Origin of the sequence: Bradyrhizobium algeriense (genome assembly GCF_003062295.1) — a bacterium.
In the GTDB taxonomy this organism is placed as follows: Bacteria; Pseudomonadota; Alphaproteobacteria; order Rhizobiales; family Xanthobacteraceae; genus Bradyrhizobium; species Bradyrhizobium algeriense.
Window position 1 is genome coordinate 1 of the sequence record NZ_PYCN01000040.1, and the last position, 45,986, is coordinate 45,986.

The 45,986-nt window shown below is 59.0% G+C and carries 37 protein-coding genes and 5 pseudogenes; 19 read left to right on the plus strand and 23 right to left on the minus strand.

Going from position 1 to position 45,986, the window contains the following annotated elements; translation table 11 throughout:
• Positions 1-215: cysteine hydrolase family protein (locus tag C7G61_RS45115; protein ID WP_202975818.1), on the plus strand; the 215-nt coding region annotated here is incomplete at its 5' end.
• 116 nt (positions 216-331) lie between these two features.
• On the opposite strand, the gene C7G61_RS46425 is transcribed toward C7G61_RS45115, so the two are convergent.
• Complete coding sequence (locus C7G61_RS46425) at positions 332-619, minus strand: hypothetical protein (protein ID WP_244608649.1); 288 nt, start codon at positions 617-619, stop codon at positions 332-334.
• Positions 513-998 (minus strand): hypothetical protein, encoded by a 486-nt coding sequence (locus C7G61_RS46430; protein WP_057847955.1) that lies wholly within the window; start codon positions 996-998, stop codon positions 513-515. The genes C7G61_RS46425 and C7G61_RS46430 overlap by 107 nt, the downstream gene beginning before the upstream one ends.
• Before the next feature lie 82 nt (positions 999-1,080).
• On the opposite strand from C7G61_RS46430, the gene C7G61_RS45120 reads away from it, so the two are divergent.
• Entirely contained in the window at positions 1,081-1,365 is a 285-nt protein-coding gene (locus tag C7G61_RS45120) for a hypothetical protein (RefSeq protein ID WP_190242152.1), read from the plus strand.
• A gap of 586 nt (positions 1,366-1,951) precedes the next feature.
• The gene (locus C7G61_RS45125) at positions 1,952-2,104 is read left to right on the plus strand and encodes a hypothetical protein (RefSeq protein WP_190242148.1); all 153 of its coding nucleotides are present in this window, start codon (positions 1,952-1,954) and stop codon (positions 2,102-2,104) included.
• 482 nt (positions 2,105-2,586) lie between these two features.
• Here the strand turns inward: C7G61_RS45125 and C7G61_RS46435 are convergent.
• Positions 2,587-2,792 (minus strand): annotated as a pseudogene (locus tag C7G61_RS46435) (SOS response-associated peptidase); the annotation flags it as partial.
• A gap of 190 nt (positions 2,793-2,982) precedes the next feature.
• Here C7G61_RS46435 and C7G61_RS37325 point away from each other — a divergent pair.
• The 4 genes from C7G61_RS37325 to C7G61_RS37340 are packed head-to-tail and all read left to right on the plus strand — an operon-like array spanning position 2,983 to position 5,913.
• A complete protein-coding gene (locus tag C7G61_RS37325) occupies positions 2,983-3,273 on the plus strand; it encodes a DUF2604 domain-containing protein (RefSeq protein ID WP_190242149.1) in 291 nt (96 codons plus the stop codon).
• Complete coding sequence (locus C7G61_RS37330; protein ID WP_108522673.1) at positions 3,266-3,889, plus strand: putative metal-binding protein; 624 nt, start codon at positions 3,266-3,268, stop codon at positions 3,887-3,889. The genes C7G61_RS37325 and C7G61_RS37330 overlap by 8 nt, the downstream gene beginning before the upstream one ends.
• On the plus strand, positions 3,886-4,374 hold the full coding sequence (locus C7G61_RS37335; RefSeq protein ID WP_108522674.1) for a Mov34/MPN/PAD-1 family protein: 489 nt from the start codon (positions 3,886-3,888) through the stop codon (positions 4,372-4,374). The genes C7G61_RS37330 and C7G61_RS37335 overlap by 4 nt, the downstream gene beginning before the upstream one ends.
• A 3-nt stretch (positions 4,375-4,377) precedes the next feature.
• Positions 4,378-5,913 (plus strand): E2 ligase fold family C protein, encoded by a 1,536-nt coding sequence (locus C7G61_RS37340; RefSeq protein WP_108522675.1) that lies wholly within the window; start codon positions 4,378-4,380, stop codon positions 5,911-5,913.
• 184 nt (positions 5,914-6,097) lie between these two features.
• Here C7G61_RS37340 and ahpD read toward each other — a convergent pair whose 3' ends face one another.
• The 7 genes from ahpD to C7G61_RS37375 all read right to left on the minus strand — a co-directional run bounded on the left by ahpD (position 6,098) and on the right by C7G61_RS37375 (position 11,589).
• On the minus strand, positions 6,098-6,670 hold the full coding sequence (gene ahpD / locus C7G61_RS37345; protein WP_244608650.1) for an alkylhydroperoxidase, AhpD family: 573 nt from the start codon (positions 6,668-6,670) through the stop codon (positions 6,098-6,100).
• Between the two features lie 3 nt (positions 6,671-6,673).
• Positions 6,674-7,228 carry a peroxiredoxin gene (locus C7G61_RS37350; protein WP_057847949.1) on the minus strand — a complete coding sequence of 185 codons (555 nt, stop codon included), beginning with the start codon at positions 7,226-7,228 and terminating at the stop codon, positions 6,674-6,676.
• Positions 7,229-7,677: 449 nt separating this feature from the next.
• Positions 7,678-8,229: a DUF2478 domain-containing protein gene (locus C7G61_RS37355; protein ID WP_108522676.1), complete on the minus strand. Its 552-nt coding sequence runs from the start codon at positions 8,227-8,229 to the stop codon at positions 7,678-7,680.
• A 324-nt stretch (positions 8,230-8,553) separates the two neighbouring features.
• Positions 8,554-9,162: a molybdate ABC transporter substrate-binding protein gene (gene modA / locus C7G61_RS46445; protein ID WP_420836827.1), complete on the minus strand. Its 609-nt coding sequence runs from the start codon at positions 9,160-9,162 to the stop codon at positions 8,554-8,556.
• Positions 9,163-9,393: 231 nt separating this feature from the next.
• The gene (modC, locus tag C7G61_RS37365; protein WP_108522678.1) at positions 9,394-10,641 is read right to left on the minus strand and encodes a molybdenum ABC transporter ATP-binding protein; all 1,248 of its coding nucleotides are present in this window, start codon (positions 10,639-10,641) and stop codon (positions 9,394-9,396) included.
• A complete protein-coding gene (modB, locus tag C7G61_RS37370; protein WP_057847946.1) occupies positions 10,638-11,324 on the minus strand; it encodes a molybdate ABC transporter permease subunit in 687 nt (228 codons plus the stop codon). Before modB ends, modC begins: the two co-directional genes overlap by 4 nt.
• A gap of 37 nt (positions 11,325-11,361) precedes the next feature.
• Positions 11,362-11,589 carry a hypothetical protein gene (locus C7G61_RS37375; RefSeq protein ID WP_108522679.1) on the minus strand — a complete coding sequence of 76 codons (228 nt, stop codon included), beginning with the start codon at positions 11,587-11,589 and terminating at the stop codon, positions 11,362-11,364.
• Between the two features lie 281 nt (positions 11,590-11,870).
• Here C7G61_RS37375 and C7G61_RS37380 point away from each other — a divergent pair.
• Positions 11,871-12,281 (plus strand): annotated as a pseudogene (locus C7G61_RS37380) (cation:dicarboxylate symporter family transporter); the annotation flags it as partial.
• A 1,179-nt stretch (positions 12,282-13,460) separates the two neighbouring features.
• On the opposite strand, the gene C7G61_RS37385 reads toward C7G61_RS37380, so the two are convergent.
• Positions 13,461-14,786 carry an MFS transporter gene (locus C7G61_RS37385; protein WP_108522680.1) on the minus strand — a complete coding sequence of 442 codons (1,326 nt, stop codon included), beginning with the start codon at positions 14,784-14,786 and terminating at the stop codon, positions 13,461-13,463.
• A 139-nt stretch (positions 14,787-14,925) separates the two neighbouring features.
• On the opposite strand from C7G61_RS37385, the gene C7G61_RS37390 reads away from it, so the two are divergent.
• Positions 14,926-15,402 carry a TauD/TfdA dioxygenase family protein gene (locus C7G61_RS37390; RefSeq protein WP_190242150.1) on the plus strand — a complete coding sequence of 159 codons (477 nt, stop codon included), beginning with the start codon at positions 14,926-14,928 and terminating at the stop codon, positions 15,400-15,402.
• A gap of 30 nt (positions 15,403-15,432) precedes the next feature.
• Here the strand turns inward: C7G61_RS37390 and C7G61_RS37395 are convergent, their stop codons facing one another.
• Positions 15,433-16,866 carry an MATE family efflux transporter gene (locus C7G61_RS37395; protein ID WP_108522682.1) on the minus strand — a complete coding sequence of 478 codons (1,434 nt, stop codon included), beginning with the start codon at positions 16,864-16,866 and terminating at the stop codon, positions 15,433-15,435.
• Positions 16,859-23,428 carry a non-ribosomal peptide synthetase gene (locus C7G61_RS37400; protein WP_244608651.1) on the minus strand — a complete coding sequence of 2,190 codons (6,570 nt, stop codon included), beginning with the start codon at positions 23,426-23,428 and terminating at the stop codon, positions 16,859-16,861. The genes C7G61_RS37395 and C7G61_RS37400 overlap by 8 nt, the downstream gene beginning before the upstream one ends.
• A gap of 719 nt (positions 23,429-24,147) precedes the next feature.
• Here C7G61_RS37400 and C7G61_RS37410 point away from each other — a divergent pair.
• The 4 genes and pseudogenes from C7G61_RS37410 to C7G61_RS37430 all read left to right on the plus strand — a co-directional run bounded on the left by C7G61_RS37410 (position 24,148) and on the right by C7G61_RS37430 (position 28,572).
• Positions 24,148-25,485 (plus strand): IS1182 family transposase, encoded by a 1,338-nt coding sequence (locus tag C7G61_RS37410; protein WP_108522684.1) that lies wholly within the window; start codon positions 24,148-24,150, stop codon positions 25,483-25,485.
• Between the two features lie 1,116 nt (positions 25,486-26,601).
• Positions 26,602-27,183: pseudogene (locus C7G61_RS37420) on the plus strand (transposase); the annotation flags it as partial.
• A 107-nt stretch (positions 27,184-27,290) separates the two neighbouring features.
• Entirely contained in the window at positions 27,291-27,626 is a 336-nt protein-coding gene (speD, locus tag C7G61_RS37425; RefSeq protein ID WP_244608654.1) for an adenosylmethionine decarboxylase, read from the plus strand.
• A gap of 295 nt (positions 27,627-27,921) precedes the next feature.
• Positions 27,922-28,572, plus strand: a complete 651-nt coding sequence (locus C7G61_RS37430) for a J domain-containing protein (RefSeq protein ID WP_108522686.1) — start codon at positions 27,922-27,924, stop codon at positions 28,570-28,572.
• Between the two features lie 684 nt (positions 28,573-29,256).
• On the opposite strand, the gene C7G61_RS37435 is transcribed toward C7G61_RS37430, so the two are convergent.
• The 4 genes from C7G61_RS37435 to C7G61_RS37450 all read right to left on the minus strand — a co-directional run bounded on the left by C7G61_RS37435 (position 29,257) and on the right by C7G61_RS37450 (position 32,847).
• The gene (locus C7G61_RS37435; protein WP_108522687.1) at positions 29,257-29,649 is read right to left on the minus strand and encodes a type II toxin-antitoxin system RelE/ParE family toxin; all 393 of its coding nucleotides are present in this window, start codon (positions 29,647-29,649) and stop codon (positions 29,257-29,259) included.
• A 3-nt stretch (positions 29,650-29,652) separates the two neighbouring features.
• Positions 29,653-30,300 (minus strand): transposase, encoded by a 648-nt coding sequence (locus C7G61_RS37440; RefSeq protein WP_108522688.1) that lies wholly within the window; start codon positions 30,298-30,300, stop codon positions 29,653-29,655.
• 118 nt (positions 30,301-30,418) lie between these two features.
• Positions 30,419-31,762: a UDP-glucose dehydrogenase family protein gene (locus C7G61_RS37445; RefSeq protein ID WP_108522689.1), complete on the minus strand. Its 1,344-nt coding sequence runs from the start codon at positions 31,760-31,762 to the stop codon at positions 30,419-30,421.
• A complete protein-coding gene (locus C7G61_RS37450; RefSeq protein ID WP_108522690.1) occupies positions 31,762-32,847 on the minus strand; it encodes an NAD-dependent epimerase/dehydratase family protein in 1,086 nt (361 codons plus the stop codon). Before C7G61_RS37450 ends, C7G61_RS37445 begins: the two co-directional genes overlap by 1 nt.
• 1,372 nt (positions 32,848-34,219) lie before the next feature.
• Between C7G61_RS37450 and C7G61_RS37455 the strand changes: the two genes are divergently transcribed.
• Entirely contained in the window at positions 34,220-35,446 is a 1,227-nt protein-coding gene (locus tag C7G61_RS37455) for a class I SAM-dependent methyltransferase (protein WP_108522691.1), read from the plus strand.
• Between the two features lie 254 nt (positions 35,447-35,700).
• Complete coding sequence (locus C7G61_RS37460; RefSeq protein ID WP_108522692.1) at positions 35,701-37,014, plus strand: DUF4910 domain-containing protein; 1,314 nt, start codon at positions 35,701-35,703, stop codon at positions 37,012-37,014.
• Between the two features lie 447 nt (positions 37,015-37,461).
• Here the strand turns inward: C7G61_RS37460 and C7G61_RS37470 are convergent, their stop codons facing one another.
• The 4 genes from C7G61_RS37470 to C7G61_RS37485 are packed head-to-tail and all read right to left on the minus strand — an operon-like array spanning position 37,462 to position 40,233.
• Entirely contained in the window at positions 37,462-38,403 is a 942-nt protein-coding gene (locus C7G61_RS37470; RefSeq protein ID WP_108522694.1) for an NAD-dependent epimerase/dehydratase family protein, read from the minus strand.
• A 35-nt stretch (positions 38,404-38,438) separates the two neighbouring features.
• On the minus strand, positions 38,439-39,194 hold the full coding sequence (locus C7G61_RS37475) for a GDP-mannose 4,6-dehydratase (protein ID WP_108522695.1): 756 nt from the start codon (positions 39,192-39,194) through the stop codon (positions 38,439-38,441).
• Positions 39,191-39,970 (minus strand): glucose-1-phosphate cytidylyltransferase, encoded by a 780-nt coding sequence (rfbF, locus tag C7G61_RS37480; protein ID WP_108522696.1) that lies wholly within the window; start codon positions 39,968-39,970, stop codon positions 39,191-39,193. The genes C7G61_RS37475 and rfbF overlap by 4 nt, the downstream gene beginning before the upstream one ends.
• Positions 39,970-40,233, minus strand: a complete 264-nt coding sequence (locus C7G61_RS37485; RefSeq protein WP_108522697.1) for a hypothetical protein — start codon at positions 40,231-40,233, stop codon at positions 39,970-39,972. The genes rfbF and C7G61_RS37485 overlap by 1 nt, the downstream gene beginning before the upstream one ends.
• Before the next feature lie 1,135 nt (positions 40,234-41,368).
• Between C7G61_RS37485 and C7G61_RS37490 the strand changes: the two genes are divergently transcribed.
• A complete protein-coding gene (locus tag C7G61_RS37490) occupies positions 41,369-41,671 on the plus strand; it encodes a DUF736 domain-containing protein (protein WP_108522698.1) in 303 nt (100 codons plus the stop codon).
• Positions 41,672-41,807: 136 nt separating this feature from the next.
• Here the strand turns inward: C7G61_RS37490 and C7G61_RS37495 are convergent.
• Positions 41,808-41,953, minus strand: a pseudogene (locus C7G61_RS37495) (DUF736 domain-containing protein); the annotation flags it as partial.
• Positions 41,954-42,262: 309 nt separating this feature from the next.
• Between C7G61_RS37495 and C7G61_RS37500 the strand changes: the two are divergent.
• The 3 genes and pseudogenes from C7G61_RS37500 to dctA all read left to right on the plus strand — a co-directional run bounded on the left by C7G61_RS37500 (position 42,263) and on the right by dctA (position 44,401).
• Positions 42,263-42,523, plus strand: coding sequence for a hypothetical protein (locus C7G61_RS37500; RefSeq protein ID WP_244608653.1), 261 nt, complete (start codon positions 42,263-42,265; stop codon positions 42,521-42,523).
• Positions 42,524-42,728: pseudogene (locus C7G61_RS37505) on the plus strand (beta-ketoacyl synthase N-terminal-like domain-containing protein); the annotation flags it as partial.
• 350 nt (positions 42,729-43,078) lie between these two features.
• Entirely contained in the window at positions 43,079-44,401 is a 1,323-nt protein-coding gene (gene dctA, locus C7G61_RS37510; RefSeq protein WP_057902640.1) for a C4-dicarboxylate transporter DctA, read from the plus strand.
• Between the two features lie 1,307 nt (positions 44,402-45,708).
• On the opposite strand, the gene C7G61_RS37515 is transcribed toward dctA, so the two are convergent.
• Positions 45,709-45,986, minus strand: a 278-nt coding sequence (locus C7G61_RS37515; protein WP_190242151.1) for a transposase, incomplete at its 5' end; no start/stop codon positions are given.

The window sequence follows — 45,986 nt, forward strand, 5'->3', positions numbered from 1 at the left end:
TCATTGCCGCTCTGCAGGCCGCCGAGCGTGGATATGACGTACGCCTCCTCTCGGACCTGATCGCGACGCGTGTCGATGCGGATCGTTCACTTGCTCTGGATCGGATGGCGCTTCATGGCATCTTGGCGACCACGGTGCGCCAGATGCTGCTGGAATGGGCGGTATGTCTGCATGATCCGCTTTTGACGCAAAAAGTTCAGCAGCTTCTATCGTGATCTGGGTTGCCCCGGGGCGCCTTGAGACGTCCGGACGCAGGCTCGCGTGAAGCGAGCCCGCGCGGCATCGGCCTTGCGGCGTCGATCCTGACGCAGACATGGTACCTGGGGCTCCCTCAGAACGTCCCTTCAATCGGGATGATCGAAACCAGTTTCGGCAGCTTGCCTCTTAGCGCGCGCTCGATTTCGCCGCGGCCATCGCGTAATTCGGGTTCGATGAAGAGAAGGCCAAGAGCTCGGTAGATGTCCTCCTCCTTGGCGGCGATCACGGTTCGGCCTTTGTGGAGCCCGTGCACCTCAAGCCTCATGCCCTTCGTGTCGGCGAGAGACCGGAGCCCTTCCAAATGATCGGCCGATCCGGTGGCCTGGAGGAGCAGAGCGCCCAAGTGCTTGCGGTCGGCCACGTAAACCTTCAGGCCCGACGAATCCCGGATGGTCGGTTCTTTCCGAAACCGGCGTTTCTGCCACCAGGGCGAGCTCTCCGACGAGCTCGCAGCTCCGTCTCAAGTCGCCGGCTATGGTCACGTGCTTCAGTTCGGGTTGTGTCTTCTCGAGAGTTTTCTTCGAATGCTCGAGCAGGGCGGCGGCGCGATGCAGATGAAGCAGCCCCGCGCTGCCCTTTGCAGTTTCGAGATTGTGCAGGATCTTCGTCTGCACTGCCGCACCGAGCCCCTTGGCCTTCTTGATCCGGTCTTGCTTGGTAGCTGCTTTCAGTTCGTCAAGCGAGGTGATGCCAAGATCCTTGTAGAGGCGCAGGACCTTGTCCGGGCGCAGCCCCGGCATGGTAGCAATTCCAGGACCCCTGCGGGAATCTCCTCCCGGACCTTTCCCGTGCTGGTTTCTGTGCCCAGAGGGAGGACCTGCAATGAAGTGGTGTGCCCGCTGCGACAACTGTCATTGGGTGTGCGAGGAGCATCCGGATCAGCCGTGGTTAGGCGCGCGCGCTTGTACCTGCGGCGCTGCCGGAGCGGCATGCCCGGTCTGCAATCAATCCGATGAGTCCACCGCGCCGGATCTTCCCGAGGGATTTCAGGCGGATGTCGAAAGCTCTCAGCAGTTGCCGCGCTACACCGGCGTCGACATGGATGATCCGAACCGGCCGGAGATCGAGCATTTCGGCAACTGCCCGGTTTGCGGCGCCCTGGTTTGACATGCGCGACCTCGGCCAGGTGATGGCGCATATGCACGGCGAGCAGCCGCTCGATCTAACGGGTAAGCCAAAGCCAGATGAACAATAGATCGCGCGAAGCGCTGGTGGAAACTCAGCGCATCTCTCGTATGAGAGCGAAGACGACCGCAGCAAGTACGACCAGGGCGGCAAAACCGGCGATCCAGTAGATGATATCCATGGCCCGAAACGCGCCGCCCTCGCCGAACGTTCCTCGTCAGACCGTCGATACGCGGACCTTTGCGGGTAGACGACATTGACCCAGGCGTGCTGGACTGCATGCGAGGCGGCCTGGCCTCTATGCCCCCAAAGCCCCGAAGGCAGGTCATCCTCCTTCCGTCGCCGGTCGCTCGCGCTGGGCGGCCGGCGCGGACTGGAGCTTCTGTCAGCGCGAAGCGCTCGCTACCCACAAACGGAATGGCCGCAGCTTGCTCTGCGGCTTACCGGTCAGATTATGCTTGTCCGTGCTGAAATGCTTCACCTCGGCTGCTGGCACCAGCAATAGCAAGCGGGCACTATTTCTGCTCCGGGAAATTACGGAGCGGCAGCGTCACAGGACCACAAGGTCATGAACGCTGAAACGACGGCGAGCCACATCACCACGGTGATGAAAATGGCGGCAACCCAACCAGGGCCTCGGCGCCGATACGTCATGCAAATGGCCAATCAAAAAGAGGCCAAGCGTGACTCGGATTTTGCGTTTGTCAACCGAGCGACCTGACAGCCGGCGGGGCGGCGTCTCGGTTTGCTGCCCATGCCGAAACGATTATGTCGGGTATGTTGCAGACCCGACAAACAAACCAGATTAATTGTTGTGGCGGGAAAGGGGGCTTTCACCGGAGTCGCTCCCAGCCCCCTTCGGGGTTGGATATGCGTATGTTCCCGGAATCGATAAAACGTCCCGCTTGTAAGCGGTGCGGCACTCGAACCGCGCTCGTAACGCATCGAACCAGAGGGCACAGGGCTCGAAAGCCGGATATTTACGTGCCCGAACTGTGAGTCCACACCGCGCACGTTGTTGTTGACCCTATCGGGTTGGTGACATGGTGCACATCTCGCTATGTCATTGATAATCGAAGCTTCGTTGCCGCGGATCTTGTGATACTGCGCGACCATTCGTCACGGCATGACCGACTTCCTGCCGATTCAGGTCAGCTCCCCACGTTCGGCGCGTTCGCCATCTCGGTAAACAGGAATGTTGTGGGTCCCGATGCCGGCGCAGGCACAGAGCGGCCGATCCTCGTTTAGCGCGAACCAGACGACATCCCTCTTCGTTTCGGGGTTCGCTTCGGGGCGCATTCGGCAAAGCCGTTGAAGGGCACGAGGCATCGGTTGTCCAGCTTGAGCCACACGCGCCAGTGTGGCGACGACGTGTTCCGGATGTTGCTCACTGGCGGGCCGCCGGTCTGGGCGACTCAAGCCGCAACGGGTCGGAGATGTGGACGAAAGAGCGCTAACGCCTGAAAACTGCGTACGCACGCGTCAAATGAAGGCTTTTCGATTGCGTCTTGTGGCATGCTCCCTTTTTTTGCACGTCGTCCCCTGCATACGATCGGTAGCATCGATTCCAAGCGCCGCCCACACACAAAAGGACCAAAAATGAAGAATGAGAAGAAGCCAGGAAGTGATCAGGGCACGGATTTCGTCGAAATCACGATGGTCGTGAACGGTCAGCCTGTCGTCATTAAGGCCGTAGAGGAGCAGCCGCTGCATGTGGCCCGCCAAAAAGCGCTGGAGGAGACAAAGAACCTGGCTCAACCGCCCGAGAATTGGGAGATCAAGAACGAAGCGGGCGAGCGGTTGGATCCGGACAAGAAGCTAGGCGAGTTTGAGTTTGGCAAGGAAGTGACGCTGTTCCTGAGTCTCAAGGCTGGCGTGGCCGGTGGCTGACCTCCAAACTGTCGATCCCGAGGTCTCGCGCGTAAAGTTCGAGCGGGAGCTTGCCAACTATCGGAGCATGGAATCGGCCTATCGCAAGAGGGGCTGGATCCTGCTTGACGCAGAGTTTCCGGAAATCATCGTGGTTTTCGCGGCGACTAAGCTGAGACCGCCTCCGATCGTCGCTGCCATCGTGCTGAATTTTACGGATTATGATCTGCGGCCGCCCTCCGTCAGGTTCGTGGATCCTTTCACGCGCGAACCGATACCCGCCAAATTGCTCCAGGTGCAAATGTTTCGCCGTGCGGCAATCCCCGGCGCAACTCCCGAAACCACTCAGGCGCTGGCCCAGCGGGGCGGGGTGCAACTGACAAACATGATTCAGTACAACAGCCCTGATGATCGGCCATTTATTTGTCTTCCCGGCATTCGCGAATACCACGACAATCCCGCTCATACCGGTGATTCATGGCTGATGCATCGAAGCTCTGGCGAAGGATCCTTAGCTTTTATCCTCGAAAAGATCTGGCAGCACGGGGTAAATCCGATCGAGCATTACCAGGTGCAGGTCCAGGTCCAGATTCCGGCGCTGAACGTGCTGCCCTTATTACTGGCCGTACCGGAATGAATCAGATCGCGGACGTTACGGTCCTCTCGGTACCGCGGGGCTGCGTGGACGAACTCCATGGCCATTTGCGGAAAGTGGGGCGTGAAGGGCATGAAGGTCTCGGCCTTTGGGTAGGCCGTCAGACGGGGCACCATTTTCAGGTACATAGGACTCTCATTCCCGCCCAACGCCACATACGTACTGCCGACGGGGTGTGCGTCGTAACAGGACCTGAAGAGCTGCATCGCATAAATGTATGGCTGTACCGGGAGAAGCTTGCGCTAATTGCCCAGATACACAGTCATCCCGGCCGAGCCTATCATTCCAGCACGGACGACGAGTACGCGATCGCCACGACGGTGGGGTGCTTGTCTTTGGTCGTGCCGGACTTCGCGCGAGTGCCCTTCGATCTCAGGAACGTCGCATCGTACCGGCTTGACGGGGCTGGAGTGTGGCGCCCCCTGTCGGTTGGCCAGGTTACGCGGATGATTTTAATCAAGGACTGAACGATGGCCATGGCCAACTTCATGGACCGTGCGGCGTCGGCGGCGTCGCGGGTGCTGACCAATTTCAAGTTCTCGGCGTTCGAGGAAAGGCTTGCCGCGCAAGTGATCGGAGTGTCTTTCGACGGCGCAGCCGTGCAGTCGCCGGAAGGCAGGGCCAGTCTGGATATGATCATCAGGCTGTTGTCGCGTCTTTATCCGACGATCGCGCTGCGGCCGCTCGATGCAAAGGCGAAGGATCATGGTCCAATCCTGGAGTTCCTGGCGAAGTCCATAAATCCTGAGATCGAGCTCGCCAAGACCAGGAAGGCCGTCACGGTTTCCGTGGTCGTTGGAAGCAGTCCGTCGCGCACTAAGTGTCCGACCTTCTTCATCGGCTCGGACGGATGGAGAGCTAAGCTTTCGAGCCGCGGTCTGGTTGGCTCCGGCGAGTCGATGAATCCGTTTGGCGCGGGAGCTGCGTCATGCTTCGCCGCAGCCAACGTCTTTCGGACGGTATTTGCCGACCAGCTGGATCAGGGCGACGCTGACGAACTTATCGACCTGTCAATGCTGACCTACGCCCAGGGCACCCCTGACTCCGGTCCGGGCTTTGAGGGAACGGATATCGGCGAGACTCACCTCGTCGGGCTCGGCGCGATCGGCAATGGCGCCATTTGGGCTTTGGCTCGCACGGCGAGCCTTAAGGGATCGCTCCGTCTGGTAGACCATGAGGAGGTCGATCTTTCGAATCTGCAGCGCTACGTGCTGGCCGGCCAACGTGATGTTGGTTCACCAAAAGTGGATCTGGCGCGTGCCGTGCTCGCGGACACGGCGCTGGAAGTGTCGGCGCATTGTGCCAAATGGGACGTCTATGTGAGCGACCGGAACGATTGGATGTTCGAAAGAGTCGCTGTCGCATTGGACAACGCTCCGGACCGCATTGCCGTGCAGGGGGCGTTGCCGAAATGGATCGTAAACGCCTGGACACAGGAGCTTGATCTCGGGGTATCGCGCCACGGCTTTGATGACGGGCGGGCATGTCTGGCCTGCCTTTACTTGCCTCACGGGAAGATCAAGGACGACGACGAGAAGATGGCTGAGGAGCTGAAGATGCCGGAGGCCCAACAAGAGATCCGGGATCTCCTTCAGACGAACAGGCCGGTGGATGTAGGTTTCGTCGAGCGTGTCGCCAAGGCCTTCGACATCCCGTCCGAAGCCCTTAAAGAGTTTGTCGGCCAGTCTGTCCGAGCGTTTCACCAGCGGGCAATCTGCGGGGGGATTGTCATGCGCCTGACGGACGGAGCGCAGCCTGTGAGAGCCGTTGTGCCGATGTCATTTCAGTCGGCTCTCGCTGGCATAATGTTGGCGGCGGATCTCGTGAAGCACGCTTCCGGGCTTCTGAACCTGCAGACCACAAGCACACGGATTAACCTGCTTCGTCCACTCGCGTCGCATCTTCACGATCCCAAGGCGAAAGATACGTCGGGACGGTGCATCTGCGCCGACGAAGACTTCTTAGCCGCATACCGACGAAAGTACCCAAGCTGCAGAGCTCGTTAACTTCGATCTGATCACTATGGAAGGCCTCGCCTCACGGTAGGCGTGGCGAACGTGCGCTCCAACCGGACGCGCTGTTTTCACTTGGAACGGCTGCCAAGCTATTGAAATTGCTGAGGGGGCGCCTTTTTCCAAATGCGCCTTGAAGTTGTTGGATTATCAACCGCATTTGGATTCCAGAACACCCTCAACAAGAGCGCGGAGAGGGTGGATCACTCCACCCCTGGGTCACGCCCATGCCGGCCGCCTCGATCGCAACCGCAACCGACTGCACGATCGCGGCAAAGCGGACCACAGTTTGGATGGCCGCCGAGCTGACGCCGGCCTCCCGCAGCGCCTTCTCATGGGCGTCCATGCAGGCGCCGCAGCCGTTGATGGCACTTACCGCCAGCGACCACAGCTCGAAATCGGTCCTGTCCACGCCGGGATTGCCGATCACGTTCATGCGCAGCCGCGCCGGCATCGTCTTGTATTCCGGATTGGAGGCGAGGTGAACGAAGCGGTAGTAGACGTTGTTCATCGCCATCATGGAGGCCGCGGATTTCGCCGCCGCGACCGCGGCCGGCGTCATCACGACGGCCGCCGCAGATTCCATTGCGCCGATCACCACGGGATTGCGGGCCGCAATCGCGGTGGCGAGCAACAGCCCGTATTTGCTCTGCGGTAATAGCGTCTCATCCGACATCATCGACGCCAAGTTGAGTCTCACGTCCTTGGCGAAATCGGGAATTTGGTCCTTTAGCTGTTCAATCGACATCATGCCTCAAGCAACTTTCAGGGTTTCGCCGCCTATTTCGCGGTTACAGGCGCAGAGCTCGTCGGTCTGCAGGGCATCCAGCACGCGCAGCGTGTCCTTCGGGCTGCGGCCGACATTGAGATTGGTCGCGTAGACGTGCTGGATCGTATTGTCGGGGTCGACGACGAATGTGTAGCGATAGGCGACGCCGTCGGGCGAACGCACGTCAAGGCCATCGACCAGCCCGCCCTTCGTGTCGGCAAACTGCCAGATCGGCAGATGGTGCAGGTCCTTGTGCGAGCGCCGCCAAGCGAGCTTGCAGAACTCGTTGTCGGTCGATCCGCCTAGCACGACCGCATCGCGGTCGGCAAAATCCTTCGACAGGCGGGCAAACTCCGCGATCTCGGTTGGGCAGACGAAGGTGAAATCCTTGGGGTAGAAGAAGATGACTTTCCATTTCCCAGGGAAGCTGTTCTCCGTCAGCGTCTCGAACGCGCTCTGCCCGTTCTCCTCGTGCAGGTGAAAACCGGGCTTCACGCCTGTGATTTCGAACGACGGTAACTTACTTCCAATTCCAAGCATATTGTCCTCACAAGATTGCTTCGCGTGGAAACCGATGATTCCAGCCTCAGGCGAAGCAAGCGATATGCCAGGTGATCTCGCGATTCAACTGGCGGAAATGCAACAAACGGATGCTCGTCGTGGAGGCATCTTAACAGCATGGTTTCGATTGAATGGTCCTGCCGTCCTGCATCAACAACTGAGCATGTTGCCGTGCTCGACCGGTTGCGCGCCTTTGAACGATTAGCCCAACTCAACTGTTCGGGTTATGATGCCGAAGGAATGCGCTTGATTAAGATGAAACCCAGCGCGCGCGGCAATGTTCCGCCAAGCCACTGGTCGCTCCCACGACGCGCACGAGGACAGCTGATGTGAGTTGGCGCGGGAACCGGCACTGACGGTGTTTTGATCGAGCCAATGACGCGGCGGACATTCTCCGGGTCAAAATTGTGGATGCCTCCCGCCCGTGATCAAGCTGTCGGATCTGATGATCGGTAAATAGCCGCTGACGGGATGGAATGCGCGCGGATGCGCGGCAGGCGCTGGGCGATGTCGCGCCACCATTCCTTCACGACTTGGCGCCCGCACAGCAGCGTCGTTCCGACATTTCCGGTGAAAGTCCGCCAGGCGGCATGGCATTTTTTCGGGGACGGCGGTGAGGAGCCGGACGCCTCCTGCTTGGAGAATTTGTTGATCACGAGGAGATCGACGTGCCGCTTGATCGCGCGGGACGCGACAACTGCGGCATCGGCGAGCCCATTAGCATCGAGCTTGCAGGAAATGGCGCCGCTGCCGAGTGGCTGACAGCTCGGAATCTCGCGCCCCGTCGCAACGTCGCGCGCGAGCATGGTTTTCATGCCGTTTGCGCCCTTGAAGTTTCGCTGGACGATGCCGCCGACGCGCACGCCTTGCCGCGCGAGATCCTGGGTGAAGTCGGCGAGCAGCGTATCCGCGTCTTGTTCGGGCCTATAGAGGATTACCGCGACGCGCTTGGGATAGATCTCGGCGTGGTTGGCGATCATGGGCTTGATCCTCTTGGCTCGTTTCAAACCGCGGCGCTTGCCTGTCCAGCATCTACTGCTGGCGTAGATGGCGCGATGCCCTAGCGTTCAGAAGTCGTGAACCAATGAGACGACCCTTGACCTGGGCGAACACGTCCATTCCATAGTTGAGCCTTAGCGCATAGGCAGCGGCGCGTCATGCGCGCTGTGCTGGAGATCGCCGCCACACCTTTGGCCCGTTCACTGAACTGCGCATCGATCGCAAAGCTGGCGAGCCTACCGCTGAAGGCGATTTCGATTCGCTCTGGTGTGGCTGTCCTCACGTGCTCTCCTTGCGCTGCACTTCTAGATCAACGTTGCGGCGAGGATTACCGCAAGGCCGAACATCACCATGCCCATGGCAAGCCAGCTTGGCCACGGAGGCGTTGGGAAGCGGCTGCACCACGAAAGAGAGCGCGTACAAAACCCATCCGACCACAAGCCCGAAGGTGAAGGCGAGGGCGCGCCCGCCCCAGAGAGAGGCGAGAATCCCGCGACCAGCTTCGGCTGCGTCGACTCATAGGCGCCGAGCGCTTTAATAGCGTGCTCCGCGGCTGCGCCATAAAGCGCCGCGGCCGGATTGTAGATCGACCGTTTTGCGAAAGTCTCCGCGTCGTTCACGAACTTTTGAGTCGAACTCCAGAGCATGAGGTTGCCGATCGCATAGGTGAAGCGGCTTTCCGGAACCGCGAGACGTTTCTCGAGCAGTTTGCTCGGGCGGGCGTTGTCGGCCGAGAGAAACACCTCAAACGGCGCCCCTTGCGTGATCTGGCTGTAAAACTGTCCGCTCGCGCCAAAGCTCAACAGGGCCTCGCCCAGTCTTCTGCTTAAACGACGCTGCATCTCCTTGGACGGTATGGTGAAGTTAGCGGCGACCGCCACATCGATCTCCGCCGCTTCCGCATTTCCGAACATAAGCAGCGTCAGAATTGAGTTGATCAGGATCAGTCGGGTAAGCGTCATTGGGCATTCCAGGGATGGGCCGCTGCGATGGCTCTGGCCGCGGCGGCTCTTTGCTTCTCATCCCAGCAATCGGCGTGCCGTTCGGGAACATGGTGCGCGCCTTGGTTGACGACACTGAAACGCGCATAGCTGCCAGCGTGCCCGTGGAATGCTGGGTCGCTTTGCCAGCTTCCGATATCGCCGTCAAGTGACATGCGTGGCACGACAAGAGTGGAGGCTTAAGAAGATGCCGCTCGCCTCTCGTGCCGAGCTTCTCGTTTCACGCCGCGGCGTCGCTTGCCTGTCCCCACGATCTGCTGTTGGCGTGGAAGCTGGTATGGTTTGCAGTGGCGGTTCAGAGGTCGAGAGCAGCGAGACGTGCTTGAGCTGGGCGAATACGTCCACTCCATCCTTGAGTCCTAGCGAATCAAAGGAGAAACGCGTTATGCGCGCCAAAATCTCCGTGCCCGAGCCCCCGGTGCCGAGCGCAAGTACCAGCGTGATCTCAGCCGCGCCGAGCGGCAAACAGGCTCTGATGCGCGCCGGAAAGATATTGAGGATGGAGCCTGCGCGCGGTGCTTCGCGCGCGACGCTGACGTCGCAGGCAGCGATGCGCAGCCGTTGGTGCACGCCGGGTGCAAGCGGCGGCGCCGGCACCAACAGGCGCGCACCTTTGAGGCGGAGAATAAGAAGCCCATAGCGCCCATCATAGCCGCTCACCACGGCATCAAGGCTGATGGCGGCTTCGCGGCTCGCCGCAAGCGGCAGCGCAGGATCGGTCTGCAAGACATGCAGCGGCCCAGCCGCGGTTACCATGCCGCGCTCCATCATAACGAGACGATCGGCAAAGCGTTCGATCTCCGCCATGTCATGGCCGATGTAGATCATCGGCAGCGCGAGCTTCTCGGGCAGGCGCTCGACGAACGGCAGAATCTCACGTTTGGCGCAGCTGTCGAGCGCGCCAAGCGGCTCGTCCATCACAAGCAGTCTGGGCTGAGACAACAGCGCGCGACCCATGGCGACGCGCTGCCGCTCGCCGCCGGAGAGATGCGAGGGAGAGCGGTCGAGCAGCGGCGCCAGGTCGAGCAGTTCGAGCACCTCATCAAACGCGATCGGCGTCGGTTTGGGTTTGGGCACACCGTAAAGCAAGTTGCGCCTGACCGACAAATGGGGAAGGAGACTCGCCTCCTGAGACACATAGCCGATGGGACGCAGATGCGGTGGGCGGAAGGTAGTCTTGTCCTGCCATACCTCGCCATCGATGGCGCAGAAGCCGGCCGGCAGACGCTCGAGGCCGGCGATGCAGCGCGCCACCGCAGTCTTGCCGCAGCCTGGCGGGCCGAAAATCGCCGCCACGCCTTTGGCCGGTACGCTGAATCGCGTATCGAGTGGAAAGCTAGCGATACTGCCACTCAAGGCAATTTCAATCCGGCCCGGTGTGGCTGTCCTCACGTGCTCCTCCTTCTGCTGTATTTGTCGATCAAGGTTAAGGCGAGGACTACCGCAACGGCGAACATCAGCATGGCGCCGGCAAGCCAGCTTGCTTCGCGCCAGCGCGACTCTTGGACAAAGTCGAAGAGAAAGGCCGACAGCACCTTGGTGCGCCCAGGAATGTTGCCGCCGATCATCAGCACGACGCCGAACGTGCCGATCGTATGCGCAAAGCCAAGCACGGCGGCTGTCAAAAGACCCGGTCGCGCCAGAGGCAGGGCGACCGTGAAGAAGGCATATAACGGTGAGGCGCGCAGAGTGGCCGCGATCTCCAGCGGGCGGTCACCCATGGCAGCGAAGGTGTTGCGGATGGGCTGCACCACCAAAGGCAGCGCCGACAAAACCGATCCGACCACGAGCCCCGCAAAGGTGAAGGCCAGCGTGCGCCCGCCCCACAGAGAGGCGAGAAGGCCGACCGGGCCGTTCGGGCCGAGCAGGGCGAGCAGATAAAAACTGAGTACTGTTGGCGGCAGCACCAGCGGCAGCGCGATCATCGTGGCCACCGCCTCAGTCCAAAGGCTCTTCGAGCGTGCTAGCCACCACGCGAGCGGCGTGCCAACGATCAGCAGGATCACGGTCGTCACGCTCGCGAGCTCGATCGTGAGCCCGAGCGACTGCCAGATTTCTGGCGAAAAGCCATCCATGTGCGTCAACTTAAGCGTTCGAGCACAGAGCACATGGTCATGCTCGCGCAATGATTGCGTAGGCTAACGGGCCCCTTACGGAAGGCGCGCGTCGCTCGGTTATTGGCGTCATTCTCCAACCGCACCAAGATTTCTGCTTGAGGGGTGCGATGTCCCCGGCCGGCTCGTTGAACTTGGCGGCAACCGCGACATTGATGTCCGCCGGTTCTTCACTGAGCATAAGCGCCATCAGTGCTTTAATCGGGATCAATCGAGCGCGGCTCATCGGGCACTCCTGAGACGGGGCCGCTGCGAGCGCTTTGGCTGCGGCGGGTTTGCGCTTGATCCCAGCAATCGCTGTGCCGCTCGAAGGATTCTGGTGAGCGCCTTGCTTGGCGAGAGAAAACGCGCGTAACTGCCTGCTTTTGGATGACGTTGCCGATTGTCGGACTTCCGACATTGTCGTCTTGGAGCGGACAAGCTGGCCGCTCGTGTGATGTCGGCCGCCTCTCAACGCGCGGCGGCCAGATATTCGAGTTCGTATTGGGGCAGGAAAATCATGACAAGATCGGAACTGCGGCGGCCGCGCGGGCGTCTCGACCCTGGTGAAACCTCCTTTATGTCCAAGCGCTGATCGCGATCCTGATCGGTGTCCTCGTTCGCTGCTGTCGCCGTCTCTCGCGACCAATAACTGGGTCAAGGCGCTCGGCGACGGCTTGATCAAGCCGATCAAGATGGTGATCGCGCCGATCATCTTCTGTAAGGTGGTTTCCGGCATCGCTCGCATCCGTCATGCGAAAAAGGTCGGCTGGGTCGGCGTCAAGGCGCTGGTCTACTTCGAGATCGTTCCACCTTTGCCCTCATTCTCGGCCCGACCATGGGCAGTTCCAGATCGGCCATGGGCTTGCCGCCAAGCCCGACAGCGCGGCGGTGGCCAATTACGTCAAGCAGGCGGAAGCCTCCAACGCCGTCCATTTCAACGCTGATAAGCTCACCAAACTGACGAACATGCCAAAGTAGTGCTAATCACCGACGATTCTGTAGGCTCTGCACTGGCGGCGCGGTGTTGGGCTCGAGAAAAGGCTTTCCGCTGGCGGCGAGCCAATCAGTTCGGCTTCACTCGGTAACCGTGAGGCCAAGCGGCAAGGCGGTACGGCGCCTTGCAGACGCTCCGCGTCGACATCCTCTTTCAGCATCGTGCGAATTCGGAAGAGCCGGGCTGGCGAGACACGACGATTTCAAGCTGGGCAGTTCGTAGGCTTTGCGCGAAGAAGGGCTGGCCCGCAAGCATTAAGGCGTCGCAAGAATGAGCAATTTCAGCGCAGTTCTCATGGACTAGCCCTGCCTACCGCAGCTTTCGTTGTGCGAGAAATTGGCAATAGGATAGACGCTGTGCGCAGAGCAGTCATTGATTTGGGTCAGCCGGGGATGCCGGCAGGCGCATTCCTGTTCGCAGCATCAAGTCATTCGCAGAAGGTGGAGTTTAAGGTGCGGATATCGGCAAGAAATACCCGACTGTGACGGAAAACGCCATCCGCGCGGCGATCGCTCACAAAGACGTTGCAGCTTGAGCGTCGGCGTGCATATCCGAGAGACTTTTTGGATGCTGGAGTTCTGGCTTTCCGTAGGAAGCATACCCATCAAGCATGGTCACGAAGCAATTTTCTACCGCGATCTCTTACACGAAAATGGCGCGGATGACGTGGTGTGCGATACGCCATTAGCTTAACAATGCCATCCTCATCGCAATGGACGGCGATATGAAGTAGTTTCCGAAACGCTTCGGCATCCAGCCACGCCAGTACCAGTTGACCGACTTAGTCTGATACGGCTGTGCTGTAATGAAGTGCTTGCAGCAAAACGGCCTGATCGGACAATTAGTCCCATTGAGCATGAATGAACGTTCGGCGGAGATAAATTCTCTCGCCGCCTCTGGATCGAACTCGGCGCGCACCAACTTCGGACGAACAGGTGAAAGCAATCGATTCCGGCTGGACGCAAGCTTACGTCGCTAAAGGCGCGGCGCCCATCCTCCGGCATCGTCCCGTCGCCCTCGTCTGGCAGGCCGGCTCCGCAAAGAGCGGAAGCCGATGCAACGCATCATGAGATTGGGAACCTGGCTGGAGCCGTAACCCGTTATCGCATTGTCCAAAGCTGTTACGGGCTCCGCGCGTTCGCGGCTCGAATTTTCGACGGTGCCGTCTCGGGCATCATCAGCATGGCGCAGAGCCCGGCCGCGGTAGCGACAAGCATGTACCAAGCCGGCGCCAGCGCGTTCCCAGTAACGTGGGTCAGCCAAGCGACAACGAGTTGAGCTGTGCCTCCGAAGGTCGCTATCGCAACCGCGTAGATCGTCGCGAAGGCGCCGCCGCGGATGCTCTTGGGCATGCCTTCGACCATACCAACATAGAAGGCGCTATACGGAATCGTTCCGACGAGGGTGAGCGCGCCGAGACCTCCGAGAAGCGCCATGGGACTGCGGCTCTCTACGATCCACAAGAACACCGGATAGGTCATCAGCAGCGCGGCGATCTGCGGCCATATCATGATGGGCCGGCGTCCGGCCCGATCTGCCAGCCAACCGCCCAGGAGTGCGGCAGCAATGCCTACTGCATTGCTGACGACCGTGGTCGCAAAGGCGAGAGGCGCGGCAACTTGCAGGGTGTTCAGTGCATAAGTCGTCATATATTCCGTGACATAGGTGATAATCGTGCAGCTGGCCAAAATGATCAATCCCAAGCTCATCATGCGGCGGCTGGCACGCAATTTCCTTGCGGGCTCGACGGAGAGGGCCGGCGCTTCAGGTCGGTGCAGCGTTTCGGGCAGGGCCCTGCGCAACCAAAATCCGACCGGTAACGTACAGGCACCGAGCAGAAACGCGATCCGCCATCCGTACGCATCCAGCGACTCGCTTGTCATGGTGAGGGAGAGTGTTTCTCCGACCAGCGCTCCGGCCGTTGCAGCTATTTGTTGGCTAGCAGGCTGAAACGAGACGGCAAGGCCCCGGCGTCCGGCCGGGGCCACTTCCATCAGATAGGCGGTCGTCGGACCGACTTCGCCTCCCAGGGCGAAGCCCTGCACCAAACGGGCGAGAATAACCAATAACGGAGCGGCGATCCCTATCGTGTCGTACGAAGGCGTCACAGCCAACACGAGTATAGCGGCACTCATCATGACAAAACTGGCGGTCATTGCGGGCCGGCGTCCAACTCGATCCGAGTATGAGCCGATCACAATGGCCCCGATGGGTCTGGTGACGAAACCCGCTCCGAAGGTCATGAGCGACAGCATAAGGCTGGCGAACTGATCCTGCGCCGGGAAGAACGCGTGACCGATCTGGATGGCGAAAAAGCTATAGGTCCCGAAATCGTAGAATTCGAGCATATTGCCGATCGTCGCGCCCAACACGGCATGGCTGGTCAAGCCTTCATCTGCCGCAAGGAGGGTCGGCTTCGAGCTTCGCTGAGTGAATTGTTTAGCCATGCATGCTGATCCGTCTCGAATGCGGTCCTAAAACATTTCGACCAACTATGTGGAGCACCTTGAGCTCTCATGAGCAAGAAGCGGGTTCGCGCGACTCACCCTCGGCGCTGAAATCAGGAATATCAATCTCTCGGGCGATTTGCCGGACCCGACGATTGCTGCGATCAAAAGGGTTCTACTCGAGCACAAGGTCATCTTCTTCCGCGGCCAATGTCATCTCGATGACGCTAGCAGGAGCGATTCGCTTCCGTTTGGGAAAGCTGGTGTCGCATCCGACCTCGCACCAAGGGAACGGCCTCGATCCTCGAGCTTGATTCCGCCCGCGGAGGTGGTCAGGCCGATGGAGCACGTCGATGGAACCTTTGCCGATGCCTATCATAGGATTTTGGTGCTGCGAGCCGTTGCAATCCCACCATTTGGCGGCGATACGGTCCGGTCAAACACCGCGGCCGCTTATCTCGACCTGCCGCCGCCGCTGCAACGGCTTGCAGACGAGCTCTGGGCGGTTCACAGCAACGTCTTCGACTACGCCGGAATGGCCCGCGTCCACGAGGTCGACAAGAAGCATTTTGACGAGGTCTTCACCAAACCATCTTCGAGACCGAGCATCCCGTGACAATGCATTGGGCCCCGATGATGTCCGTTGTCAGGTCAAACCGCGTGCTCGATCGCTCTTGAAGTTACGGTGCCGGAGCGCTCGTCTGAGCTCAGCGAACTGGTGGAACATGACGAACAGCGCGATCATTCCGGCGCCCAGTTCAGCGATTGCTTGACTGGCCAACAGGCCGCTGAAACCCCATACGACCGGGAATAACAGTACGGCCGGTATGAAGAGAAAGCCCTGCCTCGCCAAGGACACAACCGCACTGAGGCGTGCTCTCCCGAACGACTGAAGCATCGTCGTCACGAAACTCTCAATACCAAAAAGTCCAAAAAAGAGATGGAAGACGATGCAGGTCGAGACGGCAATTTCCGTGACCTTATCGCTATCGCTGAACAGCCTGACCAAAGGCCGGGCAAAAATCATAACAGCCGCAGAATACGCAACGGCAAGAGCGATAGTCATGGAGAGTATGAACTTCGCAGCCTTCAATACACGAGCAAAGTCGCGCGCGCCCCAACCGAAACCCAGGACAGCTTGAGAGCCTATACAGAAGCCGGTGATAGGCAGTGCGCCGATCGTCACGATTCGCACAGCTATTCCCACGGCCGCGATGGAATCGTCGCCGAACGGCGCAGCAGTCCAGTACAAGAGCATAACGGCAATAGCAGATAAAATACTGGTCATAGTCGCCGGCGCCCCTATGGACGCGAGCTGTCTGATGCGATCTGCTCGCAATGAGATGTGAGATATCCTGACGAGGACTATCCCGCGAAGCTTCGTAAAATACGCGATATACAGGCTAATAGCGGCGATCTGAGATACCAGCGTTGCGAGGGCTGCGCCTCGCACACCGAGGTCCAGTAAGAATATGAAGACGGGATCAAGCACAGCGTTGAGTATGAAGGCGGTAATCATCGTCCACATGCTGAATCGTGTGTTGCCTTCGGCTCTGACGATGAAGCCGTTGACGATGTTTAGAAGCATCAGGGTGTACCCGAACAAAAGCGTCTCCGCGTAGTCGAGCGCCACGGGCATGATGGTTGGAGTGGCCCCGAGCGTTACGAAGATCCCTCGCAGATTTAGAAGCAGAGCGACGGTAAAGGTGATACCGATCGGAGCGGCGAGCGCAAGTGCAGTACTCGCGCCTCGACTCGCCTCCAGGTGCTCACCAGCGCCAAGATGACGAGATATCAACGACGCTGTTCCAACACCGATCCCCTGTCCGGCTGCCGCGAGCAGGACCACGATCGGCAAGGTCATGCTGACAGCTGCGATCGCCTGCGCGCCAAGTGCGCCAACAAAGATCGCATTGACGACCTGCTGTAACGCGTTGATCGATAAGCCAACAACAGACGGAATGGCGAGCCGCAGGATAAGGCTCGAGAGATTAGGGTCCGATAGATCGATGTGCTGCTCTTCCTTCGGCAAGACATCGCGATCGCCCTCGACGGCGAATTCCGCATCCGGCTCATTCATGGATGAAAGTGTCGCGAGCTCTTCCGAATTCGCTGATCGTCTGCAACAGCTCCTGTTGCAATACCGTGCAAAGATTGCGGGTCACCTCATAACCGACCTGGGTTGGATTATACGTCGTTTCGATCTGGAGATGGCCGGCTTGATATCCGACATCGAACCAGAAGAGGTGAATCACGGCCGCTTCATCCATGTCTGCGCCGATCCAGAGTGGAGAAGGTTCCTTGGCTAAGAGACGGCGTGGAAAATGGCGCTGCAAACCCGCTCGATAATTCAATCCAATTCTGGGTAAGGGCAGGCGATCGATCCGGCTCCGCACGGCTGGATCTCGGTTTAGGAATTTCATGGCCCGAAAGCCTATTCCCCTGCGCGGCAGGGCATTGCGCTGGCGGTATATTGAACGAGCACGATCGGGACGGGGCTCCGTTCCGGTGAGACTCAAGGGAAGCGGAACGAGCTCGCTGATATGGCCGATGATCTGAGATGGATCGAGATCGTCAAACAGCCGACCTCGGATTGAGGTAAGGCTATCAATCCAGAGCGAATAGTTGCCGAAAACGCGTCCAAAGGCGCCAGATATGGCGGCAAGAAACACATCAAAGTCCTGACAATGTGCCAATCTGGCTGCAATATTGAGGAGATCAGCGGTCGCTTCTTTGTCAATCTCGAGATGGTACTTGGCCTGATCTTCCCAAAACGATCGGCAATTCGCTTCATCGATGCGACCTTCAAGGCGTGCATGGTGAAGCTCTCTCGCGGTCACTTTCGAAAAACTCGCGCCGCCCGATGAAGTGTCGCTGACGTGCAAATTGAACTGATGGTAGTCAATGCTCTCCCAGTATTTGAGTTCGCCTGGCGCTTCGCTGTTGGCGTAGTGCTCAAGGCGCTTCAGCCATGGAGAGAGCATTTCTATGTTCTCGGGACCACTCATGGCGTGGCCTGAGGCAAGGGTGTTGTACGCCTCATCCAATGCTTCCAGGAACAGTCGATAGCCTATCCCGTCCGCTACAAAATGATGCATCAGGACCAGCAGGTAGTAATCGCCACTTTGCGATGTGCGAAACACCGTGACGTTAACAAGAGGCGTCTGGCCGTCAAACCGAAAGGTATGTTGACGTCTTGCTGAGACGCTCTCGATTGCCTTACGCTGCTGTAGGTCGGTCATTCCGACAAGGTTGATCTCCTCCACGAGGCGTTCGGCCACCGAAGGTCCGATTGTCAGACGTAGACCATCGTCAGTTCGGGCAATACGGAGTCTGAGGCCTTCGTGCCTATCCATGACATGGGCAAGGGCGCGCTCCAGGATTCGGATATTCAGGACGCCGCCGGGCAAGAAGAACAGATCGCCGATGTTGAAATGCTCATCGAACCCGACAAGACGGTTCCAAGATGAGATTGCCGGGATAACTGGCAATGAGGCATCCGCGGAAGGGAAGGTATGGAGTGTAACCGCCGCTTCGTCTGCCGCCAATTCCCTGACGGTCGGTGTTCGATAGAGTTGGTCGACAGTGAGATTCAGTCCGGCTTTGCGCGCCAGCGTGACGCAGCGCACGCTCAGAAGAGAGTCTCCGCCGATATCAAAAAAGCTCTGATCGATTCCGACCCACTTGGCGCCTAATAGATCCTGCCAGATCCCAGCAAGAATACGCTCCTTCCTCGTGCGTGGCTCAGCAGATGGAACAGGCCCGACCTCGCGGTAAGGAACGGACGACAGGCGAGCACGATCGATCTTTCCGCTCGCCGTAAGGGGGATAGTGTCAACCAAACGGAAGGCGGCGGGAATCATGTAGGACGGCAACGTGTGCCGCAGGTGGGTGACAATATCTCCAGAGCTTAGACTGTCGCGAGCCGGAACCACGCTAGCCGTCAAGCGACGATGGTCATTCATGCCTTCTGCGAGGACCGCGGCCTTTGCGATTGCGGGATGAGACTCAAGGGCCGTTTCGACCTCCTCCAGCTCGATGCGAAAGCCCCGTACTTTGATCTGGTTGTCCGATCGGCCGCAAATCTCGAGAAGGCCGCTGGTTGAGATACGGGCGATATCGCCACTTCGATAAAGAACGCTGTATTGTCCGTCATCATACGGATTCGGCACGAAACAGCGGTTAGTCCGATCTTGATCCCGCCAGTACCCAGCGCTCACGCAGCGTCCCGCGATGCAGAGTTCGCCGGTGACTCCGACAGGGACTCTCTTCAACTGTGCATCGAGCACGTAGAGTTTGACGTTATCGATTGGGCGCCCAACAGGGATGAGCGACGAGCCGTCGTAGGCACCCGATGTTTCGTAGACTGCTGCATTGGATGCACATTCCGTAGCACCATAGAAGTTCCACAACGGCACGTCCGGGAAATGCGCGTGCCAGCGACCCGGGAGCGAGGAAGGCATCGGTTCGGCGCTGCTTGTGACCAACCGCAAGGCGGTCGGTCGCGGGTGCCGTTCTTGGGAAGCAATGAGGCCGGATAGGAGCGGCGGCGAGGCAAATAAGTGTGTCACGCGACGTCTCGCCAACGTGCACAACAACAGATCTGGATCCAGCAACTGCTCTTGGGTCAAGATCAGCGCGGGCACACCTCTCAGAAGCCCCCCAAAGTACTCCCATGCCGACGCAACAAGTGATGCGGACTTCTGGACAACCATCACGTCGGTACTGTCGAAGGGAAAGCGTCGCCACATCCAGTTCAGTCGATTGAGAATTGCCGATTCCGGTATAAGAACCCCCTTCGCCTTCCCGGTTGAGGACGACGTGTATATGAGGCTCGCAATTCCCTGATCTGATGGTTTGTCGCTGCGCTCAAAATCGTGCACGGGCGCGCCGCACCCTTCAAGGGTCAATAGACGAATCGACGGCACGTCAAAACCAAGATCAGAGGTATTTGCGTGAACCAAAAGCTTTGCCTGACTATCTCGCAGGATATGTTCGATCCGATCACGCGGATAATCCGGTGATATGGGGACAACAATGGACTGCAAGGCTCGTGCTGCAAGAATAACAGCGGCCACGTCAGGCGACCGGTCGACCAGCATGGCGACCATATCGCCAGCCCCCACGTCAGAAGCCCGCAGTAACAACCTGATAGCTGTTACGCGCTCACGCAGGTGGTCGAATGTGATCTCACCGAAATCACCAAAATATGCCACCTGGCTGCTATTGGAGACGCTGATTTGCTCGAACGCTTCGATAAGCGGACATTCAGTCTCATATGGCTGCGCCGAGCCATTCAGCGAGTCCAGCACAGTGACGTCTGACGCGCTGAGGCAGCTCAGATCTTTAATGTGCGCAAGCGGCCTCTCAACGCAGGCTGCAATCAGACAGCGCAGATTGTCGGCCATGCGGACAATCAGATCGCTGGAAAATATGTCTTCCGCATACGCTAGCTGGAGGGCAATTTCATCGCCGTGATCTTGTGCGTACAATGTCAGATCGAATTTTACATAGCCGGTCTCATATTCGCGGAATGTCAGATCCAACTCATGTTGGCCAAATGGCTCCGCGGCCTCGGAGTACATGTTGAACATGACCTGGAAGAGCGGTGATCGTTCAGCTTCGCGATATAGCCGGGTATCCCTTACCATCCAGCCGAACGGATATGCGGAATTTGCGATGGCATCGCCGACCAGGCCCTGGATGCGCATGGCATGAACCGCAAAGGACTGGTCGACATCGATCGGGGTGCGGATTGGCAGCATATTCAGGAAAAAGCCAACAATTTCGGCGCTGCCAGGTTGATCCCGTACGACGTGCGGTATGCCAACGATAATATCGTCTTGGCCGCTATACATCCGCAGCAGCAGCTTGAAGCACGCGAGGAGTGTTGTCGACGTGGTGCACCTATGTCGGCGCGCAAACTCCCGTACCTGATTGGAGAGCTCGCTGCCAAGCAGCACCGCATGCGAGGCGCCGCGGTAGGAATTTGTCTGCGGCCGCGCTCGTCCCGTTCCAAGCGAAAGCACCGGCGGATCATCGCCAATCTGACGACGCCAATAGCTACGCTGGTTGGCCAGCGCCTCTGAAGTAGCGTGTTGTGTTTCCCAGACCGCGTAGGTCGAGAGTGACGCGCGGTTCTCTGGCAAAAACGCCGCGGCATCTACGTACCTTTGTCGAAGGTCCCTGAGTAGAACAGAGATCGACCAGGCATCGATGATAATTTCGTGAGCGGTGATCAGTATGAGATGGTTGTCAGGGCCAAAACGGATCATGCGCGCGCGAAAGAGATGGCCTTGGCTGAGATCAAAGCTGCCGTTCAGCTCTGTTCGCCGTAACTCTGCGACCAGCTCCTCAGCTTCCTGCGCCGTGAGATGAGATGCATCAGCCAATTCAAGACTTGCGTATTGAGGAGCATCAAAAAGCTGAACCGGACCGTCCTCGTCGATAAAGCGTGCCGAAAGTGCCTGATGGGAATGAACGACATCGGTCCAGGCGCGATTGAACGCCGCCAGATCGATCATGCCCCTTATCCGCAGGCCGCCTTGAATGATGTAGTTCCTGGCAGACGGATCGAGCTGCGAGAGAAACCATAGGTGCTCCTGAACTCGCGTCAGAGGCGATCGCATAAGCTTTCCGTACGTCGGGGCTGTGCGCGGTTTGGAGCCGACCCCGGCCGAGATCGAAGCCGCAAGAGATCGGATCGTTCCATTGAGGACTAGCCTGAAATCCGTTCTCACTCCGAGCTGGGTCTGCAACTGGCCCAATATCAGCATTGCCCGGAGCGAGTCTCCGCCGAGGCTTATGAACTGGTCCGTCACGCCAATGTTCTCAATACGCAGAACGCCGGCCCAAATTTGACACAGCTGGGCTTCGAGCTCTGTTTGCGGCTCCTCGAATGGAGTCGACAATGGAGGGCGAACACTGGTCGGGTCCGGCAATGCCCCAAAATCGACCTTTCCGTTTCTGGTCAGTGGAATACTGGCGAGGCGGATGATCCTTTCTGGGAGCATGTAGGTGGGAAGCGCTTCGGCAAGAAAATTCTGAAGCTCGCCTTCCGTTACTTCAGCTGGAGTTGACACATACGCGATGAGTCGTCTCGATCCAGTTTCCTCCTCGGCCCTGGTTATATCTCTCGCCATAAGCTTTACGCCTGCGCAGACGGAGGCGACCGCGACGGCGCCACGTACCAAATGATGAGCGGAGAGGCGGGCCTCGATTTCTCCCAGCTCAATTCTGTGCCCGCGGATTTTGACCTGACGGTCCCGTCGACCGAGACATTCCAAAAAGCCATCGGAACGAATGCGCCCGAGATCACCTGTCCTGTATAGGCGCTGGAACGACGGGTCGTTTGAGAACGGGTTTGGCCCAAAGGCATCCTTGGTGCGGACATCGTCATTGACGTAACCAGCAGCGACACCAGCGCCGCTAACACAGATTTCGCCGACCTCTCCCGTGTTGCACAGCCGCGGTCCGTCGGCGACATAAACCTCAAGGTTAGAAATCGGCTTGCCGATCGGCACATAAGGGTCAGCCAGCGCAGGCGCTACGGAAACCAGATGATGCGTAACGCCGTCCGCGCACTCGGTCGGCCCGTAATGATTGAGAATGGGCACCCGGGGATATAAGGCAAGCCACGCGCGCGCCAGTCCGGGTGTTAGAGGTTCTCCGACCGTTGAAATAATCCGCAAACTGTCCAGAGCTCGCTCAGCCGCCGCAAGCGACTGCAGATATTCAACAAATATTGCAAGCATCGACGGAACGAATTGAACAACCGTCACGCCGTATCCTTGAATTGCTTTGAGAAGGGATACTGGCGATTTCAGTGTCGCATCATCAATGATCGCGATACAGCCTCCGACGCAAAGCCCTGCCAGAAGCTGCCACAGCGAGATGTCAAAGCAGTGCGATGCCGTCTGCGCGATGCAATCCGTCCGAGTGAGGGTTAGGGCATCAATCTTTGCCACCAAATGATTGTTTAGGGCTGCGCGCTCGATCATTGCGCCTTTAGGCTTGCCCGTCGAACCCGACGTAAACAGAATGTAGGCGAGTCCATCCTCGCGCGATGGTGGCACAACAGGCGAAGTCTGGCCCTCGCGCAGCGCCGCCTCTATCGCCATGAATTGCGTGGTGCCTTTGCTGCTCGCCTGAAATAGGCTGAGCGAATCCGGCTGGTCTGGGCCAATAATCAGCGCGCAGCGACTCTGCTCGATCATGAATGATGTGCGCGAAGCCGGTAACGATGGATCGAGCGGCAGGTACGTTGCTCCAGCCCTCAAAATTGCAACTACCGCCGTCGCCCAGTCGAGGTCCCGCTCACCCCAATAGCCAACGACTAAGCGGTCAGCGCCCCGCTCTCGTAACGTCCTTGCGAGGGCATCCGATCTTAATCGCAGCGCTTTGTAGGTGAGTTCGTCTGCGCCGTACCTCAGCGCAACCCTCTCCGGATCCGATCTCGCAACGCGATCGATCGCCGAGATCGCGTCCGTCGGTTGACGTTCTACAAGCGGATTTTTGCCTGATCGATTTTCCGCAGGCAACGCGTCCCGCCATTCGTCGCCTTCTGCGGCACTTAAAGTAGAATACCGAGGATCCTCGGTTGAGGGTGTCCATTGCGTAACCACCCTGGTGCTGCCAGTCATGGTGTGCCGTTTTGTCCGTTTCTTAGCTTCTCGTCCTTTGCGTTCACTACTGTTTCCTCGATGATCGGCAGGGGAACACGGCCGGACGCTAGGGCCTCAAGCTGGCGTTGGCATCTACCGGATCTGGTAGTAGACACGCGGGTAGTCTGCATGGCGCCCGTAACCAAACGCGTCCAGAGACTCGCTCCGGCTTGTGATTTCTTGCATTTGTAGGCGCCTGGACAATGGTTTTGTGCGCTCCTCATGAAAGCGGATTTGGCGCTCGCCGGGCTGCAGGTCGTCTGCGACTCGAATGTGCAAGAACCAACACGGAGGCGTGTTACTGTTTTCCACGAGGCCGGCGTTGTTTGTATAGCCGCCGAAGGGCAGTCGTTAAGCGCTCAAACGTGTTGACGCTCTTGGCTATAACGAGAGCTATGGGCGGCGTAACGAGTCGTGGGCGTGCAGAACCATCCACCGGGAGGTCCTTGATCTGCTGATGTTCGCAGTCGTCCGCCTTGGTGCACACGAAAACGCGCTCAGAAACGTTTGCTGTGAACGGCAGGCGACGTCCAGTCTACCCGAAAGGGCGTACCGATACGGTTTCCGAACCGGAATTGAATTGCGGATGGCGCCTTCGCTTAGCCTCCACGAGACGCATGCTCGGCAACTCCCTTTCCTAGGAGCCTGTCTGAGTAGTGACTGGTCAAGAGGGAGCGAGTCTGATTCCTTGCGCAGCCATGAGCAAGGAATTTCGCCCCTGGAAGATCGACGAGGTCCAGCTTCTGCCGCCGAGCGTGCAGGACTATGTGCCGCAGGACCACGTTTCGCGGTTGATCGTGTCGCTGGTCAAGGAAAGCCTCGATCTATCGGCGATCCTAGGCAGCTACCGGAGCGGGCTGGGTCAGCCGCCGTTTGATCCGCGGATGATGACGGCGCTGCTTCTACACGGCTATGCGAGCGGCATCTACTCGTCGCGGCGGATCGCCAGGGCGACGGTGGAGCGGGCGGATTTCATGATGATCGTGGCCGGCGATGCGCCGGACTTCCGCACGATCTCGGAGTTCCGGCGGCGGCATCTTAAGGCGCTGGCCGACCTGTTCGTGCAGGTGTTGAAGCTGGCCGAGAAGGCCGGGTTGGTGAAGCTCGGGCACGTGGCGCTCGACGGCACCAAGATCAAGGCGAACGCATCCAAGCACAAGGCGATGAGCTATGATCGCATGAAGAAGCGGGAAGCGGAGCTTGCAGCGGAGGTCGACCGCTGGCTCAAGGCGGCGGAGGCCGCCGATGCGCAGGAGGATAAGCTCTACGGCGACAAGCGCGGCGACGAGATGCCCGATTGGGTGGCCGACAAGCAGAAGCGGCTTGAGAAGATCCGCGAGGCCAAGGCCGCGCTGGAGGCCGAAGCCAAGGCCGCAGCCGAGGTGGAGCGCAAGGCGCGGGCCGAAGCCGAGGAGCGTCGCGTCGCCGAAGGCGGCAAGAAGAGCGGCAAGACGCCGACGAAAACGGAGCCCGACGGCAAGGCACAACGCAATTTCACCGACCCGGAAAGCCGCATCCTGAAGACCAAGGACGGTTACATCCAGGGCTACAACGCCCAGGCCGCGGTCGATGGTGCCCATCAGATCATCGTGGCGCAGACGCTGACCAGTTCCTCCAGCGATCAGGCGCAACTGGCGCCGTTGCTCGACGGGATCAGGGCCAATCTGGGGACCAATCCCGACGAAGTATCGGCCAACGCCGGCTACTGCTCCGACGCCAATCTTCGCACGATCAAACGGCGGCGCATCGAGGGCTACATCGCCACCGGAAGGCAGAAGCACGGCACCAAGTCCGCCACCGCGGAAAAGCCTTCAAGAGCCGGCTCGCTGATCGCCAGGATGAGCACCAAGCTCAAGCGCGCCGGCTACCGAAGTCGCTACCGCTTGCGTAAGCAGATCGTCGAACCCGTGTTCGGACAGATCAAACAGGCAAGAGGGTTCAGGCAATTCCTGCTGCGCGGCATCGAAAAGGTCAGCGCAGAATGGGCGCTCATCTGCACCGCTCATAACCTCGTCAAGCTCGCAAGGGCCGCCTGAGCCGCCATTATCAAGATAAAACTGCCTTCCCAAAGCTAACTGGACAGGCTCCTAGAGCAGAACCGATGCGAATGATGTTGCAGCAAAGCCACTTAGCACTACGGCGAAGCCGGAGCCGGACTGTTATTATCACGCGGATATTCGTGCTAAACTGGAAGACGCTGATGATGAGCCTTTCCTGCGCGTGTCGCGTTGCGTGATTGATCGCTCGTGGCGATTTTCCCACGAGCGGACTTCGACAACGCGCGGCATAGCAGGTGCGATCCCTGTGCGGGTAGACGGGTCTAGCGTCCAGGCCGGCTCCGCTCGTCGGTAATATCCATTGGCGTTCACCGTTTCCCAAGAGCCTCGATAGGTGAGATCGAAATTCTGTCCAGGCGAACAAAAGTCTCCTTCTACTGCTGCAGCGAAAGAGGCGGCTTCCTGCTGCGCAGCATACTGTCGGACGCTACAGCGAGATTGTCAGCTTCAGGACCATTGTCGACAACCTGACGCATGCACCCGGTACGAAGTAACTGGAGACCCCCCAATTTCCAAGCGGCACGCTGCTTGCTTCAGTCGCGGTGCTATCACCGATGCCAGCTTGAAGGCGCTCGGTTGTGGATCGGGAAAGCGCCGCGGAGTGTTTGATGCGATCTGGAGTTCGTTTTTGGGGAGCGACAACGATTGCGCTGGCGGCAAGCGGTGCAGCCAATTCGGCGGACCTTGAGCCAGCAGTACAACTGCCATCGGCCCTGTGGAGCTGGTCCGGAGGATATATTGGCGGGCACGTAGGCGTTGGTTACGGCCAAAAATCCTTCAGTAATCCCTACGGTCCGTCAGTCTATGGCGGCGGCGTCGATACTCCTGTGTTCCTGGCAGGCGGCCAGATCGGCTACAACTGGCAGAAGAATAGCTGGGTGTTTGGCCTCAAACTCGATGCCAGCGGTGCTGTCTCCAACGGCACAGATGCCTGCCTCGCAGCCTCCGGCACAGTAATGAGCGCAAACTGCAAGGCAAGTCCAAACGTCTTTGTCCCCGGGGCCGGTCGCCTCGGTTACGCTTTTGGCGCGGAGGGCCACACGCTGGCCTACCTCAAGGGAGGCGTGGCTTGGCAAAGCAATCAAGGCGACGGCATCAATAACAACGAGTTTGGCCGATGTCGGCGACGGCGCGCTCGACTTCTACAAGGCGCTCGACGAGGTCTTTCCCGGCACACGCCACCAGCTATGCTGGGTGCACAAGACTGTGAACGTCCAGGACAAGATCCACTCTCTGTGCAGGCCACCATGAAGAAGGATTTGCGCAAGGTCTATTGGGCGCGAACCGAGCGTCCGCCGAAGCGGCGATTGACGTCTTCGCCGAGAAGTATTGTGCCAAGCACGGCCGGGCGATCGAATGCCTGGTCAACGACCGCGACGCACTGCTGGCCTTCTACGATTTTCTTGCCGAACATTGGGATCACTTGCGCACCACCACCAATCTCATCGAGAGCGTGTTCGCCACGGGGCGATACAGGACCGTGCGGACGAAGGGCTCCTTGTCGCCAACCAACGCCGGGCCGATGGTGTTCAAGCTGGTGATCGCCGCATCAAGGACTGGCGGCGGCTCAACGGCACAAATCAGTCGCCGAAGGTCGTCTCAGTTGTCAGTTTCAAGGACGGCATTGCGGGCATCCAAGTGCCGGCAAACCAAGCGCCTGATCACCTCGTCGCCTAAATCCCGAATAGCTCAGCTTATCGGGCCGATAATTCAATGGAGATTTCTTAATGACTATTGATAATGAGAGGGAAGCCCCACCGGCTCTGTCGACCGGTGCGACGCATATGCTCATCGAGCTATGGGGAGCGAAGAACCTCGACGATCCGGCCATTGCGGAAGACGCAATCCGAAAAGCCGTCCGCGCGGCGAGTGCGACATTACTCCACCTTCACGTTCATAAGTTTTGTCCGGGTCACGGCGTCTCCGCAATAGCCTTGTTGGCTGAATCGCACATTACCTTACATACTTGGCCTGAGAGCTCCTACGCGGCCGCTGATGTTTTCGTATGTGGCAACAGCGATCCTGCGAGCGCCGTGCCAGTTCTAGTTGAGGCGTTTCAGCCCGAACAGTCTGACGTTCGCAGCTTCCGGAGAGGTGTGTCAATCAAGCCGACGCGTTGAAGCAGATGATCGATCTCATTGGAATAGCCGATCATGTTTCCGACCGCCCGGGTGAGGTTATCGAGCTCACTGCCGCAATCGAAAAACATCTTGGGCTAACCTCTAGCATGAAGGCTTCACCGCGAGGCTTTCGGGTGTGAAAGCTTCACGCAACTTGTTTATGATAACATCTTTGGTGCTCATGGCGGTGGCGGGCATAATTTGGCATCCGCTTTCCGTCAATGGCGTAGTCGAAGGAGAGGTATTCGCAATGTCAGGACTCGAAGCGTTTAGTATTGCGTAGTCAAAGTCAGCCATGCCGATCGATTCATCAAAATTCTTCGACTCCATTCGCATCAAGCCTACCAAGGTGAGTGCGAAGCGCAAGGCGCAGGCGGGTCAGGAGGCCGTCACCTGCGAATGGGCGGGCTGCCAGAACAAGGGCTCGCACAGCGTGCGGAAGGGGCACGAGAACGCGCGCGAGTACTGGCACTTCTGTCTCGACCATGTCCGTGAGTACAACCAGTCCTACAATTTCTTCCAGGGCATGAATCCGGAAGCGGTTGCGCGCTACCAGAAGGATGCGCTGACCGGCCATCGCCCGACCTGGAAGATGGGCGCCAACACCAGCGCCAAGCGCGGCAAGGGCAACGTCGAGGAAGACCTCGGCGGAGCCGCCGATCCCTTCAACGTGTTTGCCGAACTCAACGGCCGCGCCGGCTGGCGGCCTGGCCCCGGCGCGCAGGGCAAGCGCGAGACCCGCACGGTGATGAACGCCGAGCGCAAGGCGCTGCAGGTGATGGGGCTCACCGCCGAAGTCACGCTCGGGGACGTCAAGGCCAAGTACAAGGCGCTGGTGAAGCAGCACCATCCCGACGCCAATGGCGGCGACCGCTCCAGCGAAGACCGCCTGATCGAGATCATCAATGCGTACAACTATCTGAAGACCGTGGTGCGCGAGGCGTAGCGCCCCGCGCGTCAGACCCGTAGCCCGGATGAAGCGCAAGCGTAATCCGGGCGTCTCTCTCGCAGATAGATTAACCGTTCCCGGACTACGCTTCGCTCCATCCGGGCTACGATGTCATCCGTTAAGAAGCCGATTCAAGAGGTGACCGGTCGCTGGGCGGCTGCGATGAGGGCGGTCAGGAAAGGCACCAAAGAGCCCTCAGCCAAGCGAGGATGCGGCGGAAGTTGTGGCCGATGGCGGAGAGGATGTTCTTCACGGACGACTCAATAAATGAGTCGACTAGAAAATGCACTTATTCAATGTGCTTCCTCAGTCGGATGAGCGAGTATCGCATCAAGATCACCCATCTTGCCATCCTCAAATCGGAGCGTTGCACGCAAGCAGACTTGCTTGCGCGCACTGAACGCAGCACGACTGGAAGTACGCACCTGTTAAGTGGGACAATGACGAATTGATACTCTTTGAGATAATCGAATCCATTGCAGATGCGCATAACTCCACTGGAACGAACCAGTCAGACGCATGAGAAATCCCCAACTTGCCAAGAATGAGGGAACCAATCCGTCCGAAGCTGGCGCGATTTGCCCGCGGCGTATAGCGCCGACTCTCACTCGTTCGGCGTTGCGGGGCCTCTCGCAGATCGGTCGAACCCTAAAGTAGAGGCAGACCTTCCCCCGATTTAGATTAATGAAGGTTATCGTAGTCTGACTGCGACCTGGACATCCAATTCAAGAAAAAGAGATCCAGCTCCGGTCGCAGGATTACTGCATGGAGCCGGCCCCAATCGTCATTGGTAAGTTCGTCGGGCCACATCTGCGCGCCGTGAAGCACGCAATAGATGCGAACAGTATCACCGTCGACCAGGTAGGCCGCGACATAAGTGTGCGCGGGATGACCAACTCGCGCGTGCCAGCGACGCGCCCCGGGCCGGCCACTGTCAGGAAAGTCGAGCAGGCGCCGCGCGGCATCGGCAATCTGTTCATCAACATGAACCGCTGCACGGGGATTCTCGGCTTCGATGTAGCTGAAAATGCCATCGAGATCGGACAGCGCGAATCGCGACCAGACGAGTTCCACCGTTCATGCTCCGCCACTTTTTCGAAGCGCAGCGGTACGGCGTTGCGCGAAATGTGCTTCGACCTCGGAATCATCGAGATCGGGCCGGGTATCCTCCTGCGCATCGGCGGCCTCCGCCGCCTTGAGCCAGCGGTCGACCTCCGCTGCAAGCTCCGCTTCCCGCTTCTTCATGCGATCATAGCTCATCGCCTTGTGCTTGGACGCGTTCGCCTTGATCTTGGTGCCGTCGAGCGCCACGTGCCCGAGCTTCACCAACCCGGCCTTCTCGGCCAGCTTCAACACCTGCACGAACAGGTCGGCCAGCGCCTTAAGATGCCGCCGCCGGAACTCCGAGATCGTGCGGAAGTCCGGCGCATCGCCGGCCACGATCATCATGAAATCCGCCCGCTCCACCGTCGCCCTGGCGATCCGCCGCGACGAGTAGATGCCGCTCGCATAGCCGTGTAGAAGCAGCGCCGTCATCATCCGCGGATCAAACGGCGGCTGACCCAGCCCGCTCCGGTAGCTGCCTAGGATCGCCGATAGATCAAGGCTTTCCTTGACCAGCGACACGATCAACCGCGAAACGTGGTCCTGCGGCACATAGTCCTGCACGCTCGGCGGCAGAAGCTGGACCTCGTCGATCTTCCAGGGGCGAAATTCCTTGCTCATGGCCACGCAAGGAATCAGACTCGCACCCTCTTGACCAGTCACTACTCAGACAGGCTCCTAGGTTCGAGGCTGAGGAAAGCTCTCGATATGGGTGTCAGTTCGAAGATCATGGCCCGACTCAGTTCAGGCGGCGGCCAATGGTTAGGTAGTCCGCGGGGGCCACATCGGCTGGATTGATCAGTCGACGCGCGTCGAACACCGTTTTGCCGGCGACTCGCAACGAGGTGAGTTCGCCGTATTCCTGTGTCCGAGTCGCGATGATGACGATCTCGGCCCATTCGACTTCGCGCCGCCAGTCAGACGAGAACTGAATACGGTTCGCGGCGATTCCGATGGCGAGCTTGAAGTTCTCCGTCGCGAGCGGATCGTAACACCTGACATCCGCTTCGGCCCGCAGAAGATCGCGAGCGATCTTGATCGAGGCGGATTCTCGCACGTCGTCGGTATTCGGTTTGAAGGAGAGGCCGAGAACGAGGGTTCGTCGGCCGGACAACGCTCCGAGCTTCCGCTCGAGGGTAGAGACGATCTGGCCCGGCTGCGCGGCGTTCACGTCGAGAACGGCATTCAGCATATTCATCGGGAGGCCAAGGCTCTCGCCTTGGCTGCGCAGCGCCTGTACGTCCTTTGGAAAGCAGGACCCGCCGAATCCGCAGCCCGGAACGAGATAAGTCAGGATCTGTGGAGCAAGGCGGCCCAGGGGAGTGATCGGCGACCACCGTTTGTCGAGATAGACGCCGCGCATGACGTCGAGGACGTCGACACCTCCCACCGCAGTGCAGAGGTTTGCCATCTCGTTCGCGATGGAGATCTGGGTGGCCAGAATTGCATTGTTGGCGTACTTGATCATTTCGGCCGTGCGGGTGTTCACCCGCACTTTGTCGCAGTTCCACGGAGCGTAGAGTTCCTCGAGCCGCGCCAGCGTCCTCTCATCCTCCTGACCGATCACGATGCGATCGGGCTCCATAAAATCCTCGATCGCCTCTCCTTCGCGAAGAAACTCCGGGTTCATACCCAAGCCGAATGCCCCGAGCTTCTTCCCGGACGAGTGCTCAAGCTCTTCCCGCACTATCGTGTCCGTTGTTCCTGGGATGACGGTGCTCTTCACGACGACTGATAGGTGATGAGGAGTAGTCGCGAGATAAGCGCCAATCTGGCGAGCGCACTGCCGGACGGCGCTGAGGTCGATCGCGCCGTTCTTCGACGGCGTGCCGACAGCGATCAGGGCGATTTCCGCTGTCTCGATCGGGGCGTGTAGATCGGTGGTCGCCCGAAAGCGGGCCGATGCAAGCACTGACTTGAGCAGTTCAGGGAGACCGCGCTCATGGATATGCGGCACGCCGTCGTTAAGCTGAGCGACGACATCCTTCCGCAGATCGACGCACGTCACGTCGTGTCCCTTCACCGCGAGGCACACGCCCGAGACGAGACCCACATAACCGGACCCGACAACTGTGACGCGCATCACGCCCTCAACTCGTCGCGTAGAAAGGACAGGTAGCGGCGCACGCCCTCATTTACGAGGACCTTGGGAGCGTACCCGAGAATGTGCCGCGCCTTCTTGATCACGGGGCGGCGTCGGTTTGGATTATCGACAAGATACTCTGAGTCGGAACTCCTCTCGAAGACGACCGCGCCGCGGCGCCCGAAAACCTCCAGCGAGGCCTGCTGATAGATCTCGGCAAGGTTGTGGACGGAGATCTCCGGCCCGTCGATCCCGATGTTGAAGTAATCGTATTTCCCATGCAGGAGGCAGAGGATATAGCCTGTGATCGCGTCGGAGACGTAGCAAAAAGTCCGGGTCGGGCTGCCGTCGGAAAAAATGACAATGTCTTCTCGATTGATCACGCATCGCGCGAAATCGGCCGGGAGCCGACGGTCGTCGATGCGCATACCAGGCCCATAGTTATTGAAGGGGCGGGCGACGGTGACAGGCATGCCATACCTCTTCGAGAAGACGTAGCACATCGTCTCGCCGAAACGCTTCGATTCGTCGTAGCAGGCCCGCGGGCCCAGGCACGCGACATTGCCGCGGTATTCCTCGTCAGTCGGGATCGCCGTCTCAGCCGGATCGCCGTAGATTTCGCTGCTCGAAAAGAACAACAGCCCTTTGAGCCGATCCGAACTCCGATAGGATTCGAGCAGCCGCCGCAATCCCCAGATGTTAGCGTCAATGGTCTCGACCGGATACTGACGATAGAACGTCGGCGAAGCGATCGAGGCCATATGGATGACGTAGTCCGCTGCGTCAGCGCCGTCGACCATTCGAAGGTCATCACTGGCGATGTTGAACGTATGCGTTTTGAGCACGTCCGGAAACTCCGCACTCAGATCGGTCAGCCAGCGCGGCCGATGCAGCAGCAAACTGTCGAGCGCGATGATCCGCTTCAGACCGAGTTCGGACGCCTTTCGCGTGAAGTACTGGAGGAAGTAATATCCAAGGAAGCCCGCGCAGCCTGTGACCAGGACCGTTGCCCCCGCAAAGCATCCTCGCGGCAAGGCCGCATGGATTTGCTCGATATCTTCTTTGACGATGAGGCTGATTGTCACGTAGCGCTCCGAACGAAAGGCTGGGCGTTGTTGGCGTGAACCCAAGGGCCTCGACCGGAGACCCAGAGTTCTTCGAGCTGATCCGTGTCATGTTGCGTATCCATACAAGCCCAGAAGCCGGCGTGACGACATACGCGCAAGCCAGTGGCCCGGCGCGATCGGTGAAGGGCGCATTCTCCAGCACGAGATCGGCGTGATTTAAAAGGTAGTTCAAGAGTGACCGACGGAAGAAAAAAGTACCCGCCGTTGAACCGGCTGGAGCCCTGCTTGGGCTTTTCGGAGTGCTCTCTCCGTGGTCCAAAAACGTCCATTGTGGTTGCTCCTGCGATGTGAGGTTTCCGGGCTTGTTGAAAAGCGGACCTTACGTTTGACCGGCCGTTTCATCCGACCGGCCGACGTTTATCATCGACAGGCAACATGCTTCCGTCATCTAGATCAATTACCGGCTCTGGTAGTTGACCGGAGCACAGCATTTGGCATGCCCACCATGGAAGAGAAGACAGGCGCCGATTTTGCTGCAAACCACGTCGGCGCAAACCAGCCCGCCAACCTGATTAGAGGCGCAAAACTCTAGTTCTGAGTGGTCCAAACTTCGGTCTCGCTGCACGCCAATGATAGACTCTACCAATTTTGGGAGGAGATTGCGGAGCTCAGGCCAGTTAGAAGGATCTCGAGGCCCGTTGGAATGAGGCTCGTCGACGAAGCTGGCAAGAAGAGACCTATGGCAGGAGACGACCACTTTGCAAACGGAACGTCAGTCTTCCTGGATCGGACCTTGCTCGCTCTGTCCGCCGTAACCACCGCAGTCTCGCTTGGCTGCAATACTACAGCAGTTTCGGTTTCAATCCCGGCAGGTAGCGATATCGCAGTGCTTCGCATGGCGAACGTCACGTTCACCATAGCGCTGAGCTGGATTTGCAGCTTCCTCGTGGTCCGGGGGCCCCTGGACGGCGGGCTGGCTGCATGCCGCGGTGCTATCGGCAGGAATCGGCAGGCTCGCATTGGTCAACCCTTACCTCTAGCTGCTCGCCCCAGCTACTCCGCGCTAACGTCTCAATCACTCATGAGGCTACTGGCCGACCGGCCGGGGCGCATCCGCCGGGTGTTGGGGCGGGTCCTGGTCGGCGTTGGCGGCTGGTGCTGCTTCACGGTCAGGCCGACACCGCGGCGGCCATTGCCCTCGTCGTTACGCTCTATGTCGTCCTTTGTGCCGAAAATCGCTGCAGTACCACATTCAATCCGTTGCCCCACGAGGAGCTGTTTATTTCGATGATCCGATGGCGGACTTTTCATGGCCTTTTCCATCAACGGATTTGTCCACACGCGACTCGACGCATCCGCATCTTGATGCGGACGTCAAGGGACTAGACTTATGAAGTGCCGGAATTGCCAGACGCAATTGCAACACGTGGTCCTTGATCTGGGACACGCGCCGCCATCGAACGCCTATCTTTCGGAAGCGCAGCTCCACGAACCGGAGAGAACCTTTCCGCTCAAGATCTTTGTCTGTCACGCGTGCTGGCTCGTACAGACTGAAGATCACACCGCCGCCGACGAATTGTTCTCCAGCGACTACGCATACTTCTCCTCGACGTCGCAGAGCTGGCTGAAACATGCCAGGACCTATTGCGAAAAGATCGCCGAGATGCTGCATCTGACCCGAGACAGTTTTGTCGTCGAGGTCGCCTCCAATGACGGATATCTCCTCAAAAATTTTGTAACGATGGGCGTACCATGCCTGGGCATCGAGCCGACCGCCGGCACGGCCGATGCTGCCGAGCAGATTGGCGTGCCGGTGCTTCGTGAATTCTTTGGCGCAGCCACCGCTACGAGGCTGGCGGCAGGCGGGCAGCAAGCAGACCTGATCTGCGGCAACAACGTCTATGCCCATGTGCCTGACATCAATGACTTCACGTTGGGCCTGCGTATTCTACTCAAGCAGGGAGGTACGGTGAACCTGGAGTTTCAGCATCTCAAGAACATGATTGTACAGAACCAGTTCGACACGGCTTATCATGAGCACTTCTCGTACCTGTCGCTGACGGCGGTTATCCAACTCTTCGAAAAGGCCGGTCTGCGGGTCTTCGACCTTGAGGAGCTCCCGACGCATGGCGGTTCCTTGCGCATCTATGGCTGCAACAAGGATGATCCGCGCAAAACAACGGCAGCGGTCACGGCCATGTTGGCGGAGGAGGCAAGGCTGGGGCTGCAAGACCTCGGTTTGTACCTTGCATTCCAGCAAAAGGCGGACCAGGTAAAGAACAACTTCCTAGCTTTCCTGATCGAGCAGAAGCTCGCCGGCAGATCGGTCGCCGCGTATGGCGCGGCTGCCAAAGGCAATACATTGATGAACTATGCCGGCTTGAAACACGACCTGATTAGCTTTGTCTGCGACGCGGCAGCCTCGAAACAGAACAAGTTCATGCCCGGCAGCCACATTCCGATCCTTCACCCAGCAGAACTCGCGAAGCGAAAGCCAGATTGGGTGGTGATCCTGCCCTGGAACATCGCTGCCGAGGTGATGCAGCAGCATGAGCAGACTAGGAGGTGGGGCGGCAATTTTGTCATTGCGGTTCCCGAACTGAAGGTTCTGACATGAAGGTCTTGCTGACCGGCGCGATCGGTTTCATCGGGCGGCAGACGAACATGATGGTCATGTACCCCCTTCCCGCTTGGCACTTTGTGGGACGTCTGATGATATCGAATACGTCGAAGGTTTGTCGGGTGGCTTCCGCTTCGACGATCCGATGTTTTCTATGACACGGCCTGAACCGGTGACAATGTTTTCGCCCAAAGATGCGGCCCGACCATCGCTCGCAGATCGCGAGCTGTAGTGACCCCGGCAGAAACGAGATGCCAATGAAGCTCGACGTAAGGGAAATTGAGAGGAAGCCTGCGATTGACCTGTATCAACTGGTCTGCGAGCTGTTTCCAATCAACCGCAGTCAAACCGGCTCAGGAGTTCGCAAGACCCTGAGCATCATCGCCCGCCATATTGATCTCGAAATCAATGAAGTCCGAACGGGAACTTCTGTTTTCGACTGGCACGTTCCGATGGAATGGAATATTCGCCACGGGTCGATCTCCACGGTGGGCGGAAAATGCTTGGTCGACTTCGCCAGCAACAATCTTCATGTTCTTGGATATAGCAGGCCGGTGCAGGGCGTGTTCACGCGTGCCGAACTCGCGCGGCACATCCACACGCTGCCTGATCAGCCAGATCTTATTCCATACAGGACTGGCTATTACGCCGACGATTGGGGCTTCTGCCTGCCTCATAATCTCTGGCAGACCATGAATGATGACGTCTATCATGTCGAGATTGACAGCGATATCTCGGCTGGTTCACTGACGTTTGGTGAGTGTTTCGTTCCCGGCGAGACGCCGAACGAAGTTTTGCTCAGCACCCATGTCTGTCACCCCAGCCTCGCAAATGACAATCTTTCGGGAATCGCAGTCATGACCGCTCTGGCCATGCGGCAGGCGCGCCAAAAACGACGGCTAGGATATCGATTTCTTTTCCTTCCAGCGACGATCGGCGCCATCACCTGGCTCGCCCGCAACGAGCCGGTATTGGCTAACATCAAGTACGGCCTCGTGCTGACGTGTTTGGGTGATGGCGGGCAATTTCACTATAAGCAGAGCCGCAAGGGGGCGACGATCGATCGGGCCGTGGCACATGTCCTCAGGCATTCCAGCCTCCGCCATGAAATACTGCCGTTCGCCCCCTACGGATATGATGAGCGGCAGTTTTGTTCGCCTGCATTCGATCTGCCGGTAGGCTGCCTTATGCGCGGTGTACATGGTGCTTTCCCCGAATACCATACGTCGGCAGACAATCTGGATTTCGTGAAGCCGGAGGCCCTCGATCAATCTTACTCGGTAATAGAGACGGTCTTGGACTTACTTGATGCGGACTGCACGTATGAGCGCGTCGACGGTCGATGCGAGCCTCAGCTTGGAAGACGCGATCTCTATAGAACGATCGCTGGGCAACGCGAGGCGGGCGGCGCCACGCAGATGGACCTGTTATGGTTGCTCAACCTCGCGGATGGCGACCATAGCCTGTTGGACATGGCGATGCGGGCCGACGTACCCTTTGCTCGGCTTGAGTCCGCCGCGCGGGTCGCACTGGACGCAGGGCTTGTCCACGCACGTTCCGAGTGATCGAAGCGGGTCGAATGATACACCATCACGCCGCGAGTTCATCTTGCCGGTGATCGGCTCGGTGGCGTTGTGAATAGGTGTCCGGGCCGCCGACGTAGCGCCGTCTCGGAGTTTTTCCGCCTGGATGGCGACGAAGACATTCTTTGTCGACTTGGCCGACGGCCTATGCTTTGCCTGTGCAGATTCTACGCAATACCTGATCGAGCATGCTCGAAACCCGATGTCGAAGCCTATCTGGGCCCGGCGGCCCCCTATGCAAGTCCTGTTCGAGCTGTCGCGATTGCGGAACCTGAACCCGGCGTTTTGCGAGGTTTCCTCTTATGATGATGCGCTTGGAAACGCGCGCCGCGTGGCGACACGCAAGCCGCAGCCCGCGATCATTATCGGCACGAGGCCCACAGGAACCACGCGTTCGTGGTAACCGAGCAAAGGGTGACGGCCCGGCGGTCATGCCGCGGGTCGGGATCGATACCATTCCACTGTACGGCGCAGGCCCGCGTACAGCGTTGTCGACGGGTTCCAGCCGATCAATTTGCGGGAAGTGGCAACATCGGCTTTCAGTACCCGCTCGAGCGGTCGATCGGGAACTGCCCCGAACAGCGGTTCGGGCGCACCGGGAATCAATGCTCTTAGCTGCTGTACAATCTCCCGGATCGTGCACACCTCGCCCCATCCAAGATCTATCACACGGCCCTCGGCGCCAGATGCGTGGGCGCACACTATAAGGCCATCGACCACGTCATCGACGTAGATCCAATCAACCGGCCGGACGCCGCTGCTCAGCTTGGCACGCTCGCCGCGCAAAAAGGTGGTGATAACGTAGGGGACTAGCTTCGTGAGGTCCGCCTGCGCCGGGCCGTAAACCATGGCGATCTTCGCGATGACGACCTCGGTCTGATACAGCGCCTCGAACATCCGAGCATACGCCGACGTAGCCCCTTTTGCCGCGGCATAGGGCGAGGAAGGTATGTGATCGGGGTTATCCGGCTCTTCAACGGAGCCCGCGAACACGATCCGGCCGGCGCCGCTTTCAGCGGTGACCAGGAGCAGATTGAATGCGGTGAGGAAGTTGTTTTGCAGGATCGGCAGCACCATTTCGAAACTGCGCGAACCCGTCACCAGACCAGCGAGGTGATAGGTCGTGTCAGGCCGGACAGTCCGGATCAGTTCTCGCGTTGCCTGCAGATCGACCAGATTGACGTTCCACCAACAGATAGCGGTGGCGCGTCGGGCATTGCTGACATCTCCGCCAATCGATTTCCACCAGGCTGGTACGTCGGCCGGTGGCTGGCGCGAGACCGCGTGTAATTCGACGCCCAAGCCCGTGAGCCTCTTGCAAAGCTGGGATCCAATGAAGCCTCGTGCGCCAGTCACCAATACCTTTTCCATAGCCGCATCCTAATGGCAGAAATTGCTATGGCGCATCAGGTCGGACGATGAACACGGCGAATTGCCGTAGACACCCCGGCGGCCGATCGCCACAAGTCAAAGAGCTCGGCACGAAGCTCGGACGGATCCTGGAGATCGGCCTCGATCTGCATCACGGCGTCGCCACGGGCATGCTTATCGTCGACGAGAACCGATCGCTGAGCCCCGACATTCTTGCTAAGGCGGATGGCGCTTACGCAGGACTCCATGCCCGCGAATTCTGTCCAAGTCAGACCACTTGAACCGTCAGCGCTGAACACGGACTCAATTGTGCCGAGCCCCGCCTTCGTTTCGCTCAGACGGCAAATCCGACCGTTCTCTCGATCGCACCGGATCCATTCACGGTTCTCGTAGCACTTGTCGGAGGTGACGGTGAGTACCGCGCGGACCGAATCCATCTGCCGACCGGCCTGCAACAGATGCGCCGTTCCCATGACATTTGCGCGATAGGTCTCGGATGGATTGGCATGGGAATAGGGTAGCAATGGTTGTGCCGCGATGTGGGTAACGATATCGGGCGCAGCGCTACGAAGCGTGCCGACCAAATGATTGCAGTTGGTCACGTCGCCCAGAATCGGCCCCATGCCGGCCAGGCGAGCGATTTCAAAAAGGCTGGGCGTCGCGGATGGCGGCGTCAGCGCGTACCCGGTCACCGTGACGTCGAGACGTTGCAGCCAAAGCGCGAGCCTTGAGCCTTTGAAATCCGCGTACCCTATGAGAAAGATGCGCATGCTCGCCTGGAAGCTGCTCATTTTTCCCACACCTTCCACGGAGCGTTGCCCTCAATCCAGAGCGCTTCGAGGAACGTCTTGTCACGCAGAGTATCCATGGGCTGCCAGAAGCCGTGGTGCTGGTAAGCCGAAAGCTGTTGCTGCTCGGCCAAGGTCGTGAGCGGCTCGTGCTCCCAAACAGTGGAGTCATCCACCAGCAGGTCAAATACTTTCGGGGAGAGCACGAAGAAGCCACCATTGATCATTTCCCCATCACCCCAAGGTTTTTCCTTGAAGCTGGCGACACGGTGATCACTACAAATTTTGAAGGCGCCGAAACGGCTAGGCGGATAGGTCGCGGTTAGAGTGGCGAGCGTACCCTGGCGACGGTGGAAGGCGATCGATGCGGATATGTCGATGTCTCCCACACCATCGCCATAGGTCAAGCAGAAGGCGTCCTCATCCGTCAGGTAATTAGCAACTCGCTTGAGCCGACCACCCGTCATGGTCTTCTCGCCGGTATCGACGAGCGTCACCTTCCAAGGTTCGGCATGATGCTGGTGGACTTCCATACGGTTTTTCGTCATGTCGACGGTGACATCCGACACGTGCAGGAAGTAGTTGGCGATGTATTCCTTGATCAGATAACCCTTATAGCCACAGCAGATCACGAAATCGTTGATGCCATAGTGCGAGTAGATTTTGAGGATGTGCCACAGAATCGGCTTGCCGCCGATCTCGATCATGGGCTTGGGCCGAAGGTGGGTTTCCTCGGAGATTCGGGATCCGAGGCCGCCCGCGAGGATCACAGCTTTCACTACTGGCTCCACTTCCGGCCATCCGGCCGTTGTCGCCCGAGTTCACGGCAGGATTGCTCCGCCAGCGCGACGGGGCGTACGGGCTTGAACAGAAACTGCCGAGCATGTGGAGACCTCCCGTCGAGGACGGGGAGATCGAACGTAGCGGCGGCGACGTAGTTCGCCTGCCCAGCTCCAAAGGAAGCCATGACATCGTTGTCCAACTCGTTGATGAGGTCTCGAAACGGAAGAAGGCCAGCATCGGGGGCTGAGGTGTCGTTCATGTATGGCTCCTGCCTGTTTCCTTCATTCCAATTCGCAGGCCCGGGGATAAATGCGCTGCGCAGGCCGAAAACGCGTCCAGTCGGTAGCTGCCCTCCTGTACGATGCAGATCGGCTTGCCGATCGCGGCCAATGCTAAGCCGATTTCTCGGTAGACGTCTGGCGGAAGCGTCCAGCCGCCATGCGGATCACCGATTGCTCAAAGCTTGTCTCGCTTGCTGCCATCTTCATTCCCTGCTGCGAACGGTCTAATCCATTCTACGAGAGGACTAAGGTGCGCCTAAATACGGCGGCGTGACAGAATACTGACGTGGATGCTCTGCTTCCGTTGAATCTTCTTTGGCCAAGCTCTGCCTCATTCGGGCGGCTTACGAGTTGATCTGCCTGAGACCTGCCACGATTGAGTCCACGATGTGCTCGCCTACGTCGGCGAATTGGAATCATGAGGTGCTCAGCCCAGAGGGCGGACGATTGACAGGCCAATGCGCGAGGCCTTTGGGCCTGCGGCTGCGATCACACTGAACAGTCCATCATGCTATCTCCAAGAGAAATTATACTGGATCGAGCCTGCGCACGCGGCATTTCTGCGACCGGCGAATCGGCGCATTAAGTTCGTTTGCGAGAGCGGACCCTTGGTTGATGTTATATGCCGAAGTCTTTGCATGTGATGCTCGCGCCACGTGGTGTTCGATCGGCCCAACGTTCACCAATAATTGCCGTGTCTTTCATTTGGATCAATCACTAGCGTTGGTAGTTGACGGCAGCGACGCATTAATCGCGTCGGCTGATGGCCGACATGCGCACTGTGCCGACCTGACGCTGTGAAGAGGACCAGAGGTCATCATGCCATGCGAGCCCGACGGGAGCGGGTGGTTCTCCAGGCGTGCCGTGATGCTCTACGACCGACGGGCCTTGCTGGCGGACCCGAGATGTGGTCTGCGACCCGGCCTGTTCCCCGCAATAACGTGCCGGCGATCTTCTTCCCCGCGGCTGCGCCGCTCCTCGCGCAGCAACAAGATCGCCGCACGCCGTCCTCCGCATGCGCGGCAGCCTGACGGTGCGGGTCGGCCGTCCCGGGGCTCAAGATCGCCACAAGCCCGCGATGGTCGCAGGCTTTCACAGCACAGGAGATCCACCATGTCCCAGATCGGTTCGTTCACCCGCAGCAACGATGGCACCTACACCGGCATCATCAAGACGCTTGCGATCAACGCCAAGGCGCGCCTCGTCCCCAGCGAGCCCGCCTCCACCAGCGACAAGGCGCCAGACCTGCGCGTGATCGTCTCCGGGGTCGAGATCGGCGCCGCCTGGCGCCGGACCTCGAAGGACAACCGCACCTACTACTCGGTTAACCTCGACGATCCGTCCCTCACCGCGCCCGTCTACGCCAACCTCTTCGAAGGCGACGATGGCGAGTTTGCGCTGATCTGGTCGCGCTGACCGACACCGCGGTGCCTCGCAACAGGCGAGGCACCGCGGACCGCAGCCCGTTATTATGCGGAGCGGCACAGCGACAAAAGACCTGGAAAACCGGGACTAACAGCCAACGACTTCGCATAATCCCACGCTACGCATAATCGGCATTAGCCCCCAAGATGCGGAAGTGCGGCCCTTCAGAGGGTTCTCGACGCGGACCAGCTTGGCCTTGGCATTGAGAGCGAGGTGCGAATCGAGCCGGAAAAAGCCATTGCCGTTCAAGGTGAAGGTGCCGATGGTCGCCATTATCGTGTCCTTGTTTTCACTTTCCCGGGCCGCGCCCATCGGGGCCTCGATGGCTGGCGACAGACCGGAGGCGGTCGACTCGCACCTGAGGGGGCCGGCCGCTGTAGAGGGCGTCCAGGGTGCGACTTTCTTGTCCTGCGTGAGGAATTGATACGCGGCGTGGATGCTTACCATCCAAAAAATCAATTTTACCAATGTTGCGGAATGTTGCATTGGCAACAGCACCTGACGCCCACCGATCACGTCACTGCTTCTATCGGCGACGCGGCTCGGCTGAGGAACGGCGTCGCGTTCGCGTCGAGGCGCCTGATGGAAGCCACAGGATGGCAGATCAAACTCGCGAAGGAACATCGCCAAAACCAAGGAATACCCGCGGGCGGCGGCGAGACAACGATCGCCACGGAACTTACCTTGCGTGGCATCCAGTCGCCGGAGTTGACGGACCTCATCTACGACCTGGAACAGTCCAACGGCGTGCAGATCGAGATGAACACGGATGATGCCTGGTCGAACCTCAAGCATATCGGCGACACGGTTGAAGCTGTCCACGGCTTGCTCGCTAAGGCCTGAATGGAGAGGAGCGTCGTCATTACCGGAATGGGCGGGCTGTGCGGCCTAGACACCTGCGCCGCCTCCATCTGGAAAGAGATGCGCGAAGGCCGCACCGCCATCGGCCCGATCGTCGATTCCGAGCTTTACGAGCTGAAGGTCAGGATCGGCGCCGACCTCAAAGCGCTATCGGAGCATGACATCGACTGCAAGCAGCTCGTCGATCTCGACGCCACGTCCAATGTGCTGCGCCAGCGCAAGGTGCGCGTGGCGCTGAACAACGCCTCTGCCTTCGGCGGCACGAACGGTTCTGGCGTTCGGCCAAGGTAGTCAGGAGAGTGTCGGTTCACCGTCTGGCGGGTTGACGGTCGCATGGCTTCGCGCGTGGTGCGCGTCTTGCTTATCGAGAGAAAACACACGTAACAGCCAGCCTGCCTTTGGAATCACGCTGCAGGCTGTCGGGTTTCCGACATGGTCGTCTTCTATCGGACACGGCTGGCATGAAAAGCTCGTCTGATGCCGTCGCCTCTCAACGCGCGACGGCTCGGTGTTCGAGTTCGTATGGGAAGGAGCGTCATGACCACCATCGCAACTGCGGCGTCCGCGCGGGCGTCGCGAACTTGGTACAAAATCCTCTACGTTCAGGTGCTGATCGCGATTCTGATTGGCGTCCTCGTCGGTTGGCTGTGGCCGTCGCTCGCGACCAACGAGTGGGTCAAGGCGCTCGGTGACGGCTTCATTAAGCTAATCAAGATGCTGATCGCGCCGATCATCTTCTGCACCGTAGTCTCGGGCATCGCGCACATCCAGGATGCGAAAAAGGTCGGCCGGGTCGGCCTCAAGGCGCTGGTCTATTTCGAGGTCGTCTCCACCTTTGCCTTGGTGCTCGGCCTGGTGATGGGCAATCTTTTTCAGATCGGCCACGGCCTTGCGGCCAAGCCCGATGCCGCAGCCGTCGCCAACTACGTGAAGCAGGCGGAAGCCTCGAAAAGCGTCGATTTCATCCTCAATATCATTCCCGACACCGTGGTCGGCGCGCTGGCGCGCGGCGATATCCTGCAGGTGCTCTTGTTTGCGATTCTGTTCGGCTTCTCGCTGATGGCGCTGGGTGAGCGCGGCGCAAAGTTGCGTGGCATGATCGACGACGCGGCGCACGCGGTGTTCGGCGTCATCGCCATTGTCATGAAGGTAGCGCCGATCGGCGCGTTCGGGGCCATGGCCTTCACGATCGGTAAGTTCGGACCATCGGCGCTCGGCAATCTGATCGGTCTCGTCGCGCTGTTCTATGCTACGGCCGCGCTGTTCGTGGTGGTCGTGCTCGGTCTGATCTCGCGCTTCGTCGGGTTTTCGATCTTCAAGTTTATCGCCTATATCAAGGATGAGCTCTTGCTCGTGCTCGGCACCTCGTCCTCGGAAAGTGCGCTGCCGCAGTTGATGACGAAGCTCGAGCGGCTGGGCTGCTCCAAGCCGGTGGTCGGCCTCGTGGTGCCTACCGGCTACTCCTTCAACCTCGATGGCACCAACATCTACATGACCTTGGCAACGCTGTTTATCGCTCAGGCGCTCGGGGTCGATCTCAGCTTCGGCCAGCAGCTGACCATTCTCGTTGTGGCGATGCTGACTTCGAAAGGCGCAAGCGGTATCACCGGGGCCGGCTTCATCACGCTCGCGGCGACGCTTTCAGTGGTTAATCCAGTGCTGGTGCCGGGCATGGCAATCGTGTTCTCGATCGACAAATTTATGAGCGAGGTGCGCGCCCTTACTAATATCATCGGCAACGGTATTGCCGCGGTGTTCGTGGCCTGGTGGGAAGGCGAACTCGACCAGGCCACGCTGCATGCGCGGCTTAACCAGAAAATCGATCCCAACGACGGCGAGACCTCGAACACGGCAGGGTAGGCGGCTGCATTTCTAACCGTCATTCCAGGGCAAGTCGAACTCGGGTGTAACCGGATTCGCGGGTCTTAGTGGTGCAAGTCGGCAGCAGCCGATTTGGATTGCGCACCCGGAAACCTCTCGCCGCGATCTCTGGATTGCCGGTTCGCTCGCTTCGTGAGCGCCCCGGAACGACGTCTAAAAGGCTGCCCGTGACACAAGGGAAGAACCCCCCGGTTTGCCGGGCGGTTTCTCAGGAGTGCCGAGTATGAACGGCTGCTTGAAAGTGGAAGTCTTCTATCCAACCGCATGAGGGCAAAGGGTTAGCGAAGTGCAACGAGCCATCGCGAAGGGGGTCTGAAGAAGCCGTGGAGCAAAGCCGCGGAGGGACTAATCTAAAGCGTGATGAGGTTAGCTTAAATCGATTCGGGGTTCCCAAATCAGGAGAATTCTGATTTACCATGAGGGCTCGGCGTGAAGGCCAGCATGGAGGGAAAGCCTTACTCTGAGGATCTTCGGAAGCGGGTCGTTGTAGGTTCTTACCGGCGGATTGTCCCGGAGCGAGGCGGCTAAACAGTTCGGTGTTGCGGTCAGCACCGCCGTAGGATGGGTGCGACGGCATCGGGAGACCGGCAGCGTGGCGCCCGGCAGGATGGGCGTCCACAGGCCGAAGGCGATTTCCGGCGAACATCGTGTCGGGGTTTTGGGACGAATCAAGGGGACTTCACCTTGCGCGGCTTGGTCGCCGAGCTCGCTGATCGCGGGCTGAAGGCTGATTACCGTTGAGTGGGAGTTCGTCCACGCCGAGAAGCTCAGCTTCAAAGAGCAAGGTGGTGGCTGGCGAACGCGACCGTCCGGACGTCGCCAGACGGCGAACGCAGTGGATCAAATTCAAGATCGCCTCGAACCTGAGCGCTTGGTCTTCAGCGACGAGATCTGGAACAAATTGATATGCGGCCTTGCGGGGGTGGGCGCCCGGTAGCGAGAGGAGTCCCAGCAAGATTCCGCACGGCCGCTGGAAGACTTCCTGGCCGCATTGCACCTGCCCGGATCGAGGCTCCATGGTTTCTCGAGGGCCGAACGATCGCGAGAGTTTCCGCCTCTTGTCGAGAAAGTCCTCCTTCCGACGCTTCGTCCCGGCGACACCCTAATCAACAATCGCGGCAACCACAGAGGCAAAATCGTGCTCAGCTTACCCGCCTCGTCAAATTTCACAAAAGTCCCACTCTCGTGAACCCAGAGCCGCTCCTTAAGCACGAGCGACTGTGTTTATAGCTCCGTCTCCGTGGTGGCGACTTTCGCAGATATGGCGGGCTCGACCTAGTGGTTCATCACAGTGATTTTGACTCTTTGGCGGTGGTTGGATATGCGCGCCCGAGTTTGGCGCGGGCTTTGTCGGTTGTAAACATCCATTTGATGCGGTCTCGTGCTTTGTTTCGCTGCCGTTGCCATGCTGCGATCTCTTTTCGGAGCCGTTTGGGGTCGTCGATGCGGCGGCCGAGACACTGGCGCTGCAGCACGCTGATCTCGCACTCGACCATGTTGAGCCAACTGGCGTGTTTCGGGGTGCAGTGGAATTCGAGGCGACGCAGGATGCGACGGGCCTCGG

What these genes read in the sequence shown, in the direction of transcription:
- C7G61_RS37440 (WP_108522688.1), bottom strand. Translation starts at nt 30,300, where the DNA reads ATGAGCAAGGAATTTCGCCCCTGGAAGATCGACGAGGTCCAGCTTCTG.
- C7G61_RS37325 (WP_190242149.1), top strand. Translation starts at nt 2,983, where the DNA reads ATGAAGAATGAGAAGAAGCCAGGAAGTGATCAGGGCACGGATTTCGTC.
- modB (WP_057847946.1), bottom strand. Translation starts at nt 11,324, where the DNA reads ATGGATGGCTTTTCGCCAGAAATCTGGCAGTCGCTCGGGCTCACGATC.
- C7G61_RS37340 (WP_108522675.1), top strand. Translation starts at nt 4,378, where the DNA reads ATGGCCATGGCCAACTTCATGGACCGTGCGGCGTCGGCGGCGTCGCGG.
- C7G61_RS37470 (WP_108522694.1), bottom strand. Translation starts at nt 38,403, where the DNA reads ATGGAAAAGGTATTGGTGACTGGCGCACGAGGCTTCATTGGATCCCAG.
- speD (WP_244608654.1), top strand. Translation starts at nt 27,291, where the DNA reads ATGCTCATCGAGCTATGGGGAGCGAAGAACCTCGACGATCCGGCCATT.
- C7G61_RS45125 (WP_190242148.1), top strand. Translation starts at nt 1,952, where the DNA reads ATGAACGCTGAAACGACGGCGAGCCACATCACCACGGTGATGAAAATG.
- C7G61_RS37355 (WP_108522676.1), bottom strand. Translation starts at nt 8,229, where the DNA reads ATGATCGCCAACCACGCCGAGATCTATCCCAAGCGCGTCGCGGTAATC.
- C7G61_RS37460 (WP_108522692.1), top strand. Translation starts at nt 35,701, where the DNA reads ATGCCAATGAAGCTCGACGTAAGGGAAATTGAGAGGAAGCCTGCGATT.
- dctA (WP_057902640.1), top strand. Translation starts at nt 43,079, where the DNA reads ATGACCACCATCGCAACTGCGGCGTCCGCGCGGGCGTCGCGAACTTGG.
- C7G61_RS37430 (WP_108522686.1), top strand. Translation starts at nt 27,922, where the DNA reads ATGCCGATCGATTCATCAAAATTCTTCGACTCCATTCGCATCAAGCCT.
- modA (WP_420836827.1), bottom strand. Translation starts at nt 9,162, where the DNA reads ATGTTCGGAAATGCGGAAGCGGCGGAGATCGATGTGGCGGTCGCCGCT.
- C7G61_RS37385 (WP_108522680.1), bottom strand. Translation starts at nt 14,786, where the DNA reads ATGGCTAAACAATTCACTCAGCGAAGCTCGAAGCCGACCCTCCTTGCG.
- C7G61_RS37375 (WP_108522679.1), bottom strand. Translation starts at nt 11,589, where the DNA reads ATGAGCCGCGCTCGATTGATCCCGATTAAAGCACTGATGGCGCTTATG.
- C7G61_RS37445 (WP_108522689.1), bottom strand. Translation starts at nt 31,762, where the DNA reads ATGCGCGTCACAGTTGTCGGGTCCGGTTATGTGGGTCTCGTCTCGGGC.
- C7G61_RS46430 (WP_057847955.1), bottom strand. Translation starts at nt 998, where the DNA reads ATGCCGGGGCTGCGCCCGGACAAGGTCCTGCGCCTCTACAAGGATCTT.
- C7G61_RS37400 (WP_244608651.1), bottom strand. Translation starts at nt 23,428, where the DNA reads ATGACTGGCAGCACCAGGGTGGTTACGCAATGGACACCCTCAACCGAG.
- ahpD (WP_244608650.1), bottom strand. Translation starts at nt 6,670, where the DNA reads ATGATGTCGATTGAACAGCTAAAGGACCAAATTCCCGATTTCGCCAAG.
- C7G61_RS37490 (WP_108522698.1), top strand. Translation starts at nt 41,369, where the DNA reads ATGTCCCAGATCGGTTCGTTCACCCGCAGCAACGATGGCACCTACACC.
- C7G61_RS37410 (WP_108522684.1), top strand. Translation starts at nt 24,148, where the DNA reads ATGAGCAAGGAATTTCGCCCCTGGAAGATCGACGAGGTCCAGCTTCTG.
- C7G61_RS37350 (WP_057847949.1), bottom strand. Translation starts at nt 7,228, where the DNA reads ATGCTTGGAATTGGAAGTAAGTTACCGTCGTTCGAAATCACAGGCGTG.
- C7G61_RS37455 (WP_108522691.1), top strand. Translation starts at nt 34,220, where the DNA reads ATGAAGTGCCGGAATTGCCAGACGCAATTGCAACACGTGGTCCTTGAT.
- C7G61_RS37475 (WP_108522695.1), bottom strand. Translation starts at nt 39,194, where the DNA reads ATGAGCAGCTTCCAGGCGAGCATGCGCATCTTTCTCATAGGGTACGCG.
- C7G61_RS37395 (WP_108522682.1), bottom strand. Translation starts at nt 16,866, where the DNA reads ATGAATGAGCCGGATGCGGAATTCGCCGTCGAGGGCGATCGCGATGTC.
- C7G61_RS37500 (WP_244608653.1), top strand. Translation starts at nt 42,263, where the DNA reads ATGGAAGCCACAGGATGGCAGATCAAACTCGCGAAGGAACATCGCCAA.
- C7G61_RS37335 (WP_108522674.1), top strand. Translation starts at nt 3,886, where the DNA reads ATGAATCAGATCGCGGACGTTACGGTCCTCTCGGTACCGCGGGGCTGC.
- C7G61_RS37485 (WP_108522697.1), bottom strand. Translation starts at nt 40,233, where the DNA reads ATGAACGACACCTCAGCCCCCGATGCTGGCCTTCTTCCGTTTCGAGAC.
- C7G61_RS45120 (WP_190242152.1), top strand. Translation starts at nt 1,081, where the DNA reads ATGAAGTGGTGTGCCCGCTGCGACAACTGTCATTGGGTGTGCGAGGAG.